Origin of the sequence: Pararhodobacter marinus, from assembly GCF_003122215.1 — a bacterium.
Lineage (GTDB): Bacteria > Pseudomonadota > Alphaproteobacteria > Rhodobacterales > Rhodobacteraceae > Pararhodobacter > Pararhodobacter marinus.
Genome location: NZ_QEYD01000007.1, coordinates 55,886 through 112,259 on the forward strand (window position 1 = coordinate 55,886; position 56,374 = coordinate 112,259).

Annotated in this window: 53 protein-coding genes (2 of these 53 cut by a window edge); 23 read left to right on the forward strand and 30 right to left on the reverse strand. The window is 67.0% G+C overall.

Annotated elements, in window-relative coordinates; genetic code table 11:
• Positions 1-376 carry the 5' portion of a DNA repair protein RecO gene (gene recO / locus C4N9_RS12440; RefSeq protein ID WP_109533661.1) on the reverse strand. The gene continues 347 nt to the left of window position 1, outside the view, so the window shows 376 of its 723 coding nt (coding positions 1-376); it begins with the start codon at positions 374-376; its stop codon lies off the left edge, out of view.
• Complete coding sequence (gene purD / locus C4N9_RS12445; protein WP_109533662.1) at positions 377-1,639, reverse strand: phosphoribosylamine--glycine ligase; 1,263 nt, start codon at positions 1,637-1,639, stop codon at positions 377-379.
• Positions 1,640-1,776: 137 nt separating this feature from the next.
• Here purD and xseA point away from each other — a divergent pair, with 137 nt between their 5' ends.
• Entirely contained in the window at positions 1,777-3,315 is a 1,539-nt protein-coding gene (gene xseA / locus C4N9_RS12450) for an exodeoxyribonuclease VII large subunit (protein WP_109533663.1), read from the forward strand.
• 159 nt (positions 3,316-3,474) lie between these two features.
• Positions 3,475-5,223, forward strand: a complete 1,749-nt coding sequence (locus tag C4N9_RS12455; RefSeq protein ID WP_109533664.1) for a sugar phosphorylase — start codon at positions 3,475-3,477, stop codon at positions 5,221-5,223.
• 6 nt (positions 5,224-5,229) lie between these two features.
• Here the strand turns inward: C4N9_RS12455 and C4N9_RS12460 are convergent, their stop codons facing one another.
• Entirely contained in the window at positions 5,230-6,465 is a 1,236-nt protein-coding gene (locus tag C4N9_RS12460) for a glycosyltransferase family protein (protein WP_109533665.1), read from the reverse strand.
• Positions 6,458-7,222 carry an HAD-IIB family hydrolase gene (locus tag C4N9_RS12465; protein ID WP_245902535.1) on the reverse strand — a complete coding sequence of 255 codons (765 nt, stop codon included), beginning with the start codon at positions 7,220-7,222 and terminating at the stop codon, positions 6,458-6,460. Before C4N9_RS12465 ends, C4N9_RS12460 begins: the two co-directional genes overlap by 8 nt.
• A gap of 165 nt (positions 7,223-7,387) precedes the next feature.
• Here C4N9_RS12465 and C4N9_RS12470 point away from each other — a divergent pair, with 165 nt between their 5' ends.
• The 3 genes from C4N9_RS12470 to C4N9_RS12480 all read left to right on the forward strand — a co-directional run bounded on the left by C4N9_RS12470 (position 7,388) and on the right by C4N9_RS12480 (position 11,267).
• Positions 7,388-8,923 (forward strand): ATP-dependent DNA helicase, encoded by a 1,536-nt coding sequence (locus tag C4N9_RS12470; protein WP_109533667.1) that lies wholly within the window; start codon positions 7,388-7,390, stop codon positions 8,921-8,923.
• Positions 8,924-9,074: 151 nt separating this feature from the next.
• Positions 9,075-9,476 (forward strand): universal stress protein, encoded by a 402-nt coding sequence (locus tag C4N9_RS12475; RefSeq protein WP_109533668.1) that lies wholly within the window; start codon positions 9,075-9,077, stop codon positions 9,474-9,476.
• A 141-nt stretch (positions 9,477-9,617) separates the two neighbouring features.
• Positions 9,618-11,267 carry a BCCT family transporter gene (locus tag C4N9_RS12480; protein ID WP_109533669.1) on the forward strand — a complete coding sequence of 550 codons (1,650 nt, stop codon included), beginning with the start codon at positions 9,618-9,620 and terminating at the stop codon, positions 11,265-11,267.
• Positions 11,268-11,331: 64 nt separating this feature from the next.
• On the opposite strand, the gene C4N9_RS12485 is transcribed toward C4N9_RS12480, so the two are convergent.
• Positions 11,332-11,703 (reverse strand): DUF6455 family protein, encoded by a 372-nt coding sequence (locus C4N9_RS12485; protein WP_109533670.1) that lies wholly within the window; start codon positions 11,701-11,703, stop codon positions 11,332-11,334.
• A gap of 143 nt (positions 11,704-11,846) precedes the next feature.
• Between C4N9_RS12485 and thpR the strand changes: the two genes are divergently transcribed.
• The 4 genes from thpR to C4N9_RS12505 all read left to right on the forward strand — a co-directional run bounded on the left by thpR (position 11,847) and on the right by C4N9_RS12505 (position 13,639).
• Complete coding sequence (gene thpR / locus C4N9_RS12490) at positions 11,847-12,389, forward strand: RNA 2',3'-cyclic phosphodiesterase (protein ID WP_109533671.1); 543 nt, start codon at positions 11,847-11,849, stop codon at positions 12,387-12,389.
• Positions 12,390-12,449: 60 nt separating this feature from the next.
• Positions 12,450-12,686 carry an Lrp/AsnC ligand binding domain-containing protein gene (locus C4N9_RS12495; protein ID WP_109533672.1) on the forward strand — a complete coding sequence of 79 codons (237 nt, stop codon included), beginning with the start codon at positions 12,450-12,452 and terminating at the stop codon, positions 12,684-12,686.
• Positions 12,687-12,689: 3 nt separating this feature from the next.
• Positions 12,690-13,424: an SDR family oxidoreductase gene (locus C4N9_RS12500; RefSeq protein ID WP_109533673.1), complete on the forward strand. Its 735-nt coding sequence runs from the start codon at positions 12,690-12,692 to the stop codon at positions 13,422-13,424.
• 74 nt (positions 13,425-13,498) lie between these two features.
• Positions 13,499-13,639 carry an entericidin A/B family lipoprotein gene (locus C4N9_RS12505; RefSeq protein ID WP_109533674.1) on the forward strand — a complete coding sequence of 47 codons (141 nt, stop codon included), beginning with the start codon at positions 13,499-13,501 and terminating at the stop codon, positions 13,637-13,639.
• Positions 13,640-13,707: 68 nt separating this feature from the next.
• Here the strand turns inward: C4N9_RS12505 and C4N9_RS12510 are convergent, their stop codons facing one another.
• The 10 genes from C4N9_RS12510 to C4N9_RS12555 form a co-directional block, all read right to left on the reverse strand.
• Entirely contained in the window at positions 13,708-14,502 is a 795-nt protein-coding gene (locus C4N9_RS12510) for a TIGR02186 family protein (protein WP_109533675.1), read from the reverse strand.
• Positions 14,502-15,422 (reverse strand): sulfite exporter TauE/SafE family protein, encoded by a 921-nt coding sequence (locus tag C4N9_RS12515; protein ID WP_109533676.1) that lies wholly within the window; start codon positions 15,420-15,422, stop codon positions 14,502-14,504. The genes C4N9_RS12510 and C4N9_RS12515 overlap by 1 nt, the downstream gene beginning before the upstream one ends.
• A 121-nt stretch (positions 15,423-15,543) precedes the next feature.
• Positions 15,544-16,509: an ABC transporter permease gene (locus tag C4N9_RS12520; RefSeq protein ID WP_109533677.1), complete on the reverse strand. Its 966-nt coding sequence runs from the start codon at positions 16,507-16,509 to the stop codon at positions 15,544-15,546.
• Position 16,510: 1 nt separating this feature from the next.
• Positions 16,511-17,608, reverse strand: a complete 1,098-nt coding sequence (locus C4N9_RS12525; RefSeq protein WP_245902536.1) for an ABC transporter permease — start codon at positions 17,606-17,608, stop codon at positions 16,511-16,513.
• Entirely contained in the window at positions 17,605-19,179 is a 1,575-nt protein-coding gene (locus C4N9_RS12530; protein WP_245902537.1) for an ABC transporter ATP-binding protein, read from the reverse strand. Before C4N9_RS12530 ends, C4N9_RS12525 begins: the two co-directional genes overlap by 4 nt.
• Positions 19,180-19,191: 12 nt before the next feature.
• Complete coding sequence (locus C4N9_RS12535) at positions 19,192-20,187, reverse strand: BMP family lipoprotein (RefSeq protein WP_109533679.1); 996 nt, start codon at positions 20,185-20,187, stop codon at positions 19,192-19,194.
• 183 nt (positions 20,188-20,370) lie between these two features.
• Positions 20,371-20,790: a GNAT family N-acetyltransferase gene (locus C4N9_RS12540; protein ID WP_109533680.1), complete on the reverse strand. Its 420-nt coding sequence runs from the start codon at positions 20,788-20,790 to the stop codon at positions 20,371-20,373.
• A 140-nt stretch (positions 20,791-20,930) separates the two neighbouring features.
• The gene (tsaB, locus tag C4N9_RS12545) at positions 20,931-21,530 is read right to left on the reverse strand and encodes a tRNA (adenosine(37)-N6)-threonylcarbamoyltransferase complex dimerization subunit type 1 TsaB (protein ID WP_245902538.1); all 600 of its coding nucleotides are present in this window, start codon (positions 21,528-21,530) and stop codon (positions 20,931-20,933) included.
• A complete protein-coding gene (locus C4N9_RS12550; RefSeq protein ID WP_109533681.1) occupies positions 21,520-22,077 on the reverse strand; it encodes a NifU family protein in 558 nt (185 codons plus the stop codon). The genes tsaB and C4N9_RS12550 overlap by 11 nt, the downstream gene beginning before the upstream one ends.
• Positions 22,078-22,223: 146 nt before the next feature.
• On the reverse strand, positions 22,224-22,511 hold the full coding sequence (locus tag C4N9_RS12555) for a PilZ domain-containing protein (protein ID WP_109533682.1): 288 nt from the start codon (positions 22,509-22,511) through the stop codon (positions 22,224-22,226).
• A 171-nt stretch (positions 22,512-22,682) separates the two neighbouring features.
• Between C4N9_RS12555 and clpB the strand changes: the two genes are divergently transcribed.
• Complete coding sequence (gene clpB / locus C4N9_RS12560; RefSeq protein WP_109533683.1) at positions 22,683-25,298, forward strand: ATP-dependent chaperone ClpB; 2,616 nt, start codon at positions 22,683-22,685, stop codon at positions 25,296-25,298.
• A gap of 62 nt (positions 25,299-25,360) precedes the next feature.
• Here clpB and C4N9_RS12565 read toward each other — a convergent pair whose 3' ends face one another.
• Positions 25,361-26,488, reverse strand: a complete 1,128-nt coding sequence (locus tag C4N9_RS12565; RefSeq protein ID WP_109533684.1) for a pentapeptide repeat-containing protein — start codon at positions 26,486-26,488, stop codon at positions 25,361-25,363.
• Positions 26,489-26,646: 158 nt separating this feature from the next.
• Here C4N9_RS12565 and C4N9_RS12570 point away from each other — a divergent pair, with 158 nt between their 5' ends.
• From C4N9_RS12570 to C4N9_RS12580, 3 genes are all read left to right on the forward strand, one after another.
• Positions 26,647-27,558: a LysR family transcriptional regulator gene (locus tag C4N9_RS12570; RefSeq protein ID WP_109533685.1), complete on the forward strand. Its 912-nt coding sequence runs from the start codon at positions 26,647-26,649 to the stop codon at positions 27,556-27,558.
• A gap of 117 nt (positions 27,559-27,675) precedes the next feature.
• Positions 27,676-28,101, forward strand: a complete 426-nt coding sequence (locus C4N9_RS12575) for a DoxX family protein (protein ID WP_109533686.1) — start codon at positions 27,676-27,678, stop codon at positions 28,099-28,101.
• Positions 28,102-28,155: 54 nt separating this feature from the next.
• Positions 28,156-28,950, forward strand: a complete 795-nt coding sequence (locus C4N9_RS12580) for a DODA-type extradiol aromatic ring-opening family dioxygenase (protein WP_109533687.1) — start codon at positions 28,156-28,158, stop codon at positions 28,948-28,950.
• Positions 28,951-29,026: 76 nt separating this feature from the next.
• On the opposite strand, the gene C4N9_RS12585 is transcribed toward C4N9_RS12580, so the two are convergent.
• The 3 genes from C4N9_RS12585 to C4N9_RS12595 form a co-directional block, all read right to left on the reverse strand.
• The gene (locus C4N9_RS12585; RefSeq protein WP_109533688.1) at positions 29,027-30,970 is read right to left on the reverse strand and encodes a hypothetical protein; all 1,944 of its coding nucleotides are present in this window, start codon (positions 30,968-30,970) and stop codon (positions 29,027-29,029) included.
• Between the two features lie 154 nt (positions 30,971-31,124).
• Complete coding sequence (locus C4N9_RS12590) at positions 31,125-32,678, reverse strand: alanine/glycine:cation symporter family protein (protein ID WP_109533689.1); 1,554 nt, start codon at positions 32,676-32,678, stop codon at positions 31,125-31,127.
• Positions 32,679-32,694: 16 nt separating this feature from the next.
• Positions 32,695-33,132, reverse strand: coding sequence for a universal stress protein (locus C4N9_RS12595; RefSeq protein ID WP_109533690.1), 438 nt, complete (start codon positions 33,130-33,132; stop codon positions 32,695-32,697).
• A 364-nt stretch (positions 33,133-33,496) separates the two neighbouring features.
• Between C4N9_RS12595 and C4N9_RS12600 the strand changes: the two genes are divergently transcribed.
• Entirely contained in the window at positions 33,497-35,311 is a 1,815-nt protein-coding gene (locus tag C4N9_RS12600) for an ABC transporter transmembrane domain-containing protein (RefSeq protein ID WP_109533691.1), read from the forward strand.
• Positions 35,312-35,446: 135 nt separating this feature from the next.
• On the opposite strand, the gene C4N9_RS12605 is transcribed toward C4N9_RS12600, so the two are convergent.
• On the reverse strand, positions 35,447-36,058 hold the full coding sequence (locus C4N9_RS12605; protein ID WP_109533692.1) for a riboflavin synthase: 612 nt from the start codon (positions 36,056-36,058) through the stop codon (positions 35,447-35,449).
• Positions 36,059-36,217: 159 nt separating this feature from the next.
• Between C4N9_RS12605 and C4N9_RS12610 the strand changes: the two genes are divergently transcribed.
• From C4N9_RS12610 to C4N9_RS12620, 3 genes are all read left to right on the forward strand, one after another.
• Positions 36,218-37,507, forward strand: coding sequence for a capsule biosynthesis protein (locus C4N9_RS12610; protein WP_109533693.1), 1,290 nt, complete (start codon positions 36,218-36,220; stop codon positions 37,505-37,507).
• Between the two features lie 266 nt (positions 37,508-37,773).
• On the forward strand, positions 37,774-38,925 hold the full coding sequence (locus C4N9_RS12615; RefSeq protein WP_245902539.1) for a polysaccharide biosynthesis/export family protein: 1,152 nt from the start codon (positions 37,774-37,776) through the stop codon (positions 38,923-38,925).
• A gap of 19 nt (positions 38,926-38,944) precedes the next feature.
• Entirely contained in the window at positions 38,945-40,975 is a 2,031-nt protein-coding gene (locus C4N9_RS12620; RefSeq protein ID WP_109533694.1) for a capsular polysaccharide biosynthesis protein, read from the forward strand.
• A 4-nt stretch (positions 40,976-40,979) separates the two neighbouring features.
• Here the strand turns inward: C4N9_RS12620 and C4N9_RS12625 are convergent, their stop codons facing one another.
• Positions 40,980-41,459 carry a peptidoglycan-binding domain-containing protein gene (locus C4N9_RS12625; RefSeq protein ID WP_168192224.1) on the reverse strand — a complete coding sequence of 160 codons (480 nt, stop codon included), beginning with the start codon at positions 41,457-41,459 and terminating at the stop codon, positions 40,980-40,982.
• A 258-nt stretch (positions 41,460-41,717) separates the two neighbouring features.
• Between C4N9_RS12625 and C4N9_RS12630 the strand changes: the two genes are divergently transcribed.
• The 5 genes from C4N9_RS12630 to C4N9_RS12650 all read left to right on the forward strand — a co-directional run bounded on the left by C4N9_RS12630 (position 41,718) and on the right by C4N9_RS12650 (position 47,984).
• A complete protein-coding gene (locus tag C4N9_RS12630) occupies positions 41,718-42,041 on the forward strand; it encodes a 2Fe-2S iron-sulfur cluster-binding protein (protein ID WP_109533696.1) in 324 nt (107 codons plus the stop codon).
• A 4-nt stretch (positions 42,042-42,045) separates the two neighbouring features.
• Complete coding sequence (locus C4N9_RS12635) at positions 42,046-43,149, forward strand: AI-2E family transporter (RefSeq protein WP_109533697.1); 1,104 nt, start codon at positions 42,046-42,048, stop codon at positions 43,147-43,149.
• Positions 43,136-43,852: a P-loop NTPase family protein gene (locus C4N9_RS12640; RefSeq protein WP_109533698.1), complete on the forward strand. Its 717-nt coding sequence runs from the start codon at positions 43,136-43,138 to the stop codon at positions 43,850-43,852. Before C4N9_RS12635 ends, C4N9_RS12640 begins: the two co-directional genes overlap by 14 nt.
• 42 nt (positions 43,853-43,894) lie before the next feature.
• Positions 43,895-46,075: an RNA degradosome polyphosphate kinase gene (locus tag C4N9_RS12645; RefSeq protein WP_109533699.1), complete on the forward strand. Its 2,181-nt coding sequence runs from the start codon at positions 43,895-43,897 to the stop codon at positions 46,073-46,075.
• Between the two features lie 127 nt (positions 46,076-46,202).
• Positions 46,203-47,984: a Ppx/GppA family phosphatase gene (locus C4N9_RS12650; RefSeq protein ID WP_245902540.1), complete on the forward strand. Its 1,782-nt coding sequence runs from the start codon at positions 46,203-46,205 to the stop codon at positions 47,982-47,984.
• Here the strand turns inward: C4N9_RS12650 and C4N9_RS12655 are convergent.
• From C4N9_RS12655 to scpA, 5 genes are all read right to left on the reverse strand, one after another.
• Entirely contained in the window at positions 47,897-48,226 is a 330-nt protein-coding gene (locus tag C4N9_RS12655) for a hypothetical protein (protein WP_210404031.1), read from the reverse strand. The genes C4N9_RS12650 and C4N9_RS12655 overlap by 88 nt on opposite strands.
• A 129-nt stretch (positions 48,227-48,355) precedes the next feature.
• Positions 48,356-49,039 carry a TerB family tellurite resistance protein gene (locus C4N9_RS12660; RefSeq protein WP_109533700.1) on the reverse strand — a complete coding sequence of 228 codons (684 nt, stop codon included), beginning with the start codon at positions 49,037-49,039 and terminating at the stop codon, positions 48,356-48,358.
• A gap of 43 nt (positions 49,040-49,082) precedes the next feature.
• Complete coding sequence (locus tag C4N9_RS12665) at positions 49,083-49,568, reverse strand: GNAT family N-acetyltransferase (protein ID WP_168192229.1); 486 nt, start codon at positions 49,566-49,568, stop codon at positions 49,083-49,085.
• Positions 49,569-49,644: 76 nt separating this feature from the next.
• Positions 49,645-50,262, reverse strand: coding sequence for a VOC family protein (locus C4N9_RS12670; RefSeq protein WP_109533702.1), 618 nt, complete (start codon positions 50,260-50,262; stop codon positions 49,645-49,647).
• A gap of 206 nt (positions 50,263-50,468) precedes the next feature.
• Entirely contained in the window at positions 50,469-52,604 is a 2,136-nt protein-coding gene (gene scpA / locus C4N9_RS12675; RefSeq protein ID WP_109533703.1) for a methylmalonyl-CoA mutase, read from the reverse strand.
• 119 nt (positions 52,605-52,723) lie between these two features.
• Here scpA and C4N9_RS12680 point away from each other — a divergent pair, with 119 nt between their 5' ends.
• Entirely contained in the window at positions 52,724-53,227 is a 504-nt protein-coding gene (locus C4N9_RS12680) for a DUF4174 domain-containing protein (protein WP_109533704.1), read from the forward strand.
• A 123-nt stretch (positions 53,228-53,350) separates the two neighbouring features.
• Here the strand turns inward: C4N9_RS12680 and C4N9_RS12685 are convergent, their stop codons facing one another.
• The 4 genes from C4N9_RS12685 to C4N9_RS12695 all read right to left on the reverse strand — a co-directional run.
• A complete protein-coding gene (locus tag C4N9_RS12685) occupies positions 53,351-55,354 on the reverse strand; it encodes an acetyl-CoA carboxylase biotin carboxylase subunit (RefSeq protein WP_109533705.1) in 2,004 nt (667 codons plus the stop codon).
• A 55-nt stretch (positions 55,355-55,409) separates the two neighbouring features.
• A complete protein-coding gene (locus C4N9_RS12690) occupies positions 55,410-55,808 on the reverse strand; it encodes a hypothetical protein (protein ID WP_109533706.1) in 399 nt (132 codons plus the stop codon).
• An 87-nt stretch (positions 55,809-55,895) separates the two neighbouring features.
• On the reverse strand, positions 55,896-56,060 hold the full coding sequence (locus C4N9_RS21930; protein WP_168192225.1) for a hypothetical protein: 165 nt from the start codon (positions 56,058-56,060) through the stop codon (positions 55,896-55,898).
• 263 nt (positions 56,061-56,323) lie between these two features.
• Positions 56,324-56,374, reverse strand: the 3' portion of a protein-coding gene (locus C4N9_RS12695) for an acyl-CoA carboxylase subunit beta (RefSeq protein WP_109533707.1). 1,482 nt of this gene lie beyond the right edge of the window; only the last 51 of its 1,533 coding nucleotides appear in the window; its start codon lies off the right edge, out of view; it ends in the stop codon at positions 56,324-56,326.

The following is a 56,374-nucleotide window of genomic DNA, read 5'->3' on the forward strand; positions in this document are numbered from 1 at the left end:
CCCCCCCGGCCAGCCGGTCGAAGAGATGGGCGGTCAGCGCGTGCAGGCGAGGATGCGGATCGCGGTCGGGCAGCGCGAAGACCAGAAGCGCGCAGACCGCGTTGAGCGCGGCCAGCCGCTCGGCATCGGTCAGGATCGCCGCCGCCCGTTCGCGCGCGGGTTCGACGGTGAAATTGCCCAGATGATCGTCGAGCCGCGCGCGCCAGCGCAGCGCCAGCGTGTTGCCCGGCTGCAGGATCGGCGTCAGCTTGCGCGAGACACCGCCGCGCACGACGCCGCGGTGCAGCCCGTGTTCGGCGGTGAAGACCTCGATGATCGCCGCGCTCTCGCCATGCGGGCGCGTGCCGAGCAGAAGCCCTTCACCCGCCCAGTCCATTCACAGCGCCCGCCAGCCGATATCGCGGCGGCAGAAGCCCTCGGGCCAGTCGATCGCATCGACCATCGCATAGGCGCGCTGATGCGCCTCGGCCAGGGTGGCGCCGCGCGCGGTGACGTTGAGAACGCGCCCGCCATTGGCCAGGATTTGTCCGTGATCCTCTTTCGTGCCGGCATGGAACACCATGTTGAAGCTGTCCTCGGGCAGCGCGTCGAGGCCCCTGATCCCGGTCCCCTTCCGATAGGCGCCGGGATAGCCCTCGGCCGCCATGACCACGGTCATCGCGTGATCCGCGGCCCAGTTCACGCGGGCCTCGGAGAGCCGGCCCTCGGCGCAGGCCAACATGAGGTCAAGCGCCTGCGCGCCGAGCCGCATCATCAGCACCTGACATTCCGGGTCGCCGAAACGGACATTGTACTCGACAAGCCGCGCGTGCCCGTCCTTGATCATCAGCCCGGCATAAAGCACGCCCTGATAGGGCGCGCCGCGCTTCACCATCTCGGCCATTGTCGGGCGCACGATCTCGTCCAGTGCCTGCTGCGCGATGGCGTCGGTCAGCACCGGGGCGGGCGAATAGGCGCCCATGCCGCCGGTATTGGGGCCGGTATCGCCCTCGCCCACGCGCTTGTGGTCCTGCGCGGTGCCGATGGGCAGGCAGGTCTCGCCATCGACCAGCACGAAGAACGAGGCTTCCTCGCCTTCCATGAATTCCTCGATCACCACCTCGGCGCCCGCATCGCCGAAGGCCCCGCCGAAGATCTCGTCCAGACCCGCCAGCGCCTCGTCGAGCGTCATCGCCACGATCACGCCCTTGCCCGCGGCCAGGCCATCGGCCTTGACCACGATGGGCGCGCCCTGCTCGCGCACATGGGCCTTCGCGGCCTCCAGATCGTCGAACCGCGCATAACCCGCCGTGGGCGCGTTGGCCGCGTCGCAGATCTCCTTGGTGAAGGCTTTCGAGGCTTCCAGCCGCGCCGCCGCCGCCGAAGGGCCAAAGCACAGGATCCCCGCCGCGCGCAATGCATCGGCGACACCGGCGGCGAGCGGCGCTTCGGGGCCGATGACCACGAAATCGATGGCGTTATCCTCGCAGAAGGTGACGACGGCGGCGCCGTCCTCGGCGTCGATCGTCGCGCATTCGGCGATGGCCGCGATGCCCGCATTGCCCGGCGCGGCGATCAGCTTGTCGCATTTGGGGTTCTGCTTGATCGCCCAGGCCAGCGCATGTTCGCGCCCGCCGCCGCCGAGGATGAGGATATTCATGCCGCCCGCCCGTGATAGAGACAAATTCCGATGGTCCGGGCGCTTTTAGGACGCTTGCCCCCCGCTCTCAAGCGGTTTGCGGGATCGACACGCGACCCGCCTTCCGCCCGGGCCGCGGCCGCGTTAGATTGCCGGCCATGGACCTGATCGACGACGACGAACCGCGACCCGGCGGCCCCACGAATGCCCATGACTTCACGGTGTCTGAACTCTCGGGCGCGGTGAAACGCACGCTCGAGGGCGAATTCGGCCGCGTGCGCGTGCGCGGCGAGGTCGGGCGCGTGGTCATCGCGCGCACCGGGCATATGTATTTCGACCTCAAGGACGACCGTTCGGTCATCGCCTCGGTCAGCTGGAAGGGACAGGTCGCGCGCATGGCGGTGCGCCCCGAGGAGGGGATGGAAGTCATCGCCACCGGGCGGCTGACCACCTACGGACCGCAATCCAAGTACCAGCTTCAGGTCGAGAATGTGGAACCGGCGGGCGCCGGGGCGCTGATGGCGATGCTGGAAGCGCGGCGCAAGAAGCTGGCTGCCGAGGGCCTGTTCGACGCCGCCCGCAAGCGCCCGGTGCCGTTTCTGCCGCAGGTGATCGGTGTCGTGACCTCGCCCTCGGGGGCGGTGATCCGCGATATCCTGCACCGGCTGGCCGACCGTTTCCCGCGCCGGGTCATCGTCTGGCCCGTCGCCGTTCAGGGCGAGCGCTGCCCGGCGGATGTGGTCCGCGCCATCGAGGGATTCAACGCGCTGGCACCCGGCGGGCCGGTGCCCCGCCCCGATGTGCTGATCGTCGCGCGCGGCGGCGGCTCGATCGAGGATCTGTGGGGCTTCAACGACGAGGCGGTGGTGCGCGCCGCCGCTGCCTCGGACATTCCGCTGATCTCGGCCGTGGGGCATGAAACCGATACCACGCTGATTGACCACGCCGCCGATCTGCGCGCGCCCACGCCCACCGCGGCGGCCGAGCTGGCGGTGCCCGTGCGCGCCGACCTGCTGGCGCATGTGGCCAATCTGGGCGCGCGGCTGCACCGGGCGGGCACCGCCTCGGCACAACTGCGCGCGCAGCGCCTGCGCGACCTTGCGCGCGCCCTGCCACGCCCGGATGCGCTGCTGGCGACACCCGTGCAACGGCTCGACCGGGCCTCGGACCGGTTCGCGGGCTCCTTGCGCGCGCTTGCGCAGCGCAAGGCGCTTGAGCTCAACCGCGCGGGCGCGGGCCTGCGCCCCGGCGCGCTGCGCGCCAAGCTCGACCAGCGGGGGGAGCGGCTGGCGCAATCGGCGGGCCGGCTTGCGCCCGCGCTGACCCAGAGCGTCGCGCGCAAATCCGAACGCCTGACGACCCCGCGCTTTGCCCAGCGCGCGCAGGCGGCCGTCACCCGCCATGCCCGCGATGCCGCCGAGGCGCTGAAGGCGCTGGACCGGATGCACCGCTCGCTGGGTTACGAACAGACGCTGGCGCGCGGTTTCGCGGTGATCCGGGGCGCCGGGGACACGCCGCTGACCAGCGCCGAAGCCGCCCGCGCGCTGCCGCAGATCACCGTCGAGATGCGCGATGGTCGGTTCGAGGCCCTGCCGGTCGGCGATGCGCCCAAGCCGAAGAAACAGCGCGCGCGCGCGGCGGAGAGCGATCCGAAGGAAGAAGGCGCGAAACCGCCCAGCCAGGGCTCGCTGTTCTGACACCGCCGCAGCGGGGGCCGCACTTTCCGACGCTGCCCGATACGGTGGCGCCGGTGCCCATCGAACAGGCAGCGCGCGACTGCCCCGCCGCGCGGGCCTTTACCCCTGTCGTCAACGCGTTACACTCGCCCCAAGCCGTTCAGGACCGGGAGAAAGCCCATTCCCAAAGCCGCCGCCACAAGCCTGCGCACGCGTCTCTATACCCTGCTTGCCCAGATCTATCCCGATCACGATGCCGGCGCGCTGACCCGCGAGGTGATCGCCGCCTTCTGGCCCGAAGGTCATCCCCGCCGCCAGCGCCCGCGCCGCCCGTCGAACAACCTGTGGTCCGAAGCCGACGCCATGGTCATCACCTATGGCAACACGATCTCGGATGGCAGCCACAAGCCGCTCGACCTTCTGCACGATTTCCTGGAACGGAATCTGAAGGGCGCGGTCAACGGCGTGCATATCCTGCCGTTCTTCCCCTATACCTCGGATGACGGTTTCGCCGTCACCGATTATTACAAGGTCGATGCCTCGCTCGGGGACTGGCCCGATATCCGCCGGATCGGCAAGGATTTTCACCTGATGTCGGACATGGTGCTCAACCACGTCAGCAGTCAGGGCGCGTGGTTCAACGATTACCTGCAGGGGAAGGCGCCCTATGACCGGTTCTTCAAGGAAGCCTCGCCCGAGGACGACCTGTCCGACGTCGTCCGCCCCCGCACCACGCCGCTTCTGCGCGAGGTCGATACCGCGACCGGCCCGCGCCATGTCTGGTGCACCTTCAGTCACGATCAGGTCGATCTGGATTTCCACAACCCCGAGGTCCTGCTGGAAATCATCCGCATCCTGCGCTTCCACATCGATCAGGGCGTGCGCACGATCCGGCTGGATGCGGTGGCCTTCGTCTGGAAGGAAATCGGCTCGCCCTCGATCCACCTGCCGCAGACCCATGCGATCGTCAAACTGATGCGCGTGCTGGCCGATTTCGCGCAGGAAAAGGTCATCCTGCTGACCGAAACCAACGTCCCCAAGACCGAGAACCTGTCCTATTTCGGCCGCCGGGACGAGGCGCACATGGTCTACAACTTCCCGCTGCCGCCGCTGGTGCTGCACGCGCTTCTGTCGGGCAATGTGCGCTACCTGCGCCGCTGGCTCAGGGCGATGCCACCCGCGCCGCTGGGCTGCGCCTATTTCAATTTCACCGCCTCGCATGACGGCATCGGGATGCGCCCGGTCGAAGGCATCCTGCCCACCGAGGAAATCGCGCAGATCATCGACACGGTGGAAGAGGTCGGAGGCCTTGTGTCGATGCGCGCGCTCGCGGGCGGCGGGCAGTCGGTCTACGAGATCAACTGCGCCTATTTCGACGCGATGACCAAGACCTTCGACGGCGAGGACACGCTGAAGATCGAGCGCTTTCTGTGCTCGCAAAGCATCGTCATGTCGCTTGAAGGGATGCCCGCTTTCTACCTGCATTCGATGATCGGCACGCCCAACGACCACGAGGCCGTCACGCGGCGCGGCATGAACCGGGCGATCAACCGCCACCGATGGCATTACCCCGCGCTGCAGGACAGGCTGGCCGATCCCGAAAGCGATCAGGCGCGGGTGCTGGGCGAACTGACGCGGCGGTTGAAGATCCGCGCGCGGCAGGCCGCGTTTCATCCCAATGCCACGCAGCTGACGCTGCAGCTTGACGAGCAGTTGCTGGGCGTGTGGCGGCAATCGCTCGACCGGCGGCAATCCATCTTCGCGCTGCACAATGTCTCGGCCGCGGCGGTGGATCTGGACGCCTATGCGCTCAACCTCATCGAGGACGAGGAATGGTACGACCTGCTGTCGGGCGAGCCCATCGATGCCGATGGCATGATCCCGATGGCGCCCTATCAGGTCCGCTGGATCACCAACGACGCCGGTTAAGCCCGCTCAGACCACGCGGTCCGGCTCGCTGTCGGCCATGTCGGCGGTGACGGCGTTGCGGAAATCGCTCAGGAATGCGGGATCGGCGGCGTGAACCAGGTTCCAGTTCGGGATGAACGGCAATTCCTGCGGGTTCTCCAGAAAGACCTGCCCCGCCTGCACGATATTCTCGGCGAAAAGCTGGATCGAGCGCTCCTCGGCCGGGCGGTCGAAATCCAGCCCGTTCATCTGCGCGTCGTGCGAATAGGTTTCCAGCATGTCCAGCGCGCGGCGGTAGTAGGTGGCCCTGAGCGTGCGGAAGATATGCGGCGACAGAACCTTGCCGTCCGCCGCCAGCTTGCGGAAAATCGCCTTGCAGATATCCAGCGACATCCGGTTCAGCCCGGTCAGCGCATCCGCCGCCGACAGGTCCTGATGCTTGTGATCGTAGACATCGGCGATTTCCACCTGACAGACCGCGCGCGGCCCCAGATTGCGCCAGGCTTCGGACAGCACGCCGATCTCCAGCCCCCAGTCGGACGGCATGCGCAGATCGGGCAGCGACGCGGTGCGCATCGCGAATTCGCCCGACAGCGGGTAGCGGAAGGCACGCAGGTAATCGATGTATTCGCTGTCCCCCAGCACTTTCTTCAGCGAAATCAGCAGCGGGCTGACAAGGTTGCGCGTGACCCGCCCGCCCAGACGGTTGTTGCCGATGCGCGGATAGAAGCCCTTGGACATCTGGTAGGGAAAGGCCGGATGTGCCACCGGGAAGACCAGCCGCGACAGCATCTCGCGCTTGTAGGTGACGATGTCGCAATCGTGGATCGCCATCACCGCGCTGTCGGCGCACGCGATCAGGTAGCCGATGCAGGTCCAGACATTGCGCCCCTTGCCCTTCTCGATCGGGCCCAGCCCCAGAGGCTCCAGCCGCTCCATCAGCGCCTTCATGCGCGGGCCGTCATTCCAGATCACGACGTGGTTTTGCGGCAGGCGGGCAAAGAACTGCCGCGCATGGCGGAACTGCTCTTCGCTGGCCGCATCCAGCCCGATGATGATCCGGTGCAGGTATTTCACCTGCGACAGCTCATCGAGAATGTTCTGCAGCGCCGGGCCTTCGAGTTCCGAGAACAGCGAGGGCAGGATGAGGCTGATCTTGCGGGTCTGCGCGAAGGTCGCCAGCCGGTATTCCAGCTCGTCGAGCGAGCGCGTGCGCAGGTTGTGAAACTGCGCGATATTGCCGTTCTGGTGAAAGTCAGCCATCCGCTGCTCCTGCTAGTTCCGGCCGCGCCAGAAGCGCGGTCATGCCTTCGCCCCATCCCGCCGGACCCTCGGCGCGCGTGCGCAGGATCCGGCCCGTTTCTTCCCCGGGCAAAGGCGGTAGCCCCGGCCCGTGATCGTTGCGCACGACGATGCCGTAATCGGCGCGCGCCAGCATCTCGGCATCGTTGGGCGCGTCGCCCAGAGCCACCGTCACCTCGGGCGCAAGGCGGTCGATCAAGGCCTGCATCTGCGCGGCCTTCGTGCCGCCGAAACTCAGCGTCAGGAACCGCCCGCCGCGCCGCGCATGGATGCCCTGTTCGCCCAGCGCCGACAGGAAACCGTCGAGCTGCGCTTCTGTTCCCAGCCAGAGCCCCGGCTCGGAATGCGCGCGCGTCCGGGCCTTTCCGGCGGCCTCGGGCGACAGGCCGGTGACGGCGGCGACGCCCGCCGCGTCCATGTCGCCGAAACCCCGGAAGGGCGCGTCCAGCGTCGCCAGAACCGCGCGGATACGCCGGTAGTCGCGGTCGTCGAACGTGCCGTCATAAAGCGCGGCCCCGTTCTCGACGATGGCGGGGCAATCGCTCAGGCCCAGCCGGTCCTGCCACTCGGCGATCTCGGCTCCGGTCTTGGACGAAGCCAGCACCACCACCGCGCCCCTGTCCCGAAGCCGCGCCAGCATCGGCAGCGCCGGGGCGTAATCATAGGTTTCATGGTCCAGCAGGGTGCCGTCCAGATCGGTGAAAACCAGCAATCTCAAGGGGTCCCCCGTCATCGTCCGGCTCAGCCTATCGCCGCCCGCCCGGCGCGGGAAGCGCGGAACCGTCCTTGCGCGCCGCCGCGCCGGTTCCTGCCCGCCCCGAAGGCAGCTGCGCGATTGCGCGGCAGGCTTCCTTCCCCCCGCCCCTTGGATTAGGGTCGCGCCATGACAAATGCCTCTCCCGCCTTGACTTTCTCCGACGATCAGGCCGCCGCCTGGGATGCGCTGGCCGAGCTTCTGGGCAAGGCCGGAATTGATCTGGCCGACGAAACGCTGCTGCCGCCCGATCCTGATGGCGACGGCGCGGTGATGGCGGTTCTGGGCAAGGCGGGTTCGGGCAAGACCATGCTGCTGGCCGAGCTGACCAAGGCGCTGTCTGCGGCGGGGGTGGAAACCGTCAGCGGCGATTACGAGGGCAAGCGGCGCAAGGAACGGCGCACGCTGGCGATCCTGGCCCCTACCAACAAGGCGGCCTCGGTCCTGCGAAACCGCGGGGTGCCCGCGACGACGATCCACCGCATTCTCTATACCCCGGTCTATGACCCGGAATACGAGAAGATCGCCGAATGGCTGGAAGGCAATGCCTCGAAGCCCGAGATCGAGGATCTGACCGACACCGCGCTTGACCGCGCAAAGGCGTTCTACGAGACGGTCAAGTCGATCCCCGGCGCGCTGGCCGCCGCCGGTCTGCGCGGCTCGGATTTCATCAAGGGCTGGAAACGGCGCGAGGATCCGCTGGATGTTGGTTTCATCGACGAAAGCTCGATGCTGGATGCCCGCCAGATGGAGGATCTGCAGGAAATCTTCCAGACCCTCGTTCTGTTCGGCGACCCCGCGCAGCTGGCGCCGGTGGGCCAGTCGGGCGAGATGGTCTTCGACACCCTGCCCGCGAAACAGAAGCTGGAACTGCACCGCATCCACCGGCAGGCCGACGATAACCCGATCCTCGATCTTGCCCATGCGCTGGCCGATCCCGATCTGGGTTTCGAACAATTCGAGCGCATGATCGAGGACGCCGCGCAGCGCGACGAGCGCGTCGTCTGGGCCGGGCGGGTGGAAAGCGACCTTATGGCGCGCTCGCCGGTGCTGGTCTGGCGCAATGCCACGCGGATCCGGCTGATCCATGCCTTTCGCGCGGCCCATGGCGCGCCCGAGACCGAGCTGTTGCCGGGCGAGCCGCTGATCTGCGACGGGCTGGAACTGCCGCTCAAGCACCGCAAGCGCCGGATCGATCTTGAGGCGCGCGGGCTGATCAAGGGCGCGCAATGCATCTATCTGGGTCCCGGATCGAAACCCGGATTCTCGCGTCTGCATGTGATGGGGTCCGAGGAGCCGCGCCTGTCGGCGGCCTCGATCGTGAAGATCGAGCGCGAGGGCGAGGAAGAACCCTTCATTCCCTTCGCCGCGACCATGGGCGCGGCCTTTTTGCACGGCGCGGCGGTGACTATCCACAAGGCGCAGGGCAGCCAGTGGCGCGACGTGCAGGTTTTCGCGCCCGATCTCTACGCCGCGGCGCGCGCGGGACGGACCGAGGCGGGCATCCCCCTGTGGAAACGGCTGGCCTATGTCGCCATCACCCGCGCCGAGCATCGCTTGCTCTGGGTGGTGCGCAACCGTCTGGCGCGGCCCGAAGGCCCGCTGCGAATCGACGACCTGGCCCAGCCGGCGGCGCCCCTTACCTTGCAGGCACAGGAATCGTAACCCCCGAATCGCCCGCCCGGAAAGCGACTTTTTTTGGCAATCATGTCGCTTTTGGGTTTCGGCCCGGTTAACGGGCTTGTTACCCATAGGGGAGCCGGCTGTGACATTCGACCGCAGCCAGCTCCCAACCACGGCAACAAGGAGGGACAGCATGTTTTCAAGGATCATGGTCCCCGTGGACCTGACGCACCTTGAGCAACTCGACAAAGCCCTGACCGTCAGCGAGGAACTCGCACAGAGCTTCGGCGCCGAGATCGTGTATGTTTCGGTCACGGCCGAGACGCCCACGAAGATCGCGCATAACCCCAAAGAGTTCGCCCAGAAACTCGAAGCCTTCGCCGCCGGGCGGCCGGGCAAGAGCACGACCAAGAGCTACTCGGCGCACGATCCGGCGATCGATATCGACAAGACGCTGCTCAAGGCGATCGACGAGACCGGCGCGGATCTGGTCGTGATGGCCTCGCACAAGCCCGGCATCGCCGATTTCTTCTGGGGCTCGCATGGCGCGTCGCTGGCCGCGCATACCGGCGTTTCGGTTTTCGTCGTGCGCTGACACCGGCCGTCCCGCGCGCGCCCCGCGCCCGCGAGACGAATATCACGACCTCCGTCGAACCGACTGCAACACAGGACGTTACCTTTGCTCCAAGCCGCCTCCCGCAGGCGGCAAACACCAACAAACAACAGGAGATCATGCATGTCAGACAGTACTGACAGCGAAGCGATCCCGGCTCCCGAGGGACCGGCGGACATCATCGAGACCGATTACGAGATCGGTCAGAACAATATCCAACCCTTCGGCCTGGACATCCACAACCCTGTTTTCCTGATTTCGGGACTGGCGGTTGTGGCCTTCGTGATCGTCACGCTGGCCTTCCAGACGCAGATCGAACCGGCCTTCTCGGCGATGCGGGGCTTCCTGACCTCGAAGCTGGACTGGTTCTTCCTGATCGCGGGCAACATCTTCGTGCTCGTCTGCCTCGGCCTTCTGGTCTCTCCCCTGGGCAAGGTCCGCATCGGCGGCGTCGATGCCACACCCGATTACGGTTATCTCGGCTGGTTCGCGATGCTTTTCGCCGCCGGCATGGGCATCGGCCTGATGTTCTTCGGGGTGCTCGAGCCCGTCTATTACTTCGGCACGCCGTGGGGCGATCAGCCGCTGGGCAATGACCTTGGCATCGTGGACGGCGTGCTTGCCGATCCCGCGACCGTGGAAGCCGCCCGCTCGATGGCGATGGCGTCGACGATGTATCACTGGGGCCTGCACCCCTGGGCGATGTATGCCGTGGTGGCGCTGGCGCTGGCGCTCTTTGCCTTCAACAAGGGCCTGCCGCTGACCGTGCGCTCGATCTTCTACCCGATCTTCGGCGAGCGGATCTGGGGCTGGCCGGGCCACATCATCGACATCCTCGCGGTGCTGGCCACGCTGTTCGGCCTGGCCACGTCGCTGGGCTTCGGCGCGCAACAGGCCTCGGCCGGTATCGGCTTCGTGTTCGGCATTGACGGCATCAACGACACGGTGACCGTGGCGGTCTTCCTGATCGCGGGCATCACCGCGATCGCGCTGATCTCGGTGCTGCGCGGGCTCGACGGGGGCGTCAAGCTGCTGTCCGAGATCAACATGGGCCTCGCCGCGATCCTGCTGCTGTTCGTGATCTTCGTCGGCCCGACGATGACGCTGGTCACCCAGTTTTTCAGCAATATCGGCGCCTATTTCGTCGACCTGATCCCGCTGTCGAACCCGATCGGCCGTGAGGACGACGGCTTCCGCCAGGGCTGGACCGCGTTCTACTGGGCGTGGTGGATCAGCTGGTCGCCGTTCGTGGGCATGTTCATCGCCCGCGTCAGCCGTGGCCGTACCGTGCGCGAGTTCATCACCTGCGTGCTGCTGATCCCGACGGCGGTGTCGATGATCTGGATGACCACCTTCGGCGGCACCGCCATCGAACAGATCATCGAGCGCGCGACCGACAGCGCCGTCTACGGCTATGTCATCGAGAACTACGTGCCCGAATTGTCGCTGTTCGGCATGCTCTCGGAATTGCCGATGGCGCAAATCACCTCGATCATCGGCATCGTGCTGGTCATCGTGTTCTTCGTCACCTCGTCGGATTCCGGCTCGCTTGTGATCGACACGATCACTGCCGGCGGCAAGGTCGACGCCCCGGTCGCGCAGCGCGTGTTCTGGTGCGTGTTCGAAGGCCTGGTCGCGGCGGCGCTGCTGATCGGCGGCGGGCTGGTGGCGCTTCAGGCGATGGCGGTGTCGACGGGCTTCCCCTTCGCCATCGTGCTGCTTCTGGGCTGTTGGGCGCTGGTCAAGGGCCTGATGGCCGAACCGCGCGCCTGACACGCAAGACAACCGGAGACCTGAAGACAAGGGGCGGCGGGGTAACCTGCCGCCCTTTTCCCTTTCAGCCGCGCACGCCCTGTGCCAGTTCGTCGAATGTGGCGCGGTTGGGGCAGAAGGTCAGCGTCGCGGTATCGACCGACGCCCCGGGTTCCTCGCGTGCCATGAAACGGTGACAGGTGCCCGGATCGGTGCAGCCGTTGCAGCGCCCCAAGACCTCGTGCCAGACGCGGCGGTCGGCCATCAGCTCGGCCATGCTCAGCCCGAACAGCCGTGCCATCTCGGCCACGCGCGCGGGCACCTCGTCGGGCAATGCGACCAGTTGCAGCGCCTCGGTCCGGGTGACGCCCATATCCGCCAGTTCGGCATCGCTCAGTGCGTTGATCTCGTGCAGGTCGCGGCTGAGCCGGAACATGCGCAGGAATCGCTCCATCATCGCTTTCTCTCCTTGCTGGCCCTCCTTGGCCGGGATGAGTGCCCGACAGGTCTGACGCCCGCCTCTCTGCCCCGGGTCCAGCCTGCCACGCGCCGCCCGGCTTTGCCTTGATCTGGCGCAAGTCCGAAGATAGCCCTTGGCGAATGATCCGTGCCTTTCTTGCCCTGCCGGTGCCCGACGACATCCGACTGCGCCTTTCGGCGCTGCAACACCGGCTGCCGCTGCCCCGGCCCATCCCCTACGAGAATTTCCACGTCACCCTGACGTTCCTTGATCGCCAGCCCGAACCGCTGCTCGAAGAGCTGCACCATGCGATCGAGACGATGACCCTGCCCGCGCCGCGCCTGCGGCTTGACGGGCTGGGCAGTTTCGGCGGCAACGAGCCCGACGCCGTCCATGCCCGGCTCGCCGACGATCCCGCCCTGAGCGCGCTCAGCGCCAAGCTGACCCGCGCCGCGCGCGAGGCCGGGATCGCGGTCAAGGCGCGAAAATTCGTCCCCCACATCACGCTGGGACGGCTGCGCAAGCACGAGGTCGGTCCCGAGACGCTGGCGCGGGCTCTGGGCGCGCTGGGCGAGGTCACCTCGCAGCCTTGGCTCGCGGAGACTTTGGTGCTGTACCGCTCGACCCTGCGCGCGGACGGGCCGGTCTACGATCCGCTGGCGGAATACCCGCTTCGGGGCTGAGCCCATCTTGCGCCCGCACGCGCCCCCGGCCTAACCTGCGGCCAATCACAGGAGTCCCCCATGAATTGCGTCTTCGTCCAGTTCCGCTGCACGCCCGGCAAGACCTACGAGGTCGCCACGGCGATCTATGACCGCGAAATCGTGTCCGAGCTGTTCTCGACCTCGGGCGACTGGGACCTGATCGCCAAGATCTACATCCCCTCCGACGCCGATGTCGGCCATTACCTGAGCGAGAAGCTGTTCGACATCCCCGATATCGTGCGCACGCTCACCACCATGACCTTCAAGGCGTTCTGAGCGATGCCGGTCATCGCCATCACCGGCGCCAGCGCGGGGATCGGGCGCGCGACGGCCGAGCTGTTCCTGTCGAAGGGCTGGGAGGTCGCGCTACTGGCCCGCCGCGCCGACGCGCTGGCCGAGGTGGCGGGCGAGCATCAGACCGCCCTGCCCCTGCCCTGCGACGTCACCGACGAGGACGCGGTCGACGCAGCCTTCGGGGCCATTGCCCGGCGCTTCGGGCGGCTCGACGTGCTGTTCAACAATGCCGGCCGGATGCTGCCCGGCCAGCTGATCGACGAGATGTCCGTCACCGACTGGCGCAGCATGGTCGACGTTAACCTGACCGGCATGTTCCTGTGCGCCCGCGCCGCTTTCGGCCAGATGCGGCGGCAGGAGCCGGCGGGCGGGCGGATCATCAATAACGGCTCGGTCAGCGCCCATGCGCCGCGCCCCGGCTCGGTCGCCTATACCGCGACCAAGCACGCGGTAACGGGACTGACGAAGACGCTGGCGCTGGACGGGCGGCCCTTCGACATCGCGGCGGGACAGATCGATATCGGCAATGTGCGCACGGACCTTGCGGCCCAGATCGCCAAGGGGATGCCGCAGGCCGATGGCTCGGTCCGTGCCGAGCCGATGATGGACCTGCCGCAGGTGACCGAGGCGGTGCTGCACATGGCCAGCCAGCCCAAGGGCGCGAATATCCCCTTCCTGACGATCATGGCCACCAACATGCCGTGGCTGGGCCGGGGATGACGGGGTAACGCGCGCGGGAACCATTTCGCCCCCTGCCGGGTTCCATTCAGCAAGACGTCACAAGAGAGACCGCCATGAAAACCCTGATCCCGCTTCTTATCGTCGCTGCCGCGATGCTGTCGGCCTGTGAAACCGTGCAGGGCGCAGGCCGCGATCTGCAATCCGCCGGGCAGGCCGTGAGCACCGGCGCGCAGCAGGTCCAGAACGACCTGTAACCGGCGTCCGATCCGCCCGAAGGTCCGCGCCGGTCTCGTGTCGAGGCCGGCGCCCGTCTTTCAGCGGGTCACGATTGCCGGATCAGCCGGAACACCGCCGATGCCGCCCAGCCCGCGATCAGCGCGATGACCAGGGCCAGCAGGCCATAGAGGAACGGCTGTTCATAGGCCAGCTCGTAAAGCCAGCGCTCCAGCCCGTCCTTGCGCACGAAAATCGCCGTGCGGTACTGGCTGACCACCTGCCCGCCCTGCATCAGGTACATCCGCGTCGTATAGGCGCCCTCGGTCAGGTTCGGCGGCAGCCGTACATTGGCGCGAAACAGGATGCCTTCATCGACATGGACGAAGCGGTCGAGCGTCATGAAATGCGCCGTGCGTTCGCGGATCCTGAGCAAGGCTTCGGCAAAGAGCAGCGCTTCGGGCGAGCCGTCCCCCGCCTGCTCGGCGCGGATCGCCTGCCGGGGCGAGATGCGGTAGATCTCGTCTTCCTCGGGCGACAGGATCTCGGTCAGGGGCGCGCTGGTCGCCACCGCGTAAAAGGACGGAACCGAGGCCAGCGTCACCGAATCCACGTTCATCCAGATGCCCGCGACGCGGTCCTTGCGCCAGACCTCGGTCCGCTGGCGCGGGCCCTCGATCACCACGACGACGTCGAAATCCTCAAGCCCGGCCGCTTCCGCCTCGGCCTCGGCGAGGACCTCGTCGGCGCTGCGGCGGATGGCGCCGAAGATCAGGATCTCGGACCCCGAGAAATTCGCCGTCAGCGACACCCGGTTCTGGCTGAGCGCGCCGATGATCTCGCTCGCGCCCAGGGGCAGCGAACCCAGAAGCAAAAGCAGCCCGGCCAGCCACGCGCGCGCCATCACAGGCCCCCCGCGATGGTGATCGAATACAGCTCGTCAGGGCGGATCAGCAGGTCCAGCGCCACCTTGATGCAGACCGCCAGCACCAGAAGCGCCAGCAGGATGCGCAATTGCTCGGCCTTCAGGCGCAGCCCGATCTGCGTGCCCAGCTGCGCGCCGATCACCCCGCCCAGGATCAGGAACGTGGCCAGCATGATATCGACGCTGTGCCCGGTCACGGCGTGCATGATCGTCGTATAGGCGGTGGTAAAGATGATCTGGAACAGGGAGGTGCCGACAACCACCTTGGTGGGCATCCCCAGCAGGTAGATCATCGCCGGCACCATGATGAAGCCGCCGCCGACGCCCATCACCGCCGACAGGACGCCGACCGAGGCGCCGACCAGGATCGGGGGAATGACACTGATATACAGGCCCGAGACGCGGAACTTCATCTTGAAGGGCAGCGCGTGGACCCAGGTGTGCTGGTGCAGCTTGCGCCGCTTCGCACCGACCTTCTTGGTCCGGTACCAGGCCCGCACGCTTTCCTGCAGCATCAGCGCGCCGACGATGCCCAGAAACAGCACGTAGCTCAGCTGCACGGCCAGATCGACCTGGCCCAGCGCGCTGAGCCAGCGGAACAGCACGATCCCGAAAGACGAGCCGATAAGACCGCCGATCAGCAGCACGGTGCCCATCTTCAGATCGACGGTCTTGCGCCGCAGATGCGCCAGAACGCCGGAAATCGACGAGGCCACGACCTGGTTCGCGCCGGTCGCGACGGCCACGGCGGGGGGGATGCCGATGAAGAACAGAAGCGGCGTGATCAGGAAACCGCCGCCTACCCCGAACATGCCCGACAGCATGCCCACACCCGCGCCAACCCCCAGCAGGGTAAAGAGGTTTGTCGAGACCTCGGCGATGGGCAGGTAGATCAACATGGCTTTGAATAGGATAAAGCCCCTGTGCTTAACAGGGGCTTTTCCATGAAATTTATGTATCGGGGATACATTTCTGTTATAGCCCCGCCCGCCTCTTTGCGCGCGGACGGGGGCGGCGCGCTCAGCGCTCCTTGACGTAGGGTTCGCCGCCCGCGCGCGGCGGGATTGCCTTGCCCACGAAGCCGGCCAGAATGATCACCGTCAGGATATAGGGCAGCGCCGTCATGACCTGGTTGGGCAGCGTGATGAAGCCCAGATCCAGGTTCGGCCAGCGGTTGGCGATGGCTTCCAGCGCGCCGAACAACAGCACCGCGAACAGCGCCTGCCACGGCCGCCACTTGGCGAAGATCAGCGCCGCCAGCGCGATATAGCCCCGACCCGCCGACATCTCGCGCACGAAGCCCGCCGCCAGCGAGGTCGACAGGTAGGCCCCGCCGATGCCGCACAGCACGCCCGCGATCAGGATCGCGTAATAGCGCAGACGGACGACCGAGATGCCCGCCGTATCGACCGCCGCCGGGTTCTCGCCCACCGCGCGCATCCGCAGACCAAAGCGCGAGCGGTAGAGCACCCACCATGTCGCCGGTACGGCCAGAAGCCCCACGAAGACGAGGATCGAGTTCCCCGACAGGATCTCGCTGTAAAGCGGGCCGATGACGGGCACATCCGCCACCGCGTCGGCAAAGGGCAGCTCCAGCGGCGGGAAACGCCCCTCGCCCATCAGCGACGGCGTGCGCCCGCCCTGCCGGAACCAGCTTTGCGCGATGACCACGCTCATCCCCGAGGCGAGGAAGTTGATCGCCACGCCCGAGATCAGCTGGTTGCCCCGGAAGGTGATCGAGGCGATGCCGTGGATCAGCGAGAACACGACCGAGGCGGCGATACCCGCCAGCAGGCCCAGCCAGGCCGAGCCGGTGACGAAGGCGATGGCGGCCGAGAAGAAGGCCGCGATCAGCAGTTTCCCCTCGAGCCCGATATCGACGATGCCCGCGCGTTCCGAAAACAGCCCGGCCAGACAGGCGAACAGCAGGGGCGTCGCCAGCCGCAGGGTGGATTCGAGGATCTGGACGATGGTTGCAAGATCCATGTCAGCCCCTCCGCCGCAGGCGCAGGAAGACGGCTTCCAGCGGTTGTCGGACCATGTTGTCCAGGGCCCCCGTGAACATGATGACCAGCGCCTGGATGACGATGATCATCTCGCGCGGAATGGTCGTTTCGATCGCCAGCTCGCCGCCGCCCTGATAGAGGAACCCGAACAACAGTGCCGGCGCGATGATCCCGATCGGGTGCGAACGGCCCATCAGCGCCACGGCGATGCCGATGAAGCCCGCGCCCTCGACCGCGTTCAGAACCAGCCGCTGCGGGCCGCCCATGACCGAGTTGACCGCCATCGTCCCCGCCAGCGCGCCCGAGATCAGCATCGCGACCATGATGATCTTGACGCCCGAAATGCCCGCGTAATGCGCCGCCGGTTCGGATTGGCCGAAGGCCCGGATCTCGAAACCCAGCCGCGTGCGCCACATCAGCATATAGGCCAGCCCGCAGAACAGAAGCGCCACGAACAGCATGATGTTCGCCGGCCCCGAGCGCGAGAATTCGATCCCCACAAGGCCCAGGATGTCATGCAGCCGCGGCAGGCGCAGCACGTCGTCGAACCGAGCCGTGGCCGGGTCCATCGCGGTCGGCGGGCGCAGGACATGGCTGAGCATGTAGTTCATCACCGACGCGGCGATGAAGTTGAACATGATCGTGGTGATGACGATATGGCTGCCCCGCTTGGCCTGCAGGAAAGCCGGGATCGCCGCCCAGAGCGCGCCGAACGCGGCCGAGGCAAGGATCGCGGCAATCATCGCCGTCCACCAGTTGGGCCACGGGATGAACAGGCAGACCAGAGCGACGCCCAGACCGCCGATCAGCGCCTGCCCCTCGCCGCCGATATTGAACAGCCGTGCCTGAAAGGCGATCGCCACGGCCAGCCCGGTCAGCAGGAAATTGGTCGTGTAATAAAGCGTGTAGCCCCAGCCATAGGTCGACCCCAGCGAGCCGCGCACCATGATGACCAGCGCCTCGACCGGGTCCTCGCCGATGGCCAGGATCACCAGCGCCGAGATCGCGAAGGCGATCAGCAGCGAAAACAGCGGGACGAGCAGGACGTCGGCCCATTTCGGCATCCGTGTCGAACTCATGCCGCATCCCCCGTCACGCCGGCCATCAACAGGCCCAGCTCCTGCCTGTCGGTCTTCTCGGGCTCGCGCTCGCCCATGATCCGGCCGTCGAACATGACCGCGATGCGGTCGGACAGGCCGAAGATCTCGTCCAGCTCGACCGAGACGAGCAGGATCGCCTTGCCCTGATCGCGCAGCTCGATGAGCCGCTTGTGGATGAACTCGATGGCGCCGATATCGACGCCGCGCGTCGGCTGACCCACCAGCAACAGGTCGGGATTGCGCTCGATCTCGCGGGCCAGGACGATCTTCTGCTGGTTGCCGCCCGAAAAACTCTCGGCGGTCAGCATCGGATTGGGCGGGCGCACATCGAAGCGTTCGATCTTGCCCTTCGCGTCCTCAAGGATCGCGTGGTTGTCCATCAACAGCGCGTTCTTCTGGTATTCGGGCGCGTTATGGTGACCGAAGGCGATGTTTTCCCAGGCCATGAAATCCAGGATCAGGCCGCAGCGATGACGGTCCTCGTGCACATGGCCCACCGAATCCTCGCGCCGGGTGCGCGCGTTGTCGCGCTTCAGCGACAGGTCCAGGGGCTTGCCCAGAAGCGTGACCTCGCCGGTGCCGGGGATCATGCCCGCCAGCACTTCCAGAAGCTCGGACTGGCCGTTCCCGGCCACGCCCGCAATACCCAGGATCTCGCCCCGGCGGATGTCCAGATCAATGCCGCGCAGCTTTTCCACGCCGTGCCGGTCCACGACCTTGAGGTTGCGCGCCGACAGGACGACCTCGCCGGGCTGCGCCGGGGCCTTCTGCACATCCAGCAGCACCTTGCGTCCGACCATCAGTTCGGCCAGCTCGGTGGGGCTGGTCTCGGCGGTCTTGACCGTCGCCACCATCTCGCCGCGCCGCATCACGCTGACCTCGTCGGTCACTTCCATGATCTCGCGCAGCTTGTGGGTGATCAGGATGATCGTCTTGCCCTGCTCTTTCAGCCCCTGAAGGATGCGGAACAGGTGATCGGCTTCGGCGGGCGTCAGCACGCCGGTCGGCTCGTCGAGGATCAGGATGTTGGCCTCGCGGTAGAGCGCCTTGAGGATCTCGACGCGCTGCTGGTTGCCCACCCCCAGATCCTCGACCACGGCGTCGGGATCGACGCTGAGTTCGTAATCCGCCGCAAGCTGGGTCAGAAGCTTGCGCGCGCGGGCCTTGGACGGCTTGAGCAATGCATTGCCCTCGGCGCCCAGAATGACGTTTTCCAGCACGGTGAAATTCTCGACCAGCTTGAAATGCTGGAACACCATGCCGATGCCGGCGCGGATCGCGTCCTGGCTGTCGGAAATCTGCGTGGGCTTGCCGTCGATCAGGATCTCGCCGGAATCGGCCTTGTAGAAGCCGTACAGGATCGACATCAGCGTCGATTTCCCGGCGCCGTTCTCGCCGATGATGCCGTGAATGGTGCCCTTGCGCACCCGGATGTTGATGTCCTTGTTCGCCTGGACCGGGCCGAAGGCCTTCGAGATCCCGCGAAGCTCGATGGCGGGGGCGGCATCCGCCGCCCCCGCCATCCCGGTGCCGGTCACGTCAGCGACCATCCTGCTTCCGCCTTACTCGACCGAAACAGGGCAGGTGTTGTCCGACATGTAGTCGTGCACAACCGTCTCGCCCGAGGCAATGGCGGCCGAGGCCGCGTCCAGCGCTTCCTGCATGTCGGCGGTCACCAGCTCGGCGTTGTTGTCGTCAAGCGCATAGCCCACGCCACCGGCGGCCAGATCCATGACGACGAGGCCCGTTTCCAGATCTTCACCGGCGGTGAAGGCTTCATAGACGGCGTTGTCGACGCGCTTGACCATCGAGGTCAGAACCTGGCCGGGATGCAGGTGGTTCTGGTTCGAATCGACGCCGATCGACAGGATGCCGGCATCGGCGGCGGTCTGCAGCACGCCCACGCCGGTCCCGCCGGCAGCGGCGAAGACCACGTCCGAGCCCTGGCTGATCTGCGACGAGGTGATCTCGCCGCCGCGCACCGGGTCGTTCCAGGCGGCGGGGGTGGTGCCAGTATAGTTGACGATCACGTTGGCTTCGGGGTTTGCCGCGACGACGCCCTGCGCGTAGCCGCAGGCGAAGCGGCGGATCAGCGGGATGTCCATGCCGCCGACGAAGCTGACGGTGCCGGTTTCCGAGGCCATGGCGGCCATCATGCCGACGAGGTACGAGCCTTCATGCTCGGTGAAGACGACCGACCGCACGTTGGGCAGGTCGACCACGCCGTCGATGATGACGAAGTTGGTGTCGGGATAATCGGCGGCGACGGTTTCCAGCGGCGTGGCCATCGAGAAGCCGGTCATCACGACCGGGTTGTAGCCGGCCTCGGCGAAGCGGCGGATCGCCTGTTCGCGCTGCGCTTCCGACTGCATCTCGATATCGCGATACTCGCCGCCGGTCTCGTCGGCCCAGCGCTGCGCACCGCCGAAGGCGGCTTCGTTGAACGAGCGGTCGAACTTGCCGCCGAGATCGTAGATCAGCGCCGGATCGGCCCAGGCGACACCAGCCGTCAGCGCCAGCGTGGCGGTGGCGCCAAGAAATGTGCGGGTCAGTTTCATGTGGTTTTTTCTCCCAGTTGGGTCGTCATGCCGCGGTCGCGGTCCCTCTATCGGCCGATCCGCCGGATCGAAGCGGATCCGACCGCACAGGGGTCAAGTTAGGTCCACGTCCTTGCAGCCCGTCAAGCGATTTTTACCAAACGGACAAATCAGGGAATCGTCTGGTAACCGGCAGGTTAAATCTCAGGCGAAGGACTTGCAAAGGATCAATGCCGCGACGCTGGCACCGGTTGGCGCGACGTAATAGCCGGGCCTGCGTCCCTGTGCCGTCCAGCCGCAGGCGGCATAGAGCGCGCGGGCGGCGGCATTGTCCTCGGCCACTTCCAGAAACGCGCGTTCTGCCCCCCGGGCGCGGGCTTCGGCATCGAAGGCGTCGAGCCGCGCGCGGGCCAGCCCCTGCCGCCGGCAAGCGGGATCGGTGGCCAGCGTGAGCAACTCGGCCTCGCCCGCGACGACGCGGCCCAGTGCGAAGCTGCGGTGATCGGCATCGGCGGTCAGGAAGACATGCGGGCTGTCCAGAAGCGCAGCGAAACTCCCGGCGCGCCACGGGGCGGGCGTGGTGAAGGCGCGGGCATGGAGGGCGGCAAGCTGATCGGGTGTCATGCGGCGGGCTTAGCCGCTTGCGGGCGCGGCGGCCAGAGGGGACGGGTGAGGGGTTTCGCCCTCGCCCGGCACGCCTCCGGCGCGCAGGTCTCGCGCGACCGGCCGCGGCGCTGCGCGCCGCGCGGGATCCATGAGCAGGCTCAGTCCAGAAGGGCGGGCGGGCGTTCGGAAGGCGGCGCGGCATCGGGCGCGCGCAGATAGGCGGGCGCGGGCCGGGGCTGCGGGGTATCCATCCGCATGGCCGCGATCCGGGCAATCGCCACGGCCAGTGGATGCGCGGGGGGCGTCCCACCCTCGCCGATATGGAAAGCGGGCGGGCTGTCCGATTGCACGGGCGTGGCCGCGGGCGTCTCACGGATCCAGACGGCGCCGCGCATCGCCGGCAGGACGACCGGCAGATCCGGCCCGTCGAGCGCCAGCGCGCTGAAGCGGTCGACGCCGATGGCCGGGATGCCCAGCCCCAGCGCCAGGCCGCGCGCGGTGGAAGTGGTGATGCGGATGCCGGTAAAATTCCCCGGCCCGGTGCCCGCGCCCAGCGCGTCGAGATCCTCCCAGCCGAGACCCGCCTCGGCCAGGAGCTCCTCGAGAAAGCCGACCAGAGCCTCGCCCTGCCCTTTGGGCAACGGCTGTTCCGCCTGCGCGCGCACCTGCCCGCCCTGCAGCACCGCGCCGCTCAGCCAGGGCCCCGACGTGTCGAAGGCGAGTATGGTGTCCCCCGCCCGTCCGCTGTCAGACGGCAACCGGGCGAACCTCGGTCACTTCGGGGATGTAGTGGCGCAGCAGGTTCTCGATGCCCATTTTCAGCGTCATCGTCGATGACGGGCAGCCCGCGCAGGCGCCTTTCATGTGCAGATAGACCACGCCGCGATCAAAGCCGTGGAACGTGATGTCGCCGCCATCCTGCGCCACGGCGGGACGCACGCGGGTATCCAGCAATTCCTTGATCTGGTCCACGACTTCGCCATCGGGGCCGTCCTGGGTGACATGGGCGGCTTCGGTTTCGCCCTCGATCGCGGGGCGGCCCGACTGGAAATGTTCAAGGATCGCCCCCAGAACCGAGGGCTTCACATGCGACCAGTCGGCGCTGGCATCCTTGGTCACGGTGACGAAATCGGCGCCCAGAAACACGGCCGTGACACCCGGCGCGGCGAAGACCGCCTGCGCAAGCGGCGAGGAGGCCGCGCTGTCGCGGTCGGGGAAATCGGCCGTGCCCTGACCCAGAACGTCTTGTCCGGGCAGGAATTTCAGCGTGGCAGGGTTCGGGGTGGATTCGGTCTGGATGAACATGGCGGGCCTCCGTTTCACCGGGGATATGCGTATGACCGCCCTGCAAGTCAAGGAAGAGCCGTTCGGCCACGCCGGATGTCGGCACGGGCCTGCGGTCGGCCGAGCCCGCCCCTGCGCAGGTCTGTGCCCCGTCGTCGTTCCAGGCCCTAATACAGCCCCCGCCCGCCCAGGATCATCGTGATCTGGCAATCCGTCAGCGGGTCTTCGAACATCACCCCGCAGGTATCGTCGAAATGCCAGCGGACTTCCGCGCTCAGGCTCAGGCCCGCGGCGTGGATGGCCACCCAGTCGCTGATCCGCAGCATCCGGTCGGGCACGCCCAGAAGCCGCGCCCCGCCGGACGAGACGTTGCCCAGCGTGGCGTCGAAGGCGCCCATGGGCGCCCGAACCTGGACGAAGGCCCGCGTCGACAGCCGCAACGCGCGATTCGGCATCTTCGTTCTCCCGATGGCTTTTTCTTCACTGTCCGCCCAAGAGGTTGCCGTGCCGTTAACAGCGCTCTTGATTGGCCCGAAGCGATCCCCATCTAGGACCTGAGGCCCGCAAGAGGGACGCGCCGCGACGGGCGTTCCGCGACAGCCGGGCGCTTTGACATGGAGACTGCGATGAACCTTGAAAAGTTCACGGAACGGGCGCGTGGATTCCTCCAGGCCGCCAACACCATCGCCGCGCGCGAACAGCATCAGCGGCTGACCCCCGAACACCTGCTGAAGGCTCTGATGGATGACGATCAGGGCATGGCGTCGAACCTGATCCGCCGCGCCGGGGGCAATCCCGAACGCGTCGTTCAGGCGACCGATCTGGCCGTCGGCAAGCATGCCAAGGTTTCCGGCGATGTCGGGCAGGTCTATACCGACAGCGCGCTGGTGCGCGTCCTCGACGAGGCCGAGAAACTGGCGCAGAAAGCGGGCGACAGCTACGTGCCCGTCGAACGCCTGCTGATGGCGCTGGCCATGGTCAAGTCGCCCGCCAAGGAGGCGCTCGATACCGGCGCCGTGACCGCGCAGGCGCTCAATGCCGCGATCAACGACATCCGCAAGGGCCGCACTGCCGACAGCGCCAATGCCGAGGACAGCTTCGAGGCGCTGAAGAAATACGCCCGCGACCTGACCCAGGCCGCGCGCGACGGCAAGATCGACCCGATCATCGGCCGCGACGAGGAAATCCGCCGCGCCATGCAGGTGCTCAGCCGCCGTTCCAAGAACAACCCCGTGCTGATCGGGGAACCCGGCGTCGGGAAAACCGCGATTGCCGAGGGTCTGGCCCTGCGCATCGTCAACGGCGACGTGCCGGAATCCTTGCGCGACAAGACGCTGATGGCGCTGGACATGGGCGCGCTGATCGCGGGTGCCAAGTATCGCGGCGAGTTCGAGGAACGTCTGAAGGGCGTCTTGAACGAGATCACCGCCGCGGCGGGCGAAATCGTGCTGTTCATCGACGAGATGCACACGCTGGTGGGCGCGGGCAAATCCGAAGGCGCGATGGATGCCGCGAATCTGATCAAGCCGGCGCTGGCGCGGGGTGAGCTGCATTGCATCGGCGCGACCACGCTTGATGAATACCGCAAGCATGTCGAAAAGGACGCGGCTCTGGCCCGGCGTTTCCAGCCGGTTTTCGTGGCTGAGCCCACGGTCGAGGACACGATCTCGATCCTGCGCGGCATCAAGGAAAAGTACGAGCTGCACCACGGCGTGCGGATCTCGGACTCGGCGCTGGTGGCGGCGGCGACGCTGTCGCATCGCTACATCACCGACCGCTTCCTGCCCGACAAGGCGATCGACCTTGTGGACGAGGCCGCCTCGCGGCTGCGGATGCAGATCGACAGCAAGCCCGAAGAGCTGGACGCGCTGGACCGCGACATCCTGCAAAAGCAGATCGAGGTCGAAGCCCTGCGCAAGGAAGACGACGCGGCCAGCCGCGACCGTCTGGGCAAGATCGAGGTCGAACTGGCCGATCTGCAGCAGAAATCGGCCGAGATGACCGCGACCTGGCAGGCCGAGCGCGACGCGCTCGAAGCTGCGCGGGGGCTCAAGGAGAAGCTCGAGAAAGCCCGGCTCGACCTTGATCACGCCAAGCGGGTGGGCGATTTCGCCAAGGCGGGCGAGCTGCAATACGGCACGATCCCCGAGCTGGAGCGCGCGCTGACCGAGGCCGAAGCGCGCGAGGCCGAGAAGCTGGTGGGCGACGCCGTGCGCCCCGACGAGATCGCCGAGGTGGTCGAACGCTGGACCGGCATTCCGACGACCAAGATGCTGGAAGGCGAGCGCGAGAAGCTTCTGCGCATGGAAGACGGTCTGCACAAGCGGGTCATCGGCCAGCACCACGCCGTTCACGCGGTGGCGAATGCCGTCCGCCGGGCGCGCGCGGGGCTCAACGATGAGAACCGCCCGCTGGGCTCGTTCCTGTTCCTCGGGCCGACCGGCGTGGGGAAAACCGAGCTGACCAAGGCGGTGGCCGAGTTCCTGTTCGATGACGATCAGGCGATGGTGCGGATCGACATGTCGGAATACATGGAGAAACACGCCGTCGCCCGCCTGATCGGCGCGCCTCCGGGCTATGTCGGCTATGACGAGGGCGGCGTTCTGACCGAAGCCGTGCGGCGCCGGCCCTATCAGGTCGTGCTGTTCGACGAGGTCGAAAAAGCCCATCCGGACGTGTTCAACGTGCTGCTGCAGGTGCTTGATGACGGTGTCCTGACCGACAGCCAGGGCCGCACCGTGGACTTCAAGCAGACGCTGATCATCCTGACCTCGAACCTGGGGTCGCAGGCGCTCAGCACGCTGCCCGACGGCACCGACGTCTCCGAGGCGAAGGCGCATGTCATGGAAGCGGTCCGCGCGCATTTCCGGCCCGAGTTCCTGAACCGGCTAGACGAGACGGTGATCTTCGACCGCCTGAGGCGCGAGGATATGGACGGCATCGTCCGCATCCAGCTGAAGCGTCTGATGAAGCGTCTGGAATCGCGCAAGATCACGCTGACGCTGGACGATGCGGCGATGACGTGGCTGGCCGACAAGGGCTACGACCCGGTCTATGGCGCCCGGCCCCTGAAGCGCGTGATTCAGCGCTACCTGCAGGACCCGCTGGCCGAGATGCTTCTGGGCGGCACGGTTCTGGACGGCGCCGAGGTCCCGGTTTCGGCCGGTCCCGCCGGGCTGATCATCAACGGCGAGAGTTTCGCCGATGACGACGACCTGCCGCGCATGAAGGTCGTTCACTGACCGCCAAGGCCTGAAAGGGCGCCTCGATGCCGGCGCCCTTTCCCGTTTCTCAGGGCGATTTCTCAGGGCAGCGCGCCCAGATAGATCACCGAGGTCGCGGCCAGATAAAGGTTCGCCGAGAAGATCACCACGACGACGAAACCCAGAAGGGCGGTCAGGCGGTCCAGCACCGCGAGCATCGCGAAGGCCTCGCGCGGTGGCGTCACCCCGTCATAGCGCTGCAGATCCAGAAGCGGGGCCAGCCGCGTCGTCACGACGTACCGCGCCCCCTGATGCAGCGCGATCAGAAGCGCGATGAGCAGGGAATAATCGCCCGGCATGAACCCCTCGAAAGCCAGCCGCCAGACGGGGACGCCCCGCACTCCCTCTCGCACTCCCGCGGGCAGTCCCTCGGGCACGCCAGCCCCGCCAAGCGCTGCCGCGTCCAGCGCCCAGCTCTGCCCTTGCGCCAGGGTGGCCAGCAGGAAAATCTTCAGGATCAGCACCGCGCCATAGCCCAGCGACAGGATCATGCCCAGTACCTGCGCCATGCCGCGATAGCGTCGGCTCAGCCTGACCCAGTCGCTGCCGGTGCGCGACAGGTCCGTCCCTGCGACCGCGTTGGCGTCCAGCTGAACCGTCCAGCCCTGCACATAGGCCAGCCCCTGAAACGACGCGCGGGTGACAATACAGCCTTCTTCAAAAGTCACATTTCTGAACTCGGCACGGGCGAAATTCGTATTCCGGCAGGTGCAGCCCGGCGCAAAAGTGACATTGTGTAGCCGCGCCCCGGCGAAGTTCGCGGCCTCCAGCGACGACGCTGCCGAGAAACGCACGTTGCGCAGACTGGCTCCCCGGAAACTCATCCCGGCCAGATCGAGACTGACCTCGGCCCCGTCGAAATCGAGACTGGCATCGTCGAAACGACATTGCCCCCGGGCAAGCGCGCGCTCCAGCGGTTCGGGGCTTGCCGGCGGCGCATGCTTCGCCGGCCGCTCAAGCGACAGATCCTGCCGCGCCGCGATCTCCGCGCGCCGGGCCTGTTCCTTGGCGCGCCTTTCCTCCTCTGCGCGGCGCTGCTTCAGATCCTGCTCGATCTTCTGATCGGCCAGCCGGCGCTCACGGGCCAGCATGTCGGGCATCAGCGTCCCGCGCGCCTCGGCTTCGGTTTCCCACATATGCGGCTTCGAGAGCGGCCTGAAGAGTTTCATCTGCCTTCGCTTCCCTTGCCTGCAGCCCCGCCCTGTCGAACCTGACGCCACGGAAGGACGATGCCCGGGCGATGCCCCGATGCAAAGCCGGGTGTCGCCTGCCCCCTTGCATGTTAGACGAACTTTCAGTGACGTGTATAAGTATCAGGAGTTGTGGCATGGACAGGCTCGCCGCCGATCGGATGTTCATCGCGGTCATGGAGACCGGAAGTTTCGCCGCCGCCGCGCGAAAGCTGGGGACCAGTTCGGGGCAGGCCTCGAAACTCGTCTCCGCGCTCGAGGCCGAGCTGGGCACGCGACTGATGAACCGCACCACGCGCGCGCTGGCCCCGACCGAGCTGGGACAGACCTATTTCGCCCAGATCCGCAACATCGTCGGCGATCTTGACGCGCTGGACCAGACGCTGCGCGATGCGGGCGAGGCACCGCGCGGGCGGCTGCGGCTCTCGGCGCCGCTGTCTCTGGGCACGATCCAGCTGACCCGTGCGCTCAACGATTTCGCGCTGACCTTTCCGGGGATCGAGATGGATGTCTCGTTCACCGACCGCTACGTCAATCTGGTTGATGAAGGCTTCGACGCGGCGATCCGCGTGGGCACGCCCGCCGATTCCTCGCTGATCGCGCGCAAACTGGGCCGGGTGCGGATCATCACGCTGGCCAGCCCCGAATACCTGGCGTGCAACGGCCCGGTCGAGACGCCCGATGCGCTGACCCGCCATGCCTGCATTCTGGACACCAACCTGCGCGAACCCACGCATTGGCGCTTTGCCGACCGCAGCGTCATCGTCTCGGGGCGGCTGCGCTATTCCAACGGCGTGGCCTGCCTTCTGGCCGCCGAACAGGGGCTGGGCATCGCCCGCGTACCGGGTTTCGCGGCCCTTCCCAGCATCGCCGAGGGGCGCGTGCGCGAGCTTCTGACCGATTATGAGCCCGCACCGATGGGGGTTTTCGCGATGTATCCCGCCGGGCGGCATCTGCCGCGCAAGGTCCGGCTGCTGATCGACTACCTCAGCGACGATTTCATCCGTCACGACCCGTTGCTGGTCCTCCCCGACCGGATGCCCGGCTGATTACTTCCTAATTGGAAGGAATGATCTGCCATCTCACCGGATTACAATCCGATCTCTTGCATGACATCTGAGGCTCATCAGGCGCAACGCCGCCGCATCAGACCTTGGAGACCGACAATGACCACTGCCACCGCTTCCGATCTTTCCGCCGGCAAGATCACCAATGCCGAGCTCGCCGCCCTGATCCTGCGGGTCTCGATGGGCGTTCTGTTCATCCTGCATGGCTGGATGAAGTACTCCGTCTTCACCCCCGCCGGCACCGCGCAATATTTCGCCGCCATCGGCCTGCCCGCGTTCCTGGGCTATGTCACCATCGCGGCCGAGATCCTTGGCGGTGCCGCGCTGATCGCCGGCCTCTGGACCCGCTGGGTTTCGGTCGCCTTCATCCCGCTGATGATCGGCGCGGGCTATTTCGGCCACGGCGCCAACGGCTTCTTCTTCTCGAACGAAGGCGGCGGCTGGGAATACACCGCGTTCTGGACCATCGTGCTGGTGGTGCAGGCCCTGCTGGGCGGCGGTGCCTGGGCCCTGCGCCGCGACTGACCGCAACCACGGGGGCGGCGGCCTGCCGCCCTCACCGTCTGACGGAGCATCCCCATGACGCGCCTTCCCACCTATTTCATCTCGCATGGCGGCGGCCCCTGGCCGTGGATCCCGCAGATGCGCGCGCAATTCCACAATCTCGAGGCCAGCCTGCGGCAGATGGTCGAGGACCTGCCCGAAAAGCCCAGGGCCGTGCTGTCGATTTCCGGCCATTGGGAGGACGACAGCTTCGCCGTGATGGCCGCGCCGAAGCCGCCGATGGTCTACGATTATTACGGCTTCCCCAAGGAAACCTACGAGATAACCTATCCCGCCCCCGGCGCCCCCGAGCTGGCGCAGCGCACGATGGCGCTGTTGCAAAAGGCGGGCCTGCCCAGCCGGCTGGATACCGAACAGGGCTTCGACCACGGCACTTTCGCGCCGCTCTACATCATGTATCCGCAGGCCGATGTCCCGGTCTATCAGGTGTCGCTGCGCAAAGGGTATTCGCCCGAAGAGCATTTCGCGATGGGCCGCGCGCTGGCGCCCTTGCGCGACGAGGGCGTTATGATCGTGGGGTCGGGGCTGAGCTTTCATAACCTGCGCCTTTTCGGGCCAGGCGCGAAAGTCCCGTCCGAGGCCTTCGACGCATGGCTGGGCGACACGCTCGCGCATGAGCCCGAGGCCCGGACCGAGGCGCTTCTGCACTGGGAAGAGGCCCCCCATGCCCGCACCTGCCACGCGCAGGAGGACCATTTCGTCCCCCTCTTCGCCGCCCTGGGCGCGGCCGAGGGCGAACCTGCCACGCGGATCTACCACGATGTCGACCTGATGGGCGGCGTCACCGCGTCGAGCTATCGCTTCGGCTGACCGCCAAAGGCGTCCCGACCACGAGAAACGGCCACCGGAACCCCGGTGGCCGTTTTTTCTGGGGCGCCGTGAGCGCTTAGCGTGCCCCGACGATCTCGCGGATCTGCGCGCGCAGGGTCTCGACCCGCTCGCCCGCTGCCTCGCTGGCGTCGCGCGCCTGCACGATCTCGGCGTCGATGGCATCGACCCGCGCCCGGCGCTCGCGGTTGGCCTGGCTGTCATCGCCCAGTTGAACGATCAGGTTGACCAGCCGCTCCTGTTCACGCTCCAGCGCCTGAACCTCGCCCGCCAGACGGCGCTGCGCATTCTCGCTCTCCAGCACCTCGCGGCGCAGCTCGGCGATGCGGGCCAGCGTCTCGCGCACCTCGTCGCTGACCGCGCGGCCTTCCCAATAGGCCAGCGTCGGCACGTCCATGTCCAGCACACCGACCCGGCGGGTGCGTGGCTGGCGCTCGGTCACGACCAGCTGCGCGCGCTCGCCCGCCGGGACCTCGACCACCCAGCGCCAGGCATCGGGGCGCTCTTCGGGGCCCGTCGCGCTGCTCACGCGCCAGCCCGCGCGGCGCGGGTGGTCGATCGTGACCTCGCGCGCCTCGTCGGCGGCGCCTTCGATCCGGTAGGTGACGCGGCGCTCCAGATCCTCGGACACATGCAGCATCCCGCCCGCGATGCGCATCTCTCGCACGGCTTCGGTACTGGTGGTTTCCTCGCGCACCTCGACCGCCGTGTCGCGGGCGAAATCGACGATCTCGGTCGCGCCCGGCGCCAGTTCGGGGATCATCGCATCCCCGGCATGGCCGCGCCCATCCTCGTAGAGCGTCAGCACGCCCGCGGGCAGACGCAGCGGCAGCGGGTTTTCCAGGGACAGCGCGATCACCGGATGCACATCCCCCTGCCCGCCGCGATACAGGACCAGCCGCGCATCGGGCAGGTCTTCGGACAGGAACGGCACGCTCATCATCTGCCCCGCGGCCAGCGTCACCGGCGTGCCCAGCGTGAAGCGGCTGAAGCTGTCGCCGTCATCGGCACTGACCGAAACCGAGGCCGCGCTGTCGGCCATGTCAGCCATCGCCGCGCGCCCGCCTGACGGGGCCATCTCGGCAATCGCGCCGCGGAATTGCGGCTCGGCGGCGATCATCGGCGCGGGCGCGGGATAATCGCCCGCCTGTTCGCGATGGGCATAGGTGCGCGCGTAAAGCTGCGCCTCGATCGCGCGAACCGAGCCCGTCGCCAGCGTCAGCTGGATATTGTCCCAGTCGATGCCGGTGGTGTTTTCCACCACCGCCCAGCCGATCAGGCGAATGCCCTCATCGGTATCGACCGCGCGCCACGCTGTGCGCCAGAGCGGCGCGTCCTGCAGATAGACCAGCCCCACATCGCGCGGGGTGCGGTCCTCGCTGTCGAGCGTCAGCTCGACCCGGCGCGGATTGGCCGAGGCCCGCCACGCCCGCAGCGCATCGCTCAGCGTGGCCTGATCGGCCGCATCGGCGAAGCGCACGCCCAGCGCGTCGTCCATCTCGAAACTGTGCAACGTTCCGTCCTCGGCCTGCAGGTTCAGCACAGGCACGGTGCCATGCTCGCCCTCGCGCTGCGTGACGCCCATGTTGAGGCCCTGCCATTGCTCGCCCCGGCGCTCGACGATCAGCGGCGCGCCGATCATCGTGCCGAACAGCCGGACCGGATCGGTCACATCCTGCGGCGCGAAGGGGAAATGCGCGAAAGCGTCCTCGAAACTGCCGGGCCCGGTCATCGTCACGAAAGGCACGGCCCCGGCGGGATCGAGCACCCACAGGCTTTTCAGGAAATCGTCGATATCGTCGCGCGCGACCGACAGGGTGATCGGCTCGACGCCCATCTGGCCCTCGGCCTCGATCATCGCAAGCCCGGCGGTCGACAGCGTGACGGCGTTGATCGCGGTTTCGGCGTGCAGCGGCATGGCCAGCGCAAGGCCGCTCAGCGACAGGATCACGGTGTTGCGCAGGCGGCGGCGCAGACGGGAATGGGGCAGATGAAAAAGCATTCGGGGAACTCCGGGCGAAGGATATCTTCGACGCCACACTGCCCAATCGGCGATCACAGGCCAAGGGGGAGGACGTTCACCAAAGCGCCAGCAAGACGTGTGCGGCGCGTGACAGCGAACGGGCCCGGCATCGTCGCCGGGCCCGCCTGAAGCGTTATTTGAACTTCTTGATTTCGCCCGATTTCAGCCGCGCCTGATAGCTGGCCAGCTCGCGTTTGACGACCGGCATCAGGAAATACAGCCCGATGATGTTCACGACGCCCATCGCGAACAGGGCCGCGTCCGAGAAGTCCAGAACCGCGCCGAGGCTCGACGCCGCGCCGACGATCACGAAAAAGCAAAACAGCAGCTTGAAGACCAGCTCCTTGCCCTTGCCTTCGCCGAACAGGTAGGTCCATGCCTTGAGGCCGTAATAGCTCCACGAGATCATGGTCGAGAAGGCGAACAGGAACACCGCGACGGCCAGCACATAGCCGAACCAGCCGAAGACCGAGCTGAACGCCGCCGCCGTCAGCGCCACGCCCGACGTGTCGCCCACCGTGGCGATCCCGCCGCTGTCGTTCAGGATGTAGAGACCGGTCTCAGGGTTCACCATCAATTGCCCGGTGATGATGATGACCAGCGAGGTCATGGTGCAGATCACCACCGTGTCGATGAAGGGTTCCAGCAGCGACACGAAGCCCTCGGTGATCGGCTCCTTGGTGCGCACCGCCGAGTGGGCGATGGCGGCCGAGCCGATCCCCGCCTCGTTCGAGAACGCGGCGCGGCGGAAGCCCTGGATCAGCGCGCCGATGATGCCGCCGGTGACGCCCAGCCCGGTGAAAGCGCCCGCGAAGATCTCGCGGAAGGCCTCGCCCACCATGTCGAGATTCATCGCGATGATGACCAGCGCCGACAGCACGTAAAGCACGCCCATGAAGGGCACGACCTTTTCCGTCACCTGCGCGATCGACTTCAGCCCGCCGATGATGACGGCGAAGACCACCGCCGCCAGGATCACGCCGGTGATCCAGCCGGGATAATCCCCCACCACGCCGGAAATCGCCGCATGGGCCTGATTGGCCTGGAACATGTTGCCCCCGCCCATCGCGCCCAGCACGCAGAAGATCGCGAACATCACCGCCATGAACTTGCCCAGCGGCAGGCCGCGTTCCTTGAACCCCTTGTCGAGATAGTACATCGGCCCGCCCGACACGCTGCCGTCGGGATATTCGTTGCGGTACTTAACGCCCAGCGTGCATTCGGTGAATTTCGTGGCCATGCCCAGCAGGCCCGCGAGGATCATCCAGAACGTGGCCCCGGCCCCGCCGATGCTGACCGCCACCGCGACCCCCGCGATGTTGCCCAGTCCCACGGTGCCCGACAAAGCGGTCGCCAGCGCCTGGAAATGGCTGACCTCGCCCGCGTCGTTGGGATCCGAGTAGTCGCCCTTCACAAGCTGGATGGAATGTTTGAAGGCGCGAAACTGGATGAAGCCGAAATACAGCGAAAACACCGCCGCGGCGATCACCAGCCAGCCGACGATCCACGGCACGCCGGTGCCCGGCACATTGGCGAAGATGAGCGCGACGAACCAGCCGGTCGAGGCGGCGAAGATGTCGTTGATGGTGTCGCCGATGGTCGCGGCGGCTTCGTCCTGCGCCATCGCCATGGCTGGCAGCGCGGTCAGAAAGGCGCCCAGAGCGGCGCGTTGGGTCAATCGTTGCATGGGAAACTCCGCTGGCTCAGGGCACGATGGTGACGGGAACGGTGGCGATTTGCGCCAGCGTGCCGGTGACGGAGCCGAACAGCCGCGCCCCCAGCCCCGACGAGCCGATCCGCCCGATGACGATCTGCGAGGCGTTGCGCGCCTTGGCGATATCGACCAGCGTCTCGGCGACATGGCCAAAGCGGATATCGCTCGACACCGTCAGTCCCGCCGCCTGCAGCTTTGCCACGACCGGGCTGACCAGAACGTCTTCGGCGCGCGTCATCTCTTCCTTGCGCCGCTTGTGACGTTCTTCGATCTCTTCCTTGGTCAGGAAGCTGTAGGGCGACCATTCAAGCACATGCGCCACGACCAGCGCGGCGCCGCTGCTTTGCGCAAAGCTCTGGGCCAGCGTGACGGCGCGTTCTCCGGCGCCGGATCCGTCGTAGGCAACGACGATCGGGGGTGTTGTCATGTTTTCTCTCCACTGTTGTGCCCGTTGAAACCGGGCTTCGACAACCCTAGGCCGAGCAGAGCGGGATTTTCTCCGCAAACCCGGCCCGGGCGGAGGCTTTTGCGACATTTCTGTGGCAAAGTGTCGCATATGCGGGAGATTCTTCCAAATCGCGCGCAGGCTTTGCACCGCAGCCCCGATCCGCAGGCCCGATCCGGCGCCGGGTCCCGGTGCCCCGGTCCGGTCGGTCGGTTCCTGCCTCACACTGCGTCACAAGGCCTCACAAGGGCGCTGCGCCGGCGCCCGGGCCGTGCAATGCTTGCCCTGACGGCGCCGGGCGCCTAAACGCGAAGTCCTTAGACGAGGACGAAAGAGGCCGGGTTTCATGAGCGACGCATCGCACACGCAACAGCGCGCAAGCTCGCGCCGGATCGCCGCGCTGGCCGGGCTCTGGCCGTTCCTCGGGGCGTATAAGGGGCTGCTGGCCGGGGCACTGGTCGCGCTGGTGCTGACCGCCGGGGTTTCGCTGGCGCTGCCGCTGGCGGTGCGGCGAGTGGTCGATGGCTTCGGCGAGGGCGCGCTGGAGCTGCTCAACCAGTATTTCGGCGCGGCGCTGGGGCTGGCGGCGCTGCTCGCGCTGGGCACCGGGCTGCGGTACTACATGGTCACGCGGCTGGGCGAGCGCGTGGTGGCCGATATCCGCAAGGCGCTGTTCGCCCGCGTGATCGGCATGTCGCCGGCGTTCTTCGAAAAGATCCTGTCGGGCGAAGTGCTGTCGCGCATCACCACCGACACCACGCTGATCCAGTCGATCGTCGGCTCGTCGGTGTCGATCGCGCTCAGGAACCTGCTGATGCTGGTGGGGGGGCTGGTGATGCTGGCGCTGACCTCGCCGAAACTCACCGGGCTGGTGCTGCTGCTGGTGCCGGCAGTGATCGTGCCCATCGTCGTGCTGGGCCGCCGCCTGCGCCGCCTGTCGCGCGAAAACCAGGACTGGATCGCGCAATCCTCGGGCAACGCCTCGGAGGCGCTGGGCGCGGCGCAGACCGTGCAGGCCTTCACGCACGAGACCCGCTCGATCGCCACCTTCGACCGTGTCACCGAGAAAAGCTTCGATGTCGCCATGGTGCGGATCCTGACCCGCGCGGCGATGACCGTGGTGATCATCGCGCTGGTCTTCTCGGGCATTGTCGGCGTGCTGTGGATCGGCGCCATCGACGTGCGCGAAGGCACGATGTCCATCGGCGAGCTGGTGCAGTTCGTCATCTACTCGGTGCTGGTCGCGGGCTCGGTCGGAGCGCTGTCGGAGATCTGGGGCGAGCTGCAACGCGCGGCGGGCGCGACCGAGCGGCTGGTCGAGCTGATGGAAACCATCGACACGATCCAGGATCCCGACGCGCCCGTCGCGCTCGCCGCCCCGGTGCGGGGCGCGGTGGCCTTCGAGAATGTGCGCTTCCACTATCCCTCGCGGCCGACGCAATCGGCGCTCGACGGGATCTCGCTCAGCGTGGCGCCGGGCGAGACCGTGGCGCTGGTCGGCCCCTCGGGCGCGGGGAAATCGACGATCATCCAGCTCTTGATGCGCTTTTACGACCCGCAACAGGGCCGCGTGACGCTGGACGGGACCGATCTGCGCGAGCTCAGCCGCGCCCAGCTGCGCGGCGCGATGGCGCTGGTGCCGCAGGACCCGGTGATCTTCGCCACCACCGCGCGCGAGAATATCCGCTTCGGCCGCCCCGAGGCCACCGACGCCGAGATCGACGAGGCCGCGAAGGCCGCCGCCGCACATGACTTCATCACCGCCCTGCCCGAGGGCTACGAGACCCAGCTGGGCGAGCGCGGGGTGATGCTGTCGGGCGGGCAGAAACAGCGCATCGCCATCGCCCGCGCGATCCTGCGCGACGCGCCGGTGCTGTTGCTGGACGAGGCGACCTCGGCGCTGGACGCGGAAAGCGAGCGGCTGGTGCAGGAGGCGGTCGACCGGCTGAGCGAAGGCCGCACCACGCTGGTCGTGGCGCACCGGCTGGCCACCGTGCGCAAGGCCGACCGGATCGTCGTCTTCGAAGGCGGCCATATCGTCGCCAGCGGCACGCATGACGCGCTGGTGGCCGAAGGTGGACTGTATGCCCGGCTGGCACGGCTGCAATTCACCGATGGCGGTTTCGGCGCGGCTGATTTGACTGCGAGCGACCGGGCGTAACGCCCGACGGGAACAAGAAAGGGGGCTGTCTGCCCCCTCTTGGCCTGCGGCCAATTCACCCCCGAGGATATTTGCGGAACAAAGATCGGGCCGCGCCGATTGCTACGGGTGCGGTCGCAGGCGCGCGGGCGTCGCTCAGCCCTGCTGATCCCAGTCCCGCATCCGCGCCACGTAGCGCGCCAGCGTGTCGATCTCGAGATTGATCGCGTCGCCGGTCTTCACATCGCCCCAGGTCGTGACCTCCTGGGTATGCGGGATCAGGTTGACGCCGAAATCGCGCCCGTCGACATCGTTGACCGTCAGCGACGTCCCGTTCAGCGCGACCGACCCTTTGGGCGCGATGAAGCGCGCCAGCGCCTCGGGCGCGCGGAAGGTGACGCGGGTGCTGTCGCCCTCGGTCTCCATCGCGATCACCTCGGCCACGCCGTCGACATGGCCCGAGACGATATGCCCGCCCAGCTCGTCTCCGACCTTGAGCGCGCGTTCGAGATTGATACGCCGACCCGCGGCCCAGCCGTTGCGGCCGATGGCCGTCTTGGCGACGGTTTCCGCCGAGATGTCGACATCGAACCAGTTTTCCGGCTCGGCCCCCAGTGCGACCACGGTCAGGCAGACCCCGTCGCAGGCGATGGAGGCGCCGATATCGATACCGTCCACATCGTAGCGGGTGGCGATCCGCGCGCGCAGGTCGCCGCGCTGCTCAAGGGCGACGACGCGCCCGATATCGGTGATGATGCCTGTGAACATAAGCCGGTCCCGTGATTTCCTAGGCCATCATTCGGCCATCTTCGCGCTTTATGGATGTGGCTATCTCTGGCATCATTTCAACACAAGGGGAACACCCCGGGGATACCCCGGACAGGGAAAACCCGGGCCCGCAACGGGCGACAGGCGCGCAGGCAGACCATGGTACCGATGACAGGCGACGGACGCCGATTCCTGATGTTGCAGGGCCCGCATGGCCCGTTCTTCCGCGAGCTGGGCACCTTGTTGCGCAGCGCCGGAGCCGAGGTCTGGCGCATCGGTTTCAACCGCGGCGACGAGGCCTACTGGGGCAAGCAGGGCTTCATCCCCTATCTGGGCACGCAGGAGGACTGGCCCGCGCGCATCGGCGCCGAGCTGGACCGCCTGCGCATCACCGACCTGATCCTGTACGGCGACACGCGGTTCATCCATGCCGAGGCCGTGCGCCATGCCCGTGCCCGCGGGATCGAGGTGCATATCTTCGAGGAAGGCTATCTGCGCCCGTGGTGGGTGACCTATGAGCGCGGCGGCTCGAACGGCAATTCGCGGCTGATGACGCTGTCGGTGCCCGAGATGCGCCGCGCGCTGGAGGCGTTCGAAACCGACCTGATCGACGCGCCCGCGCATTGGGGCGACATGCGTCAGCACGTCTTTTACGGCGTCGCCTACCACGCGCGGATTCTCTTGGCCAACCGCCGCTACAAGGGTTTCCGCCCGCACCGGGCGCAGAATGTGGTGCAGGAATTCCTGCTGCATCTGAAGCGGCTGATGGCGATGCCGCTGCACGCGGTAGAGCGGCGGCTCGCCACGCGGCGGGTCCGGGTGGGCGGCTTTCCCTATCACCTGGCGCTGTTGCAGCTGGAGCATGACAGCAATTTCCAGCAGCATTCCCCCTTCTCGACGATGACCGAGTTTCTCGACGTCGCGATCCGCGGCTTTGCCGAGGGGGCGCCCCGCCATCACCACCTGGTCTTCAAGGCCCATCCGCTGGAGGACGGGCGCACGCAGCTGAAATCCGACATCGCCCGCATCGCCCGCGAGGCGGGGGTCGAGGGACGGATCCATTTCATCCGGGGCGGCAAGCTGGCGCAGCTTCTCAACCATGCCCGCAGCGCGGTGACCACGAATTCCACCGCCGCCCAGCAGGTGCTGTGGCGGGGCATGCCGCTGAAGGTGTTCGGCGGGGCGGTCTATGACAAGCCGGAATTCGTCTCGACCCAGCCGCTGGCCGAGTTTTTCGCCCAGCCCACGCGGCCCGACCTGCGCGCCTATCGCGATTATCGGCGCTTCCTGCTGGAAACCTCGCAATTGCCCGGCGGGTTCTATTCAGCGGCCGGCCGGCGGCAATTGCTGCGTCAGGTGGTCGACATGATCCTGTCGCCCGAAGACCCGTATGGCGCCGTCCTGTCGGGACGTGCGGCACCTCGGCAACACCTGCGGCTGGTGCCCTGAGCGCGCGGTGCCGCCTCCCGCGCCCTGCTTTCGCTACCAGATAGGCGCGATCGTGCCGCGACCGGCGCTTTATCTTGTCGGTTTGGCCAATCCGGGCGCAACCGCTTCTGGCAACGTCAGACCTATCGCGGCGACCGCCCAAGCCTCGAACGGCCCGGCGCCACGCGATCCTTGGGTTCCGCGTATATCCCCGCTTGGTTTTTTTCGCGGTATTGCGTATAGTTGCACAAAAAACTTGAGGCAGATCCATACAAGGAGCCCGAGCAGTGATTGTCAGACCTTCCCGCCGCGCCGTTGCGCTGGCGCTTGGCGTGTTCGTGGCGAGCGTCGGTGCCTGCACCATGCCGCGGCCCGGCCCCAACAGTAACGAGATCTTCTCGGGCTCCGTCCTTCGCGAGGGGAATGCCTATGTCGTGGCCGTGGGCGACCGGGTGAACCGGGCGCTCGACACGCCGATGGCGATGGGCTTCTCGTCTTCGCTGCGCAACGCGGCGCTACTGGGCGGCGACACGATCCGCACCGGCGACACCGTTGCGGTCACCGTCTATGAAAACGTGCCCGAGGGGCTGCTCACCTCGTCCGAGACGCCGGGCGCGCAGCTGACCGAGTTGCAGGTCGATTCCGAGGGCTTCATCTACGTCCCCTTCGCGGGGCGCGTGCGCGCCGCCGGCAGCTCGCCCGAGAACCTGCGCGCCACCATCGCCAACCAGCTTGACCAGCAGACGCCCGACCCGCAGGTCTATGTCAGCCGCACCGGCGGCGACGGGGCCAGCGTCAGCGTGGTCGGGGCCGTGGGCGCGCAGGGGGTCTATCCGATCACCCGTCCCAACCGCCGCCTGACGGCCATGCTGGCCACGGCGGGCGGCGTCGACATCCCCACGCAGACCGCCATGATCACTGTCTCGCGCGGGTCGATCACCGATCGGATCTGGCTGGACGACCTGTTCGATCACCCCGAGCTGGACATCGCCATGCGCGGCGGCGACCGGATCTATGTCGAGGCCGATCAGCGCCGCTATACCGTGCTGGGCGCGACCGGCGACCAGGCTTTGATCACCTTCGACCGGCGTGAACTGACCGCGATCGAAGCCCTGGCGCAGGTCGGCGGGCTGGATCCCACGCGCGCCGATCCGACCGGCGTCTTCGTGTTCCGCGACGAACCCGTGGAAGTGGCCCAGCGCATCCTGAACCAGACCGGGCTCGTGGGAGACCAGCGTTTCGTCTACGTGCTGGACCTGACCGCGCCCAACGGCATGTTCATGGCCCGCGATTTCCAGATCCGCGACGGCGACACGATCTACGTGACCGAGGCCTCTTCGGTGGCGTGGAACCGCCAGATCTCGGTCATCTCGGGCGCCCTGAGCGCGACGGGCTCGGCCTCGGCCACGCTGACGCGGATCCGGGCGGCCGGCGAGTAACAACGGGCGGCGCGTCCCCATGGCCGACGCCCCTCCGCGCCGCCTGATCGCCACGAGCCTCGGCTTTCTGGGCCCCCGCGCCCCGTCGCGCCGGGTGCGGCGTATCCTCGAACTCGCCCTTGCGCGCCCGGTTCCCGGCTGGCCGGGGCCGGGCGACGCGGTTCTGGCCTGGGGCCACAGCCCGCGCGCCTATCGCGCCGAATGGCTGGCGCGGCGCAGCGGCGCGCCGATGCTGCGGATCGAGGATGCCTGGCTGCGATCGGTCCATCCGGGCCGGGTGGCGGGCGAGCCGCCCATGGGCCTGCTGATCGACCGGCTGGGGATGCCTTACGACCCGGCGCAACCTTCGGAACTGGAACAGCTTCTGGCCACGCATCCGCTGGATGACGGCGCGCTGATGGCCAGCGCGCGCGACTGTCTGGCCCGGCTGCGGGCGCTGCATCTGTCGAAATACAATGCCCATGACCCGGCTCTGCCGCCGCCGCCGCCCGGCTATGTGCTGATCGTCGATCAGGTGCGCGACGATGCGGCGCTGTTGCAGGGCGGGCTTGGCGGGGCCGAGGGCGCGGCGAAACGGTTCCGCGACATGCTGCTGGCGGCGCGGATCGAGCATCCGCACGCGCCGATCCTGATCCGCGCGCATCCCGAAACGACAGGAGGCGCGCGCGCGGGATATTTCAGCGCCGCCGACACGGACAATCAGATCTCGTTCGTCGACGGGCCGCATTCTCCGTGGTCGCTGCTCGATGGTGCCATCGCGGTCTATACCGTGTCGTCGCAGCTGGGATTCGAGGCGATCCTGGCAGGCCATCGCCCGCGCGTCTTCGGCCAGCCCTTCTACGCCGGCTGGGGGCTGAGCGAGGACGAAGACCCCCTGCCCCGGCGCCAGCGCGCGCTGACCAGGCTGCAGCTTTTCGCCATCGCCATGCTGGTCTATCCCGCCTGGTACGATCCCCTCCGCGACCGGCTTTGCGATCTGGGCGAGGTGATCGACCAGCTCGAAGCGCGGGTCACGGCGTTCCGGCAGGATCGCGCAGGGCATGTGGCGGCGGGCATCAGCCGGTGGAAACGCGGGGCGATGCAGCGGTTCTTCGGGCGCGAACGGCCGGTGCGCTTTGCCGAAGAGGGCGCGACGCTGGCCTGGGCGTCAAAAACCGGGCCGGATTTTACCGGCCTGCGGGTCGAGGACGGGTTTCTGCGCTCGAAGGGTCTTGGCGCCGAACTGGTGCCGCCGCTGTCGCTGGCGGTGGACGATCTGGGCATCTATTACGACCCGACGCGCGAAAGCCGGCTTGAGCGGCTCATCGCCACGCCCCTGCGCGCGGATCAGGCCCGGCGCGCCCACGCGCTGCGCGAGGCTGTGCTGGCGGCAGGGGTGACGAAGTACAACCTGAACGGTTCGACCGGCGCTTTCGCCGCGCAGGTGGCGGCGCTGAAGGCAGCGCGGCCGGATGCCGCCGTGATCCTGATCCCCGGACAGGTCGAGGACGACGCCTCGATCCGGCTGGGCGCGGGTGCGATCCGAACCAACCGCGCGCTGCTGGATGCGGCGCGCGAGGCCGAGCCCGAGGCGATCCTGCTCTACAAGCCGCATCCCGATGTCGAGGCCGGCCTGCGACCCGGCGCGGTGCCCGATGCGGGCGATCTGGCCGATCTGGTCCTGAGCGGGGTCGATGCGCAGACCGCGCTGACGCTGGCCGACCGGGTCTGGACGATGACCTCGGGGCTGGGATTCGAGGCGCTCTTGCGCGGCATCCCCGTGACCGTGACGGGCGCGCCGTTCTATGCCGGCTGGGGCCTGACCGAGGACCGGGGCGACGTGCCCGACCGGCGTCTGGCAGTGCATCCGCGTCCGACGCTGGACCAGCTGGTCCATGCCGCGCTGATCGCCTATCCGCGCTATCTCGATCCCGTCACGGGGCAGCTTTGTCCGCCCGAACTGGCGGTCGAGCGTCTGGCCTGCGGCCACGGAGGCCGACAGGGAAACGCCCTGCGGCTTGTGTCCAAGCTGCAGGGCGCGTTTGCAAGCTATGCGTGGCTGTGGCGATGAGCGCTCAGAACGATTCGCGCGGGATGACGACAAGTCCCATCATCTGCGCGGCCTGCAGCGTCAGGATCCCGCTATCCAGCCCCAGGGGAGCCTGAAAGCGGCGCACCGCCTCCGAGGTCGCCTGATCCCATTCCCCGGTGATCGGCCCGGCGTAATGGCCCCGCGCGGCCAGCGCGCGTTGCAGGGTGGCGACGGTATCGTCGTCGATCTGTTCGGGGCACGGCACGGCAAAAAGGCGGTCCTCGGCCGGCTGGAGCACGCGTTCGCGCGGCTGCAGACCCTCGGCCCCTTCGACCGACACGAACTCGACCTGCGTGACGGCGGGGATACGGTCGGTGGACCAGCAGCCGCTGGAATTGCCCAGCATGGGGGCCTCGCTGACGGGGGCGGGTTCGGCGCGGCTGGCCGTCGCGTCGGGCGCGGCGGTCTGGCAGGCGGAGAGCAGGGCCGAGACGATAACCAGAGTGGAAGCGAGTCGGAGCATGATATTCCCGGAGCGCGATTCGCGCATTGTTTCTGTGTTGAGAGCAATGTGGCGCTGAAACGCGGCATTTTCCGGGCACGGAAACGGCCAAGTGCGGGCGGCACCGGCACCATTTCGCGGCAGCCCGGCGCCCCGAACACGCGCGCGGGGCGCGTGATTTCACGGGTGGAACGCACGGTTGCCGGAAAGCTCTGGCCTCTGGTCAAAGGGCGTACACTTTCGTATGTCCGAACCCAGTGAGAGAGACGCGAGGCAGAGATGGTCAAGATCACCTATATCGAATTTGACGGTACCGAGCATGTCATCGACGTGGCCGAAGGGCTCACGGTGATGGAAGGCGCGCGCGACAACGGCGTCAACGGCATCGAGGCCGATTGCGGCGGCGCCTGCGCCTGTTCGACCTGCCATGTCTATGTCGACGAAGCCTGGGTCGACAAACTGCCGGCGCGCGATCCGATGGAAGAAGACATGCTCGATTTCGCCTACGAGCCCGATCCCGAGAAATCGCGCCTGACCTGCCAGATCAAGGTCACGCCCGCGCTCGAAGGTCTGGTCGTGCGGCTGCCCGAGCGGCAGATCTGATCCGATGGCCACCAGCGTCAAACGCCAGGCCTGGTTCTGGGGCGTGCTGGCCGCGCTGCTGATCCTGGCGTTGTGGGGGCTGGGGAACACGATCCTGCCCTATATCCTGGGAACGACGCTGGCCTATTTCCTGGACCCGGTCGCCGACCGGCTGGAAAAGCTGGGCATGAGCCGGGTTCTGGCGACGGTGACGATCTCGGTGATGATGGTGCTGGTCTTCGTGCTGGCGCTGGTGCTGGTCGTGCCGTTGCTGATCGAACAGGGGCAGGCGCTGAGTGACTCGCTTCCGGGGCTGATCGAACGCGGCAGTAACCAGCTGGTCGAGCGGTTCCCGTCGATCCTGGACAACGATTCCACGCTGCGCCAGTCGCTCCGCGGTCTGGCCGAGGCGGTGCAGGCGCGGTCGGGCGAGCTGGCCAATGCGGTGCTGGGCTCGGCCATGTCGCTGCTCAATATCGGCCTGCTGGTCGTCATCGTGCCGGTCGTCGCCTTCTACATGCTGCTCGACTGGGACAAGGCGGTGGCCAAGGTCGACGAGCTGCTTCCGCGCCAGCACGCGCCCAAGATCCGTACCATCGCGCGCGACGTCGACCGCACCGTCGCCTCGTTCATCCGGGGCATGGGCACCGTCTGTCTGCTGATGGGCGCCTTTTATGCCACCGGGCTGATGCTGGTCGGGCTGCAATTCGGGCTGGTGATCGGGGCCTTTGCCGGTCTCATCACCTTCATTCCCTATGTCGGGGCCATCCTGGGCGGCGCGCTGGCTCTGGGCTTCGGACTGGTGCAGTTTTGGGGCGACTGGGTGCAGCTGGGCCTTGTCGCGGCGGTCTTCGCGGCGGGCCAGATGATCGAGGGCAACGTGCTGACGCCGAAACTGGTCGGCAGCTCGGTCGGCCTGCATCCTGTCTGGCTGATCCTTGCGCTCAGCGTGTTCGGCGCGCTGTTCGGCTTCGTCGGGATGCTGGTCGCGGTGCCGGTCGCCGCCGCTCTGGGCGTGGTCGCGCGGCATATGGCGGCGGCCTACAAGGACAGCGCGCTCTATCGCGGCGATCCGCCCGTGGCGGACGCCCCCGCCTACCGGCCCGGGGCCCCGGATGACCGGTCGTAAGCGCGCCGAGCAACTGCCGCTGGTTCTGCCTAGCGCGGAATCGACGGGCCGCGACGACTTTCTCGAAGCGCCGTCGAATGCCGTGGCCCTCGCCGCGGTCGAGGCCCCGCGCGGGCTTCCCAACGGGCTGACCGTGCTGGTCGGGCCGCCCGGCTCGGGCAAGACGCATCTGGCGCATATCTGGGCCGCGCGGACCGGCGCGCTGTGGCAGCCGGCGGACACTCTGACCGAGCGGCTTGAAGCGCTGGTGCAGCCCGGCGCGCCCGACCGGATCGTCATCGACGACGCGCATCTGCTCGCGGGCGGCGCGGGCGAAGAGGCGCTGTTCCACCTGGTCAATCACCTGCGCGGCCGGGGCGAATTGCTGATGACCGCCGACCGCCCGGTGCGCGACTGGGGCCTCAGGCTGCCCGATCTGCTGTCGCGCCTGTCCGCCGCCGCGCATCAGCCGCTGGGCGAGCCCGAGGACGCCCTGCTCGCGGCCGTTCTGGTCAAGCTGTTCACCGACCGGCAGGTGCGAATCGATCCCGGCCTGATCGACTATATCCTCCCCCGGATGGAGCGCTCGCTCGATGCCGCGCGCTCGCTCGTGGCCGAGCTGGACCTGCGCGCCTTGCAGCTTCAGAAGAAGATCACCGCTGCCATGGTTCGCGAGGCTCTGAGCAAAGATCTCGACACGGATCCGGGCCCCGACGCATCATGACGGTATCACCAAACCGTCGCAATTGAGCGCTACAGACCCCGCATGACCACTTCGGATTTCCTTCACGGCCCGTTCCCCGACCCGATCGACCCACCCGAGGGATTCGATCCCGAAGGCCCGTCGCGCTTCTTCAACCGCGAATTGTCCTGGATCGCCTTCAACTGGCGGGTGCTGGAAGAGGCGTCGAACCCCAAGGTTCCGCTGCTTGAACGGGTGCGGTTCCTGTCGATCTCGGCCACCAATCTGGACGAGTTCTATACCGTCCGCGTCGCGGGCCTGCGCGAATTGCACCGGGCGGGGAACACCAATCCCTCGACCGATGGCAAGACGCCGTACGAACAGCTGACCCAGATCAATGATCAGGCCCGGCGCCTGATGCAGACCCAGCAGGAAACCTACCAGGAACTGCGCGGGCTTCTGGAAGCCGAGAACATGTTCATTCTGGAACGCAGCGCCCTGACCGAGGCGGATCGCGCATTCCTGGACGAATACTTCCTTGCCAATGTCTTTCCGATGCTGTCGCCGCTGGCTATCGACCCGGCGCATCCCTTCCCCTTCATTCCCAACACGGGCTTCTGTCTGGCGCTGACGATCCGGCGCAAGGCCGACGGGCTGAAACGCAGCGCGCTTCTGCCGGTACCGCAACAGATCGACCGTTTCATTCGCCTGCCCGCCGAGGGGCTCGCCTTCCGCTTCCTGCCGCTGGAAGAGCTGCTGCTCGATCAGCTCGAATCGCTGTTCCCGGGCTACGAGACGCTCAACCATTGCGGTTTCCGCGTGTTGCGCGATTCGGACATGGAGGTCGAGGAAGAGGCCGAGGATCTGGTGCGCGAGTTCGAGGTCGCGCTCAAGCGCCGCCGCCGGGGCGAGGTGGTGCGCCTGAAGCTGACGGGCGGCGCCGAGCCCTCGGTGCGCGCGCTGATCATGGAAGAGCTCGATGTCGCTGCCGACGAGGTGGTCGAGGTCGACGGCCTTCTGGGCATGGCCGATATCAAGGAACTGGTCATCGACGAGCGGCGCGACCTGCAATGGGCGCCGTTCAGCCCGCGCATTCCCGAACGCGTGCAGGATCATAACGGCGACATGTTCGCGGCGATTCGCCAGAAGGACATGCTGCTGCACCATCCCTACGAGACCTTCGACACGGTCGTGCGCTTTCTCAAGCAGGCCGCGAACGACCCCGACGTGCTGGCGATCAAGCAGACGCTTTACCGGACCTCGCGCGACAGCCCGATCGTCGATGCGCTGTGCGAGGCGGCCGAGGCGGGCAAATCCGTCACCGCCTTCGTCGAGCTGAAGGCGCGCTTCGACGAGGCGGCGAATATCCGCCAGTCTCGCCGGCTGGAACGCGCGGGCGCGCATGTCGTCTATGGCTTCATCCAGTACAAGACCCACGCCAAGATCTCGGCGGTGGTCCGGCGCGAGGGCGACAAGCTGGTCACCTATACCCATTGGGGCACCGGCAACTATCACCCGATCACCGCGCGCATCTACACCGACCTGAGCCTCTTCACCTGCGAGGCACCGCTGGGCCGGGATGCGGCGCGGGTGTTCAACTACCTGTCGGGCTATGCCCAGCCCGACAAGCTGGAGAACCTGGCGATTTCGCCGATCTCGCTGAAAGACCGGCTGATCGAGATGATCGCGCGCGAGGCCGATCACGCCCGCGCGGGCCGTCCCGCGCAGATCTGGGCGAAGATGAACTCGATCGTCGATTCCGACGTGATCGACGCGCTTTATGCCGCCGGTCAGGCGGGGGTGAAGATCAGCCTGATCGTGCGCGGGATCTGCGGTCTGCGGCCCGGGATCCGCGGCTTTTCGGAGAATATCCGGGTGAAATCCATCGTCGGGCGCTTCCTTGAACATTCGCGCATCGTCTGTTTCGGCTCGGGGAACGGGCTGCCCTCGGAGCCCGTGCGGGTCTTCATGTCCTCGGCCGACTGGATGGGGCGCAACCTGATGCGCCGCGTCGAGACGCTGGTCGAGATCAAGAACCCCACGGTCCGCGCCCAGATCGTGCGCCAGATCATGGCCGCGAATCTGTATGACGAGGCGCAGACATGGGTTCTGGACGGGATGGGCACCTTTACCCGTGCCAGTTCGGACGATCCCGACAAGCCGATGTTCAGCTGCCACAAGTTCTTCATGGAAAACCCGTCTCTGTCGGGCCGCGGATCGGCCGGGGCGACGGATGTGCCGGAACTGACCCATACCGACATCTGACGACCCTGCCGCCGCGTCCACGGCCATCGAAACGCCACGCTTGGCGGCGACAAGCCGCCAAGACGTTGACGTTGCACGGGTGCGAAGACTAGATGACACCTGCCCGACGATGATCGAGGAGACGGCCATGCCCGCCGACCGCGAAACCACGCTTCCCGATGGCAAGGCCGCCTCCGATGCGGCCGCGGCGCCCGGTGATCCCGGAACCGGGCAGCCGTCCAGCCCGGAGATGCCCGCTCCGGCGGCGGCCCCCACCAAGACCGACACGTCGGACACGACCGGCGTGGCCCCCGAAACGACGCCGGTGCGCGGCTATTTCGGCGGCACGCCGCTGTTCGACGACGACCAGATGCGCGCGCTCGACCGGGTGGGCGTGATCGACGTTGGGTCAAACTCGATCCGGATGGTGGTGTTCGACGGCGCCGCGCGCTCGCCCGCCTATTTCTTCAACGAGAAGGTGCTGTGCGGTCTGGGCCGCGATCTGGCCCAGACCGGCCGCCTGCATCCCGAGGGCCGGGCGCGGGCCCTGGCTGCGATCAAGCGCTTCGGCTGCCTGGCGCGTGACATGGACCTGACCAGCCTGACCATGGTCGCCACCGCCGCCGTGCGCGAGGCCGAGGATGGCGCGGCCTTCAAGGCCGAGGTCGAGGCCGAGACCGGGCTCGAGATGCTGATCGTGCCGGGGACCGAAGAGGCGCGGCTATCGGCGCAGGGCGTGCTTCTGGGCTGGCCCGGCGCGCGCGGACTGGTCTGCGACATCGGCGGCTCGTCGATGGAACTGGCCGAGGTCGGCGACAACACCGTCGGGCGCCGCGTCAGCTCGTCCCTGGGTCCGTTCCGGCTGCAGCAGATCACGGGCGGCAAGAAGGGCCTGAAGACCCATATCACCGACACCCTGAAAGACCTGCGCGAACAGGTCGGCAGCGATCACAAGGCGCTCTATCTGGTGGGCGGGTCATGGCGCGCGCTGGCGCGGCTCGACATGGAGCGGCGCGGCTATCCGCTGACGGTGTTGCACGAATACGAGATGACGCCGAAGTCGATCCGCAAGACCATCGACTGGCTGGAAACGCAGGACCTGAAGACCCTGCGCAACCGCACCGGCATCTCGCCTGAACGGATCACGCTGGTCCCGCTGGCGACCGTGGTGCTGCGCCAGATCCTCACCGTGTTCCGCCCGCGCGAGATCTACATTTCCAGCTACGGCATCCGCGAGGGCGTGCTGTTCGAGCAGATGCCCGATGTCCTGCGCGCCCGCGATCCGCTGATCGAGGCCTGCCGCCATCTGGAAACCACCAGCGCCCGGATGCCCGGCTTCGGGCGGAACCTGTTCGATTTCCTCATGCCGCTGTTCCGCACCGTCCCGGACGAGCGCAAGCGCCTGATCAAGGCCGCGTGCCTTCTGCATGACGTGAACTGGCGCGCTCATCCCGATTACCGGGCCGAAAGCTGTTTCGACACCGCCACCCGCGCCAACCTGGGCGGGCTGGATCACAAGGGCCGGGTCTATCTGGGTCTGGCGCTGATGAACCGCTACAAGTCACCGGGCGCCGACAGCCGGATCACCCCGTTGCTGAAGCTTCTGACCGATGAAGAGATCCGCCACGCGATCATGCTGGGCCGGGCGATGCGTTTCGGCGCGATGTTCTCGGCGGGCGGCCCGCAGGCGGCGGGCGAGCTGCGTTACTTCCCCAAGAAGAAGGTGCTGGAGCTGATCCTGCAGCCCGAACGCAAGGCGCTGTTCGGCGAGGTGGCGGCCTCGCGTTTCGCCGCGCTGGCGAAGAATCTGGGGGTGACGACCAGCTACCGGGTCGGGCGCGCTTACAATTCGAGGGTATCGCCGGGATCGGCGCCGTCTTCGGATCCGTCTTCTTCGGACTCGTCCCCGGGCACGGCGTCCGGCTCCTGATCGTCGCGGCGGCGGATCAGAATATCGCCATTGGGCAGCCTTTCGGGCGCATGCCAGCCCGACAGGTCGCCCAGCATCTCGGACAGATCCGACAGCCACGGATCGACCGCACCGATCATGTCGTCGAACAGCCCGCGCAGCCGGTTCGAGGTATCGCCCTCGGCATCCTGCGCGCCCGAGGCCACGGGCAGCGACGCCAGAAGGGCGGCGAGAAGGGCGGGTTTGACGCGATGGTTCAGCATTCCGGTCCTTTCGGCTTCACGCGGCGGGCGGGTCCTGCGGGCCCGGCCCGTGGGAGCCACAAGGCACAGCATAACCGGACCGGCGCCGCGTGAAAAATGCCAACCGCGTGAGCGGCAGGCGGGCCCCGATCAGGCCGCGTGGCGCTGCTGCACCTCTTCCCAGGCCTGATTCAGCGCCTTGAGCCGTTCTTCGGCCAATGTCACCGCCTCGTCCGGGACGCCCCGCGCGCGCAGGGCGTCGGGATGCGCCTCGCGCACCATGCGGCGGAACGCGCGCCGCGCCTCGTCCAGCGAGGCGTCGGGCGGCAGTTCCAGCAATTCGTAGGGATCGGGCGCGGCACCGGGCACCAGCCGCGCATAGATCGAGCGGTAACACCCCTGCCCCAGCCCGAAAATACTGGCCACTTCCTGCAGAAAAGCCTCTTCAGCCGGGTGCATGTCGCCATCGGCCAGCGCGACATGGAACAGACCGTCCAGAAGATCGCGCAAGACCGGGTCGCCCGAGGGGAACAGCGCGGCAATCTTGCGCGCATAGGCGTCGAATCCCGCCACGTCCTGCCGCGCAAGGTTGAACACGCGGGCCGCGTGTTTCTCATCCTCGGGCGGGATGGTGAAGACCGAGCGGAACATCGTCACCTCGTCGCGGGTGACGGTGCCATCGGCCTTGGCCAGCTTGGCCCCCAGCGCGATCACACCAATGGTGAAGGCGATCGTCCGCTCCGGCCGCTGGCGCAGCCGGTCGAACACGACGCTCAGGGGTTCGCCAGAGCGCAGCGCTTCGATTGCATCGGTGATCCGTGACCAGAGTGACATGAGCCCAGTTTACGCGCCGCTCGTTAATTTGAACATGCGACAGTCACAACAATTTCTGCATCAGCACAAGATCCAGCCAGCGGCCGAACTTGTAACCGACCTGCGGCATCCGGCCGCGCTCGATATAGCCAAGGGCTGCGTGAAAGGCGATGCCGGCGGCGTTCTCGGCACTGACGCCCGCGACCATCGCATGCGCGCCGCCCGCTCGGGCATGGGCTTCGAGCGCCGTCATCAGCGCCCGCCCCGCGCCCCGCCCCCAGGCAGGCGGCGCCAGCAGGATGCTGTGTTCCATCGCATGGGCATAGCCATTGCCGCCCCGGAACTGATCGTAGCTGGCGAAGCCGCAGACACTGCCGTCGATCTCGGCCACCAGCACCTCGCGGCCATGGGCGCGGCGGGTGACAACGTAATCGGCGATGTCCGCAGCGCTTTTCAGGACCGAGGAAAAGGTGATCGTCGTGTCGCGGATAACCGGCGTCCAGATGGACAGGATGGCGGCTTCGTCGGCGGGGGTGGCAGGGCGGATCAGGGGCATGGCTCGGATTCGGGGGGGCGGTGCGCAACCAAGGATTGGCAGCACCGCCGCCCCGCGGCAAGTGCCCGGATCATTCCAGCACGCGCGGACCGTCGGGCGTGTCGAATTCGGCGCGGATGCCCGGCGCGCCCGTATCGAACCGCAAGCGCGGATCGTCGATCAGCGGCTCCAGCGCCCGCGCCAGATCCTGCGGTCGCGGATGGCGCAGCACCAGCCCGGTCAGGCGGACACCACGATCGGGCAGGCGCTCGGACGGGTGCGGCACGCCCTCGCCCCACTCGATCACGGCGGGCGAGATCCCGTCGAAAGGCTGCAACCCGCTGTCGGGAACCGCGAACCGCCAGGTCAGCGCGTTGCGCTGAAACAGCATCGGCTCGCCACTGCCGAAAGGCGCGATCTTCAGCGCCTCTTCCAGATCGGGGGCCTGGACGATCCAGCTTTGCGGCCGGGGCGCGCCCGAGAAATCGTCCAGCGCGAACCAGCGGGGACGGCCCGGCGGCGTGCCCTCGGGGTCGATGGCGATCAGCTCGAAATACTCGCCCGGGCCCAACGACAAAAGGCGGTTATGGGTGCCCATCTGGGCATGCGCCCCGCCGGGTTCGAGCGGCACGCCGAGCGCCCGTTCAACGGCGGCGGCGCCTTCCTCGAGCGAGGCGGCGGCAAAGGCGAGGTGGTCGAAGATGGCCATGAAATTCCGTTTGTTAACCGAGATGTCCAGGGAAACAGCGCGCGGGGCGTGTCACTGACGATGCGGCAGAAACTGGCCGCAAATCCGGGCCCGTGCAAGGGGGTCGGCATGGGCCAATCCCCCCGCGCAACAGAAAGGAGCGGCACCCTCCAGCGCCGCCCCTCTTCGGCCCGCAGCCCCTCCTCAGGGGGCGGGCCGGGTAACGCTCAGCGCCGCGCCTGACGGATCAGGTCCAGAATGTCGCGCGCGGCGGCGGGAATGTTGGTGCCGGGTCCGAAGATCGCCTTCACGCCGGCCGCCTTGAGGAACGCGTAATCCTGTTGCGGGATGACGCCGCCGCAGATCACCAGGATATCCCCGGCGCCCTGCTCCTTGAGCGCCTCGATCAGCTTGGGCGCAAGGGTCTTGTGACCCGCCGCCTGCGAGCTGATGCCGATCACATGGACATCGTTGTCGACGGCGTCCTGCGCGGCTTCCTCGGGCGTCTGGAAGAGCGGGCCCACATCGACATCGAAGCCGATATCGGCAAAGGCGGTGGCGATCACCTTGGCGCCCCGGTCGTGACCGTCCTGCCCCATCTTGACCACCAGCATCCGCGGGCGGCGGCCTTCTTCCTCGGCGAAGGTCTCGACATCCTTCTGGATCTGCGCGAAGCTCGCATCGCCCTCGTATGCCGCGCCATAAACGCCCGCGAGGGTCTTCACCTCGGCCCGGTGGCGGCCGAACACTTTCTCCATCGCCATGCTGATCTCTCCCACGCTGGCGCGCGCGCGCGCCGCCTCGACCGCCGCTTCCAGAAGGTTGCCGCCCTCCTTGGCGCAAGTCTCGAGCGCGGCAAGCGCGGCGGTGCAGGCGGCGTCGTCCCGGGTCTCGCGGATCTTCTGCAGCCGCGCGACCTGTCCTTCGCGAACCTTGACGTTGTCGATATCGAGAATGTCGATCGGGTCTTCGGTATCGCGGCGATATTTGTTGACGCCGACGATCACCTCTTCGCCCCGGTCGATCTGTGCCTGACGGCGGGCGGCGGATTCCTCGATGCGAAGCTTGGGCATCCCCGAGGCCACGGCCTTGGTCATGCCTCCCATTTCTTCAACTTCTTCGATCAGTTTCCACGCCGCTTCCGCCAGGTCCGCTGTCAGTTTCTCAACATAATACGACCCCGCCAGCGGATCGACGACCTTCGTCACGCCGGTCTCTTCCTGCAAGATGAGCTGCGTGTTGCGGGCGATGCGCGCGCTGAACTCGGTGGGCAGCGCGATGGCTTCGTCCAGCGCGTTGGTATGCAGCGACTGCGTGCCGCCCAGAGCCGCAGCCAGCGCCTCGTAGGCGGTGCGCACGACGTTGTTGTAAGGGTCCTGTTCCTGCAACGAGACGCCCGAGGTCTGGCAATGGGTGCGCAGCATCAGGCTGCCGGGTTTCTTTGGCTCGAACTCGGTCATGATGCGGTGCCACAGCAGCCGCGCGGCGCGCAGCTTGGCGGCTTCCATGAAGAAATTCATGCCGATGGCGAAAAAGAACGACAGCCGGCCCGCGAACCGGTCGACATCCATGCCGCGCGCGATGGCCGCGCGGACATATTCGCGCCCGTCTGCCAGGGTATAGGCCAGCTCCTGCACGAGGTTCGCGCCGGCTTCCTGCATGTGGTAGCCGGAAATCGAGATCGAATTGAATTTCGGCATCTCGTTCGAGGTATATTCGATGATATCCGCGATGATCCGCATCGAAGGCTCGGGCGGATAGACATAGGTGTTGCGGACCATGAATTCCTTGAGAATGTCGTTCTGGATCGTGCCCGACAAAGCCGCACGCTCGACGCCCTGCTCTTCGCCCGCAACGATGAAATTGGCGAGGATCGGGATCACCGCGCCGTTCATCGTCATCGAGACCGACACCTTGTCCAGGGGAATCCCGTCGAACAGGATCTTCATGTCCTCGACGCTGTCGATGGCCACACCCGCCTTGCCGACATCGCCCACCACGCGGGGATGGTCGCTGTCATAGCCCCGATGCGTCGCCAGGTCGAAAGCGACCGAGACGCCCTGCTGCCCGGCGGCCAGCGCCTTGCGGTAGAAGGCGTTCGAGTCCTCGGCTGTCGAGAAGCCGGCATATTGGCGGATCGTCCACGGGCGCCCGGCATACATCGTCGCGCGCGGCCCGCGGGTGAAGGGCGCAAGACCCGGCATCGAGCCCAGATGCCCGAGCCCGTCGAGATCGGCCTCGGTATAGAGCGGCTTGATGTCGATGCCTTCCAGCGTGTGCCAGGTCAGATCGTCGGGGCTGCGCCCCTTCAGCTCTTTCGCGGCCAGCTCTTCCCATTCGGCCTTCTTGTCGGTCTCGGACATGCGGCGTTCCTCCAATGCGTCAGATCGCGGCGGTTCCGTGCCGCGACGAAATCTGTGTGTTCACGGGTGCAATCCGGCGCGGATTGCCTATATCTGGGACGAATGGAGAGCCATCGCCCATGAGATTCACGCTGCCCGCCACCTTGCTGACCCTCGGCCTTGCCGCGGCAATGGCCGTGGCCGTCCCCCCGGATTTGCAGGCCCAGGACGTATCCGACGTAGTCCCGCTGGAAAGCGCCGAGGCGCCGATGGCGGGCCTGGTGATCCTGGACGCGGCCGATGTCGATCTGGACCAGTTCCTGTGGGAGCAGCGGATCGTGGCGGTGCTGGCCGACAGTCCCAACGACCCCGCCTTCCAGCGCCAGATGCGCGAGATCGCGGAATTGCCGCAGGATCTGGTGACGCGCGACGTGATCGTCATCGTCGATACCGACCGCCGGTCCGACAGTCCGCTGCGCCTGCGGCTGAGGCCGCGCGGCTTCATGCTGGCGATCATCGACAAGGATGGCGAGATCAAGCAGCGCCGCCCGGCTCCCCGCTCGGTGCGCGAGATTTCGGCCAATATCGACCGCTTTCCGCTGCGACGGCAGGAGATGCTGGAGCGGATGCCCTCGGGACGCTGACGGCGATACGGGCGGCCGGTGCCTAAGCGCGCGGTGCCAGAGCGCCGGGGGCGCTGCCCCCGGACCCCCGGAGTATTTGTGGCAAAGTGAAAGGGCCGCGCGCGCATCGGGGTTAACGAAGCCTTACTCGAATTCCATGATCACGTCGTCGACCATGAGCGAGCCGCCGATCTCGGCATTGATGGACTTGACCACGCCCTTTTTCTCGGCGCGCAGGATGTTTTCCATCTTCATCGCTTCGACCGTGCAGAGCGCCTGGCCTTCGAACACCTCGTCGCCCTCGGCGACCGACAGTTTCACCATCAGCCCCGGCATCGGGCAGAGCAGCAGCTTCGAGGTGTCGGGCGGCAGTTTCTCGGGCATGAGGCGCGCGAGCTCCGCCTGCCGCGGGCTGCGCACATGGACTTTCAGATCGGCGCCGCGAAGGCGCAGCCGGTAGCCGCCGCTGAGGCGTCCGACCTTCAGCACCAGGGGCTCGCCATCGACCAGAAGCCGGGCCAGCGTCTGGCCGGGGGTCCAGTCGGATTCGACCCGCATCGCCGCGCCATCGGCGAAGGCCACGGTCGCGCCGCCGCGATCGGCCTGGACCGCGACCGGATATTCCTGCCCCTGCAGCACCACGACCCAGTCGTCGCCGACCATGCGCTCGTGATTGTCCATGCGGCCTGACACGCGGGTGCGCCGGATCTCGGCCACGCGGTTCATCGCCGCCGCCGCCGCCGCGACCTTGCGCAGCATCGGATCGGGCAGGCTGACGCCATCGAAGCCCTCGGGGAATTCCTCGGCGATGAAGGCAGTGGTGATGTCGCCCGAAACGAATTTCGGGTGGTCCATCACCGCCGCGCAGAACGGCAGGTTGTGGCCGATGCCTTCGACCTCGAACGTGTCGAGCGCGAGGCGCATCTCCTCGATCGCCGCGTCGCGGGTCTGCCCCCAGGTGCAGAGCTTGGCGATCATCGGGTCGTAATACATCGAGATCTCGCCGCCCTCATAGACGCCGGTATCGTTGCGCACGATGCCGCCGCCCTGCGTCGGGCCTTCGACCGGGGGCCGGTAGCGGGTCAGCCGGCCGATCGAGGGCAGGAAGTTGCGATAGGGATCCTCGGCATAGAGGCGGCTTTCCATCGCCCAGCCGTTGATCGTCAGGTCTTCCTGGCGGAAAGGCAGGGCCTCGCCATTGGCCACGCGGATCATCTGCTCGACCAGATCGACGCCGGTGATCAGCTCGGTCACCGGATGCTCCACCTGCAGACGGGTGTTCATTTCAAGGAAGTAGAAGTTCCTGTCGCCGTCGACGATGAACTCGACCGTCCCGGCCGAGGTATAGCCCACGGCCCGGGCCAGCGCGCAGGCCTGCTCGCCCATCGCCTTGCGCGTCTCGGGGTCGAGGAAGGGCGAGGGCGCCTCTTCGATGACCTTCTGGTTGCGGCGCTGGATCGAGCATTCGCGCTCGTGCAGATAGACGCAATTGCCGTGCTGGTCGGCCAGCACCTGGATCTCGATATGGCGCGGTTGCGTCACGAATTTCTCGATGAAGATCCGGTCGTCGCCGAAGCTGTTCGCCGCCTCGTTCTTGGACGATTCGAACCCTTCGCGCGCTTCCTGATCGTTCCAGGCGATGCGCATGCCCTTGCCGCCGCCGCCGGCCGAGGCCTTGATCATCACCGGATAACCGATCTCGCCCGAGATCTTCACCGCCTCCTCGGCATCGGCGATGAGGCCCATATAGCCGGGCACGGTGCTGACGCCCGCTTCCCTGGCGATCTTCTTCGAGGTGATCTTGTCGCCCATCGATTCGATCGCGCCCGAGGGCGGGCCGATGAACGCCACGCCCTCGGCTTCGAGCGCTTCGGCGAACTTCCTGTTTTCACTAAGAAACCCGTAACCCGGATGAACCGCCTCTGCGCCGGTCCGGCGGATCGCCTCCATCACCTTGTCGATGACGATATAGGACTGGTTGGCGGGGGACGGGCCGATATGCACGGCCTCGTCGGCCATCTGCACATGCAACGCGTTGCGGTCAGCATCGGAATAGATCGCGACGGTCTGGATGCCCATCTTGCGCGCGGATTTGATGACCCGGCAGGCGATTTCGCCGCGATTGGCGATCAGGATCTTCTTGAACATGCTCACTCCCCCTGCCCCGTCGGGGCCTCAGAATTCGTCCGGACGCTCTGGGTCATCAGGCGTCGTCATCCGCATCGTCATTGTCATCGTCATCGTCGACATCGGCGTCCCAGAAGACATCGGGATAGGATTGGCGCGCGCGCCGGACATCGATGCGCAGCAATGCCTCGTAGCTTTTGGGATCGAACGGGTCCTCGGCGGCGACCACCTCGCGGCCGAACAGCCAGGACAGGCGCCCGGCATCGAGATTGCCGCGCTCGAACGGGTCTTCGCCGAAATGCTCCCAGAGCGCGGCGATGAAGGCTTCGTCGGCGCGGCGGTCGGGCGCGCGCCGGTCCTTGAAGCGCTCGCGCGCGATCAGGGGCGTGGCGCCTTCCTTGACGTTGGCGCGACGGATCGTGAACTGGAAATCGGTGCCGGGCAGGCGCCCGGGAAAGCCGCGATGCTTCAGCATGGGACATCTCCCAGCGGCGCGCGGCAAGACGCGGGCGAGACCTGAAACAGCCCCGCCCGGCGCGAAATCATGGCGATGCGGAAAGGATCAGCCGTATTTCGGGTCGACGGGTTCCACGTAGATCGGCGCGGGTGCCGGCTGCGGGTCGACGGGGACGTATTCGTCCTGATGGTGGCCGGCGAAGTGGCTGCAGCCACCCAGAACCGCCAGACCGAGAACGGCGACAAGGGCGCCGATCGGGGCTTTGGACATTGATTGCTCCTGCTCTCTGCGCGATCCGGTCGCCGGGCAATCCCGATACGCCGAATGCTCTTTATCACGCAATCCACAGCGGATGCGCTAAGGGCGAGCATATCCCAAGAGAAGGGCCAAATCCAGTTTTTGTGTTCAAACATGGGGGCTTGCAAGGCGTTCTGTGGTTTTGCCGCATCGAAGGGCGTTGCGGCAGTGTCAGGAAATCAACATCTAGCGCCCCGACGCTTGCGGGCCTCTGATGCTGGGGGAGCACCCCGCCGTCACAGCGGGATGTTGTCGTGCTTCTTCCACGGATTGGACAGCTTCTTGCC

Coding starts and splice junctions, on each gene's coding strand:
- clpB (WP_109533683.1), top strand. CDS start 22,683: ATGAACCTTGAAAAGTTCACGGAACGGGCGCGTGGATTCCTCCAGGCC.
- C4N9_RS12600 (WP_109533691.1), top strand. CDS start 33,497: ATGAGCGACGCATCGCACACGCAACAGCGCGCAAGCTCGCGCCGGATC.
- C4N9_RS12605 (WP_109533692.1), bottom strand. CDS start 36,058: ATGTTCACAGGCATCATCACCGATATCGGGCGCGTCGTCGCCCTTGAG.
- C4N9_RS12500 (WP_109533673.1), top strand. CDS start 12,690: ATGCCGGTCATCGCCATCACCGGCGCCAGCGCGGGGATCGGGCGCGCG.
- C4N9_RS12630 (WP_109533696.1), top strand. CDS start 41,718: ATGGTCAAGATCACCTATATCGAATTTGACGGTACCGAGCATGTCATC.
- C4N9_RS12510 (WP_109533675.1), bottom strand. CDS start 14,502: ATGGCGCGCGCGTGGCTGGCCGGGCTGCTTTTGCTTCTGGGTTCGCTG.
- C4N9_RS12655 (WP_210404031.1), bottom strand. CDS start 48,226: ATGCTGAACCATCGCGTCAAACCCGCCCTTCTCGCCGCCCTTCTGGCG.
- C4N9_RS12645 (WP_109533699.1), top strand. CDS start 43,895: ATGACCACTTCGGATTTCCTTCACGGCCCGTTCCCCGACCCGATCGAC.
- xseA (WP_109533663.1), top strand. CDS start 1,777: ATGGACCTGATCGACGACGACGAACCGCGACCCGGCGGCCCCACGAAT.
- C4N9_RS12640 (WP_109533698.1), top strand. CDS start 43,136: ATGACCGGTCGTAAGCGCGCCGAGCAACTGCCGCTGGTTCTGCCTAGC.
- C4N9_RS12575 (WP_109533686.1), top strand. CDS start 27,676: ATGACCACTGCCACCGCTTCCGATCTTTCCGCCGGCAAGATCACCAAT.
- C4N9_RS12495 (WP_109533672.1), top strand. CDS start 12,450: ATGAATTGCGTCTTCGTCCAGTTCCGCTGCACGCCCGGCAAGACCTAC.
- purD (WP_109533662.1), bottom strand. CDS start 1,639: ATGAATATCCTCATCCTCGGCGGCGGCGGGCGCGAACATGCGCTGGCC.
- C4N9_RS12530 (WP_245902537.1), bottom strand. CDS start 19,179: ATGGTCGCTGACGTGACCGGCACCGGGATGGCGGGGGCGGCGGATGCC.
- C4N9_RS12670 (WP_109533702.1), bottom strand. CDS start 50,262: ATGGCCATCTTCGACCACCTCGCCTTTGCCGCCGCCTCGCTCGAGGAA.
- C4N9_RS12635 (WP_109533697.1), top strand. CDS start 42,046: ATGGCCACCAGCGTCAAACGCCAGGCCTGGTTCTGGGGCGTGCTGGCC.
- C4N9_RS21930 (WP_168192225.1), bottom strand. CDS start 56,060: ATGTCCAAAGCCCCGATCGGCGCCCTTGTCGCCGTTCTCGGTCTGGCG.
- C4N9_RS12580 (WP_109533687.1), top strand. CDS start 28,156: ATGACGCGCCTTCCCACCTATTTCATCTCGCATGGCGGCGGCCCCTGG.
- C4N9_RS12555 (WP_109533682.1), bottom strand. CDS start 22,511: ATGCCGAATCGCGCGTTGCGGCTGTCGACGCGGGCCTTCGTCCAGGTT.
- thpR (WP_109533671.1), top strand. CDS start 11,847: ATGATCCGTGCCTTTCTTGCCCTGCCGGTGCCCGACGACATCCGACTG.
- C4N9_RS12660 (WP_109533700.1), bottom strand. CDS start 49,039: ATGTCACTCTGGTCACGGATCACCGATGCAATCGAAGCGCTGCGCTCT.
- C4N9_RS12535 (WP_109533679.1), bottom strand. CDS start 20,187: ATGAAACTGACCCGCACATTTCTTGGCGCCACCGCCACGCTGGCGCTG.
- C4N9_RS12620 (WP_109533694.1), top strand. CDS start 38,945: ATGGCCGACGCCCCTCCGCGCCGCCTGATCGCCACGAGCCTCGGCTTT.
- C4N9_RS12485 (WP_109533670.1), bottom strand. CDS start 11,703: ATGATGGAGCGATTCCTGCGCATGTTCCGGCTCAGCCGCGACCTGCAC.
- C4N9_RS12515 (WP_109533676.1), bottom strand. CDS start 15,422: ATGTTGATCTACCTGCCCATCGCCGAGGTCTCGACAAACCTCTTTACC.
- C4N9_RS12460 (WP_109533665.1), bottom strand. CDS start 6,465: ATGGCTGACTTTCACCAGAACGGCAATATCGCGCAGTTTCACAACCTG.
- C4N9_RS12470 (WP_109533667.1), top strand. CDS start 7,388: ATGACAAATGCCTCTCCCGCCTTGACTTTCTCCGACGATCAGGCCGCC.
- C4N9_RS12690 (WP_109533706.1), bottom strand. CDS start 55,808: ATGCTGAAGCATCGCGGCTTTCCCGGGCGCCTGCCCGGCACCGATTTC.
- C4N9_RS12565 (WP_109533684.1), bottom strand. CDS start 26,488: ATGAAACTCTTCAGGCCGCTCTCGAAGCCGCATATGTGGGAAACCGAA.
- C4N9_RS12590 (WP_109533689.1), bottom strand. CDS start 32,678: ATGCAACGATTGACCCAACGCGCCGCTCTGGGCGCCTTTCTGACCGCG.
- C4N9_RS12505 (WP_109533674.1), top strand. CDS start 13,499: ATGAAAACCCTGATCCCGCTTCTTATCGTCGCTGCCGCGATGCTGTCG.
- C4N9_RS12550 (WP_109533681.1), bottom strand. CDS start 22,077: ATGTTCATCCAGACCGAATCCACCCCGAACCCTGCCACGCTGAAATTC.
- C4N9_RS12650 (WP_245902540.1), top strand. CDS start 46,203: ATGCCCGCCGACCGCGAAACCACGCTTCCCGATGGCAAGGCCGCCTCC.
- C4N9_RS12595 (WP_109533690.1), bottom strand. CDS start 33,132: ATGACAACACCCCCGATCGTCGTTGCCTACGACGGATCCGGCGCCGGA.
- C4N9_RS12625 (WP_168192224.1), bottom strand. CDS start 41,459: ATGCTCCGACTCGCTTCCACTCTGGTTATCGTCTCGGCCCTGCTCTCC.
- C4N9_RS12685 (WP_109533705.1), bottom strand. CDS start 55,354: ATGTTCAAGAAGATCCTGATCGCCAATCGCGGCGAAATCGCCTGCCGG.
- C4N9_RS12540 (WP_109533680.1), bottom strand. CDS start 20,790: ATGACACCCGATCAGCTTGCCGCCCTCCATGCCCGCGCCTTCACCACG.
- C4N9_RS12680 (WP_109533704.1), top strand. CDS start 52,724: ATGAGATTCACGCTGCCCGCCACCTTGCTGACCCTCGGCCTTGCCGCG.
- C4N9_RS12520 (WP_109533677.1), bottom strand. CDS start 16,509: ATGGATCTTGCAACCATCGTCCAGATCCTCGAATCCACCCTGCGGCTG.
- C4N9_RS12475 (WP_109533668.1), top strand. CDS start 9,075: ATGTTTTCAAGGATCATGGTCCCCGTGGACCTGACGCACCTTGAGCAA.
- C4N9_RS12570 (WP_109533685.1), top strand. CDS start 26,647: ATGGACAGGCTCGCCGCCGATCGGATGTTCATCGCGGTCATGGAGACC.
- scpA (WP_109533703.1), bottom strand. CDS start 52,604: ATGTCCGAGACCGACAAGAAGGCCGAATGGGAAGAGCTGGCCGCGAAA.
- C4N9_RS12525 (WP_245902536.1), bottom strand. CDS start 17,608: ATGAGTTCGACACGGATGCCGAAATGGGCCGACGTCCTGCTCGTCCCG.
- C4N9_RS12585 (WP_109533688.1), bottom strand. CDS start 30,970: ATGCTTTTTCATCTGCCCCATTCCCGTCTGCGCCGCCGCCTGCGCAAC.
- C4N9_RS12480 (WP_109533669.1), top strand. CDS start 9,618: ATGTCAGACAGTACTGACAGCGAAGCGATCCCGGCTCCCGAGGGACCG.
- C4N9_RS12610 (WP_109533693.1), top strand. CDS start 36,218: ATGGTACCGATGACAGGCGACGGACGCCGATTCCTGATGTTGCAGGGC.